The sequence below is a fragment of the Enterobacter sp. 940_PEND genome (genome assembly GCF_001059415.1).
GTDB classification, from domain to species: Bacteria; Pseudomonadota; Gammaproteobacteria; order Enterobacterales; family Enterobacteriaceae; genus Enterobacter; species Enterobacter cloacae_M.
The window spans coordinates 57,084-112,845 of the sequence record NZ_JUMS01000057.1; the positions used below are offsets into that span (position 1 = coordinate 57,084).

At 56.3% G+C, this 55,762-nt stretch carries 55 protein-coding genes and 1 pseudogene (1 of these 56 running past the window's edge); 34 read left to right on the forward strand and 22 right to left on the reverse strand.

The window, feature by feature from the left end; translation table 11 throughout:
• From feoB to greB, 4 genes are all read right to left on the reverse strand, one after another.
• On the reverse strand, positions 1–1,132 hold the 5' end (the start) of the coding sequence (feoB, locus tag ADJ24_RS08685; protein WP_023309497.1) for a Fe(2+) transporter permease subunit FeoB. It extends 1,187 nt beyond the left edge of the window; only the first 1,132 of its 2,319 coding nucleotides appear in the window; it begins with the start codon at positions 1,130–1,132; its stop codon lies beyond the left edge, outside the window.
• Between the two features lie 30 nt (positions 1,133–1,162).
• On the reverse strand, positions 1,163–1,390 hold the full coding sequence (feoA, locus tag ADJ24_RS08690; protein WP_008503050.1) for a ferrous iron transporter A: 228 nt from the start codon (positions 1,388–1,390) through the stop codon (positions 1,163–1,165).
• Between the two features lie 331 nt (positions 1,391–1,721).
• The gene (locus ADJ24_RS08695) at positions 1,722–4,052 is read right to left on the reverse strand and encodes a Tex family protein (RefSeq protein ID WP_023309496.1); all 2,331 of its coding nucleotides are present in this window, start codon (positions 4,050–4,052) and stop codon (positions 1,722–1,724) included.
• A gap of 88 nt (positions 4,053–4,140) precedes the next feature.
• Positions 4,141–4,614, reverse strand: coding sequence for a transcription elongation factor GreB (gene greB, locus ADJ24_RS08700; protein WP_023309495.1), 474 nt, complete (start codon positions 4,612–4,614; stop codon positions 4,141–4,143).
• 232 nt (positions 4,615–4,846) lie between these two features.
• Here greB and ompR point away from each other — a divergent pair, with 232 nt between their 5' ends.
• Positions 4,847–5,566 (forward strand): two-component system response regulator OmpR, encoded by a 720-nt coding sequence (gene ompR / locus ADJ24_RS08705; RefSeq protein ID WP_001157751.1) that lies wholly within the window; start codon positions 4,847–4,849, stop codon positions 5,564–5,566.
• Positions 5,563–6,909 (forward strand): two-component system sensor histidine kinase EnvZ, encoded by a 1,347-nt coding sequence (envZ, locus tag ADJ24_RS08710; RefSeq protein ID WP_023309494.1) that lies wholly within the window; start codon positions 5,563–5,565, stop codon positions 6,907–6,909. Before ompR ends, envZ begins: the two co-directional genes overlap by 4 nt.
• Positions 6,910–7,073: 164 nt before the next feature.
• On the opposite strand, the gene pckA is transcribed toward envZ, so the two are convergent.
• From pckA to ADJ24_RS08735, 5 genes are all read right to left on the reverse strand, one after another.
• Positions 7,074–8,693, reverse strand: coding sequence for a phosphoenolpyruvate carboxykinase (ATP) (gene pckA / locus ADJ24_RS08715; RefSeq protein ID WP_023309493.1), 1,620 nt, complete (start codon positions 8,691–8,693; stop codon positions 7,074–7,076).
• 357 nt (positions 8,694–9,050) lie between these two features.
• Positions 9,051–9,935 (reverse strand): Hsp33 family molecular chaperone HslO, encoded by an 885-nt coding sequence (gene hslO, locus ADJ24_RS08720; protein WP_161495995.1) that lies wholly within the window; start codon positions 9,933–9,935, stop codon positions 9,051–9,053.
• Between the two features lie 17 nt (positions 9,936–9,952).
• On the reverse strand, positions 9,953–10,354 hold the full coding sequence (hslR, locus tag ADJ24_RS08725) for a ribosome-associated heat shock protein Hsp15 (protein ID WP_023309491.1): 402 nt from the start codon (positions 10,352–10,354) through the stop codon (positions 9,953–9,955).
• Positions 10,351–11,034 carry a GMP/IMP nucleotidase gene (yrfG, locus tag ADJ24_RS08730; protein ID WP_023309490.1) on the reverse strand — a complete coding sequence of 228 codons (684 nt, stop codon included), beginning with the start codon at positions 11,032–11,034 and terminating at the stop codon, positions 10,351–10,353. Before yrfG ends, hslR begins: the two co-directional genes overlap by 4 nt.
• Positions 11,035–11,101: 67 nt before the next feature.
• Positions 11,102–13,237, reverse strand: coding sequence for an intracellular growth attenuator family protein (locus ADJ24_RS08735; RefSeq protein ID WP_023309489.1), 2,136 nt, complete (start codon positions 13,235–13,237; stop codon positions 11,102–11,104).
• Between the two features lie 324 nt (positions 13,238–13,561).
• Between ADJ24_RS08735 and nudE the strand changes: the two genes are divergently transcribed.
• Complete coding sequence (gene nudE / locus ADJ24_RS08745) at positions 13,562–14,122, forward strand: ADP compounds hydrolase NudE (protein WP_023309488.1); 561 nt, start codon at positions 13,562–13,564, stop codon at positions 14,120–14,122.
• Between the two features lie 88 nt (positions 14,123–14,210).
• On the opposite strand, the gene mrcA is transcribed toward nudE, so the two are convergent.
• On the reverse strand, positions 14,211–16,763 hold the full coding sequence (mrcA, locus tag ADJ24_RS08750) for a peptidoglycan glycosyltransferase/peptidoglycan DD-transpeptidase MrcA (protein WP_023309487.1): 2,553 nt from the start codon (positions 16,761–16,763) through the stop codon (positions 14,211–14,213).
• A gap of 120 nt (positions 16,764–16,883) precedes the next feature.
• Here mrcA and ADJ24_RS08755 point away from each other — a divergent pair, with 120 nt between their 5' ends.
• The 12 genes from ADJ24_RS08755 (at position 16,884) to trpS (ending at position 26,849) form a co-directional block, all read left to right on the forward strand.
• Positions 16,884–17,660 carry a hypothetical protein gene (locus ADJ24_RS08755; protein ID WP_023309486.1) on the forward strand — a complete coding sequence of 259 codons (777 nt, stop codon included), beginning with the start codon at positions 16,884–16,886 and terminating at the stop codon, positions 17,658–17,660.
• Positions 17,657–18,151: a PilN domain-containing protein gene (locus ADJ24_RS08760; RefSeq protein WP_023309485.1), complete on the forward strand. Its 495-nt coding sequence runs from the start codon at positions 17,657–17,659 to the stop codon at positions 18,149–18,151. The genes ADJ24_RS08755 and ADJ24_RS08760 overlap by 4 nt, the downstream gene beginning before the upstream one ends.
• 3 nt (positions 18,152–18,154) lie before the next feature.
• Entirely contained in the window at positions 18,155–18,610 is a 456-nt protein-coding gene (locus ADJ24_RS08765; RefSeq protein ID WP_023309484.1) for a hypothetical protein, read from the forward strand.
• Positions 18,600–19,004, forward strand: a complete 405-nt coding sequence (locus ADJ24_RS23495) for a HofP DNA utilization family protein (RefSeq protein WP_032667964.1) — start codon at positions 18,600–18,602, stop codon at positions 19,002–19,004. The genes ADJ24_RS08765 and ADJ24_RS23495 overlap by 11 nt, the downstream gene beginning before the upstream one ends.
• Complete coding sequence (gene hofQ, locus ADJ24_RS08770) at positions 18,931–20,154, forward strand: DNA uptake porin HofQ (RefSeq protein WP_223825985.1); 1,224 nt, start codon at positions 18,931–18,933, stop codon at positions 20,152–20,154. Before ADJ24_RS23495 ends, hofQ begins: the two co-directional genes overlap by 74 nt.
• A gap of 286 nt (positions 20,155–20,440) precedes the next feature.
• A complete protein-coding gene (gene aroK / locus ADJ24_RS08775; protein ID WP_003861630.1) occupies positions 20,441–20,962 on the forward strand; it encodes a shikimate kinase AroK in 522 nt (173 codons plus the stop codon).
• Between the two features lie 57 nt (positions 20,963–21,019).
• Complete coding sequence (gene aroB, locus ADJ24_RS08780; RefSeq protein ID WP_023309482.1) at positions 21,020–22,108, forward strand: 3-dehydroquinate synthase; 1,089 nt, start codon at positions 21,020–21,022, stop codon at positions 22,106–22,108.
• Between the two features lie 92 nt (positions 22,109–22,200).
• On the forward strand, positions 22,201–23,499 hold the full coding sequence (gene damX / locus ADJ24_RS08785) for a cell division protein DamX (RefSeq protein WP_023309481.1): 1,299 nt from the start codon (positions 22,201–22,203) through the stop codon (positions 23,497–23,499).
• Between the two features lie 67 nt (positions 23,500–23,566).
• Positions 23,567–24,379: an adenine-specific DNA-methyltransferase gene (gene dam / locus ADJ24_RS08790; RefSeq protein WP_023309480.1), complete on the forward strand. Its 813-nt coding sequence runs from the start codon at positions 23,567–23,569 to the stop codon at positions 24,377–24,379.
• A 41-nt stretch (positions 24,380–24,420) separates the two neighbouring features.
• Positions 24,421–25,098, forward strand: coding sequence for a ribulose-phosphate 3-epimerase (gene rpe, locus ADJ24_RS08795; RefSeq protein WP_023309479.1), 678 nt, complete (start codon positions 24,421–24,423; stop codon positions 25,096–25,098).
• Positions 25,091–25,852 (forward strand): phosphoglycolate phosphatase, encoded by a 762-nt coding sequence (gene gph / locus ADJ24_RS08800; protein ID WP_023309478.1) that lies wholly within the window; start codon positions 25,091–25,093, stop codon positions 25,850–25,852. Before rpe ends, gph begins: the two co-directional genes overlap by 8 nt.
• Entirely contained in the window at positions 25,845–26,849 is a 1,005-nt protein-coding gene (gene trpS, locus ADJ24_RS08805; protein ID WP_023309477.1) for a tryptophan--tRNA ligase, read from the forward strand. Before gph ends, trpS begins: the two co-directional genes overlap by 8 nt.
• Positions 26,850–26,992: 143 nt before the next feature.
• Here the strand turns inward: trpS and ADJ24_RS08810 are convergent, their stop codons facing one another.
• The 4 genes from ADJ24_RS08810 to nirB form a co-directional block, all read right to left on the reverse strand.
• On the reverse strand, positions 26,993–27,163 hold the full coding sequence (locus ADJ24_RS08810; protein WP_008503029.1) for a YhfL family protein: 171 nt from the start codon (positions 27,161–27,163) through the stop codon (positions 26,993–26,995).
• 143 nt (positions 27,164–27,306) lie between these two features.
• Entirely contained in the window at positions 27,307–28,680 is a 1,374-nt protein-coding gene (cysG, locus tag ADJ24_RS08815; protein ID WP_023309476.1) for a siroheme synthase CysG, read from the reverse strand.
• A gap of 135 nt (positions 28,681–28,815) precedes the next feature.
• Positions 28,816–29,142, reverse strand: a complete 327-nt coding sequence (gene nirD, locus ADJ24_RS08820) for a nitrite reductase small subunit NirD (protein ID WP_023309475.1) — start codon at positions 29,140–29,142, stop codon at positions 28,816–28,818.
• Complete coding sequence (gene nirB / locus ADJ24_RS08825) at positions 29,139–31,682, reverse strand: nitrite reductase large subunit NirB (protein ID WP_023309474.1); 2,544 nt, start codon at positions 31,680–31,682, stop codon at positions 29,139–29,141. The genes nirD and nirB overlap by 4 nt, the downstream gene beginning before the upstream one ends.
• Positions 31,683–31,921: 239 nt before the next feature.
• Between nirB and ADJ24_RS08830 the strand changes: the two genes are divergently transcribed.
• Positions 31,922–33,238, forward strand: a complete 1,317-nt coding sequence (locus tag ADJ24_RS08830; protein ID WP_023309473.1) for a cytosine deaminase — start codon at positions 31,922–31,924, stop codon at positions 33,236–33,238.
• 3 nt (positions 33,239–33,241) lie between these two features.
• Here ADJ24_RS08830 and tsgA read toward each other — a convergent pair whose 3' ends face one another.
• The gene (gene tsgA, locus ADJ24_RS08835; protein ID WP_023309472.1) at positions 33,242–34,423 is read right to left on the reverse strand and encodes an MFS transporter TsgA; all 1,182 of its coding nucleotides are present in this window, start codon (positions 34,421–34,423) and stop codon (positions 33,242–33,244) included.
• A gap of 279 nt (positions 34,424–34,702) precedes the next feature.
• Here tsgA and ppiA point away from each other — a divergent pair, with 279 nt between their 5' ends.
• The 4 genes from ppiA to argD all read left to right on the forward strand — a co-directional run bounded on the left by ppiA (position 34,703) and on the right by argD (position 37,868).
• Positions 34,703–35,275: a peptidylprolyl isomerase A gene (gene ppiA, locus ADJ24_RS08840; protein WP_023309471.1), complete on the forward strand. Its 573-nt coding sequence runs from the start codon at positions 34,703–34,705 to the stop codon at positions 35,273–35,275.
• Positions 35,276–35,381: 106 nt separating this feature from the next.
• Positions 35,382–35,966, forward strand: a complete 585-nt coding sequence (locus ADJ24_RS08845) for a putative adenosine monophosphate-protein transferase Fic (protein ID WP_023309470.1) — start codon at positions 35,382–35,384, stop codon at positions 35,964–35,966.
• Between the two features lie 30 nt (positions 35,967–35,996).
• Complete coding sequence (gene pabA, locus ADJ24_RS08850) at positions 35,997–36,560, forward strand: aminodeoxychorismate synthase component 2 (protein WP_048702305.1); 564 nt, start codon at positions 35,997–35,999, stop codon at positions 36,558–36,560.
• An 87-nt stretch (positions 36,561–36,647) separates the two neighbouring features.
• Positions 36,648–37,868, forward strand: coding sequence for a bifunctional acetylornithine/succinyldiaminopimelate transaminase (gene argD, locus ADJ24_RS08855; protein ID WP_023309468.1), 1,221 nt, complete (start codon positions 36,648–36,650; stop codon positions 37,866–37,868).
• Here argD and ADJ24_RS08860 read toward each other — a convergent pair.
• Together ADJ24_RS08860 and crp are read right to left on the reverse strand one after the other, a co-directional pair.
• Positions 37,865–39,951 (reverse strand): annotated as a pseudogene (locus ADJ24_RS08860) (YccS/YhfK family putative transporter). The gene argD and the pseudogene ADJ24_RS08860 overlap by 4 nt on opposite strands.
• A 57-nt stretch (positions 39,952–40,008) precedes the next feature.
• Positions 40,009–40,641: a cAMP-activated global transcriptional regulator CRP gene (gene crp, locus ADJ24_RS08865; RefSeq protein ID WP_000242758.1), complete on the reverse strand. Its 633-nt coding sequence runs from the start codon at positions 40,639–40,641 to the stop codon at positions 40,009–40,011.
• A gap of 311 nt (positions 40,642–40,952) precedes the next feature.
• Between crp and ADJ24_RS08870 the strand changes: the two genes are divergently transcribed.
• Complete coding sequence (locus ADJ24_RS08870) at positions 40,953–41,357, forward strand: OsmC family protein (protein ID WP_023309466.1); 405 nt, start codon at positions 40,953–40,955, stop codon at positions 41,355–41,357.
• Positions 41,358–41,423: 66 nt separating this feature from the next.
• Here ADJ24_RS08870 and ADJ24_RS08875 read toward each other — a convergent pair whose 3' ends face one another.
• The 4 genes from ADJ24_RS08875 to ADJ24_RS08890 all read right to left on the reverse strand — a co-directional run bounded on the left by ADJ24_RS08875 (position 41,424) and on the right by ADJ24_RS08890 (position 45,578).
• Positions 41,424–42,293, reverse strand: coding sequence for a phosphoribulokinase (locus tag ADJ24_RS08875; protein WP_023309465.1), 870 nt, complete (start codon positions 42,291–42,293; stop codon positions 41,424–41,426).
• A 30-nt stretch (positions 42,294–42,323) separates the two neighbouring features.
• Positions 42,324–42,542 (reverse strand): YheU family protein, encoded by a 219-nt coding sequence (locus tag ADJ24_RS08880; protein ID WP_008503016.1) that lies wholly within the window; start codon positions 42,540–42,542, stop codon positions 42,324–42,326.
• Complete coding sequence (locus ADJ24_RS08885) at positions 42,539–43,561, reverse strand: hydrolase (RefSeq protein WP_039263094.1); 1,023 nt, start codon at positions 43,559–43,561, stop codon at positions 42,539–42,541. Before ADJ24_RS08885 ends, ADJ24_RS08880 begins: the two co-directional genes overlap by 4 nt.
• Positions 43,562–43,673: 112 nt before the next feature.
• Entirely contained in the window at positions 43,674–45,578 is a 1,905-nt protein-coding gene (locus ADJ24_RS08890) for an ABC transporter ATP-binding protein (RefSeq protein ID WP_023309463.1), read from the reverse strand.
• Between the two features lie 135 nt (positions 45,579–45,713).
• Here ADJ24_RS08890 and kefG point away from each other — a divergent pair, with 135 nt between their 5' ends.
• From kefG to slyD, 4 genes are all read left to right on the forward strand, one after another.
• Positions 45,714–46,268 (forward strand): glutathione-regulated potassium-efflux system ancillary protein KefG, encoded by a 555-nt coding sequence (gene kefG, locus ADJ24_RS08895; RefSeq protein ID WP_021242220.1) that lies wholly within the window; start codon positions 45,714–45,716, stop codon positions 46,266–46,268.
• Complete coding sequence (gene kefB / locus ADJ24_RS08900) at positions 46,268–48,073, forward strand: glutathione-regulated potassium-efflux system protein KefB (protein ID WP_023309462.1); 1,806 nt, start codon at positions 46,268–46,270, stop codon at positions 48,071–48,073. Before kefG ends, kefB begins: the two co-directional genes overlap by 1 nt.
• A 13-nt stretch (positions 48,074–48,086) precedes the next feature.
• Positions 48,087–48,287: a YheV family putative zinc ribbon protein gene (locus ADJ24_RS08905; RefSeq protein ID WP_010436300.1), complete on the forward strand. Its 201-nt coding sequence runs from the start codon at positions 48,087–48,089 to the stop codon at positions 48,285–48,287.
• A 94-nt stretch (positions 48,288–48,381) separates the two neighbouring features.
• Positions 48,382–48,972, forward strand: coding sequence for a peptidylprolyl isomerase (slyD, locus tag ADJ24_RS08910; protein WP_014833521.1), 591 nt, complete (start codon positions 48,382–48,384; stop codon positions 48,970–48,972).
• 55 nt (positions 48,973–49,027) lie between these two features.
• Here the strand turns inward: slyD and ADJ24_RS08915 are convergent, their stop codons facing one another.
• Positions 49,028–49,246, reverse strand: coding sequence for a protein SlyX (locus ADJ24_RS08915; protein WP_023309461.1), 219 nt, complete (start codon positions 49,244–49,246; stop codon positions 49,028–49,030).
• A 238-nt stretch (positions 49,247–49,484) separates the two neighbouring features.
• On the opposite strand from ADJ24_RS08915, the gene fkpA reads away from it, so the two are divergent.
• From fkpA to ADJ24_RS08960, 9 genes are all read left to right on the forward strand, one after another.
• On the forward strand, positions 49,485–50,303 hold the full coding sequence (gene fkpA, locus ADJ24_RS08920) for an FKBP-type peptidyl-prolyl cis-trans isomerase (protein WP_023309460.1): 819 nt from the start codon (positions 49,485–49,487) through the stop codon (positions 50,301–50,303).
• Between the two features lie 165 nt (positions 50,304–50,468).
• Positions 50,469–51,191: a helix-turn-helix transcriptional regulator gene (locus ADJ24_RS08925; protein ID WP_003861697.1), complete on the forward strand. Its 723-nt coding sequence runs from the start codon at positions 50,469–50,471 to the stop codon at positions 51,189–51,191.
• The gene (gene tusD, locus ADJ24_RS08930; protein WP_023309459.1) at positions 51,191–51,577 is read left to right on the forward strand and encodes a sulfurtransferase complex subunit TusD; all 387 of its coding nucleotides are present in this window, start codon (positions 51,191–51,193) and stop codon (positions 51,575–51,577) included. The genes ADJ24_RS08925 and tusD overlap by 1 nt, the downstream gene beginning before the upstream one ends.
• The gene (gene tusC / locus ADJ24_RS08935) at positions 51,577–51,936 is read left to right on the forward strand and encodes a sulfurtransferase complex subunit TusC (RefSeq protein ID WP_023309458.1); all 360 of its coding nucleotides are present in this window, start codon (positions 51,577–51,579) and stop codon (positions 51,934–51,936) included. Before tusD ends, tusC begins: the two co-directional genes overlap by 1 nt.
• 7 nt (positions 51,937–51,943) lie before the next feature.
• Positions 51,944–52,231: a sulfurtransferase complex subunit TusB gene (tusB, locus tag ADJ24_RS08940; RefSeq protein WP_023309457.1), complete on the forward strand. Its 288-nt coding sequence runs from the start codon at positions 51,944–51,946 to the stop codon at positions 52,229–52,231.
• 124 nt (positions 52,232–52,355) lie between these two features.
• Entirely contained in the window at positions 52,356–52,730 is a 375-nt protein-coding gene (gene rpsL / locus ADJ24_RS08945) for a 30S ribosomal protein S12 (RefSeq protein ID WP_000246815.1), read from the forward strand.
• 96 nt (positions 52,731–52,826) lie between these two features.
• A complete protein-coding gene (rpsG, locus tag ADJ24_RS08950; RefSeq protein ID WP_004106370.1) occupies positions 52,827–53,297 on the forward strand; it encodes a 30S ribosomal protein S7 in 471 nt (156 codons plus the stop codon).
• 96 nt (positions 53,298–53,393) lie between these two features.
• The gene (gene fusA / locus ADJ24_RS08955) at positions 53,394–55,508 is read left to right on the forward strand and encodes an elongation factor G (RefSeq protein WP_008503004.1); all 2,115 of its coding nucleotides are present in this window, start codon (positions 53,394–53,396) and stop codon (positions 55,506–55,508) included.
• A gap of 69 nt (positions 55,509–55,577) precedes the next feature.
• Positions 55,578–55,762, forward strand: a 185-nt coding sequence (locus ADJ24_RS08960) for a GTP-binding protein (RefSeq protein WP_044347782.1), incomplete at its 3' end; no start/stop codon positions are given.

Genomic DNA, 55,762 nt, shown 5'->3' on the forward strand with positions numbered 1-55,762 from the left:
ACGCGGCGCGCGCCATGTAGCCGGAATCTTCCAGGAACGAGAGGAACAGATACATCATGCCGATCTGCGGCACCAGAGGCAGAACGGTGTTGATACCGCCGCCGATCCCCTGCGCGAGGAAGATGGTTAGCCATTCCGGGAAGTGCAGGGTGTAACCTACCCACTGAATCCCGTGGACGAAGACCGCGACGGAACCGGCGTCGAAAATGGGCTGGAGGGCGCCGCCGATGTTAATGGCGAGCAGGAACATCACGTACATGACCAGCAGGAAGATGGGCAAACCGAGGAAGCGGTTAAGCACAACCTTGTCCACCGCCGCCGTAAAGCGGCTGGGCTCTGCCGTCAGGGCGTTGCTGACAACGTCGCAAATCGAGGCGATGGCCTGGTAACGTGCATCGGCGATGTGCAGCGCCGGGTCGTCCAGCTCGTCGCTAAGACGGGCCACCGTGGCGTCCAGCTTATCGGCCGCATGCCCGGCGTAAGCGCGGCTGTAGATATCCCCTTCCAGCATCTGCAGGCCAAGCCACAGGCGCTGTTTTGCTGGCATACCGGTGTCCATTTCCTGCGCCAGCACGTTGGCTTCGCGCAGGAGAGGCTGCGCGTAATGCACCAGCTCAATGTCATGATTGCCCTGGTGACGGTCAATGGCCAGCTTCAGCGCATCAATACCGCGAGCGCGCGTCGAGACCAGCGGAACGACCGGGCAACCCAGGCGCGCGGAGAGGGCATCGACGTCGATACGCAGCTTTTGTTTCTCCGCAATGTCGAGCATGTTGAGCGCCACAATGCAGGGGATCCCCAGCTCCAGCAGCTGCAGCGTCAGATAAAGGTTACGCTCGAGATTGGAGGCGTCGACCACGTTGATCAGCAGGTCCGCGTCGCCGCCAAGAATATAGTGGCAGGCAATCTGCTCATCGAGCGAAGTTTGCGACGAAATGGTGGTTAACGAATAGGTGCCGGGAAGGTCAACCAGCGTCACCTGGTTGTCCGTTGTCGTGAACTGGCCCTCTTTACGCTCAACCGTCACGCCCGCCCAGTTGCCCACGCGCTGGCGTGCGCCGGTCAGCTGGTTAAAAAGGGTGGTCTTGCCGGAATTAGGATTGCCAATTAAGCCAATAGTTAACTTTTTCATTTTTTTAGACTCACTGAAACCGCTGGCTTGTTATCGGGATAAGGCTTCGACTTCTATTAACGCGAGGTCTTTCTTACGCAGCACCAGATTTACGCGGCGGGTTTCGATGTGAACCGGATCGCCCAGCGGCGCCACGCGCACGACCTGGAATGACGAGCCGGGCAGCATGCCCAGCGACAGCAGCTTTTGCCGATAGGCCGGGCTAATTTCGCGGGTAAAACCGGTAATCTTCCATGCACTGTCTGGAGTGAATTGCATAACGCCTGATTCCACGAAAGGTTAAATTATCTACTATGGGATGATAATGAGAATAGTTTTTATCAGCAATATTAAAACTGTGACGGAATGTTGTTTACGGTATTAATTTACGGCCTGTTTGACCTGGCTCAATATTTGCTGAATTGCCTGGAAAACGAAAAGGGGAGTATTTGTTAACGGGGTGATAATTCGTGGTTTAAATATGGCTATGCAATCGGTTTCATATATTTCGATATGAATTTATTCCCCCCACCCATGAGGACGAGGGGAAAAGACCGCACCGTGCGATCCCCTCTCCCCTTTGGGGAGAGGGTTAGGGGCATTGACAGCCTTAGCGTTTCTTACCCATCGCAGCCGCCAGCGCATCCATCATCGCGCTGTTGCCAGCAGGCTGAGCATCACGTCCGCGCGGTTTTGCCGCTTTCGCGGCCGGGCGCTGCTGCTCGCGGCCACCGCCATTGCCGCCGCGGCGCGCGTTGGTGTCGCCCGGCTGCTCGTCCAGACGCATGGTCAGCGCGATACGCTTGCGCTGCAGATCCACTTCCAGCACTTTGACCTTCACGATGTCACCCGCTTTAACCACGGTGTGCGGGTCTTCAACGAACTTGTCGGCGAGGGATGAGATATGCACCAGGCCGTCCTGATGCACGCCGATATCCACAAACGCGCCAAAGTTGGTGACGTTGGTCACCGCGCCCTCCAGCACCATGCCGGGCAGCAGGTCGTTCATGGTTTCCACGCCGTCAGCAAAGGTCGCCGTTTTGAACTCAGGACGCGGATCGCGGCCCGGCTTTTCCAGCTCTTTGATGATGTCGGTGACGGTTGGGACACCAAACTTGTCGTCGGTGAAATCAACGGCTTTCAGGTTGCGCAGGGCGCTGCTGTCACCCATGAGATCTTTCAGCGCCTGCTGGGTGGCGGCCAGAATGCGTTCCACCACAGGGTACGCTTCCGGGTGAACGGTAGAGGCATCCAGCGGGTTATCGCCGTGGTTGATTCGCAGGAAGCCTGCACACTGCTCAAAGGCTTTTGGCCCCAGACGGCTCACCTTCAGCAGCTGCTGACGGTTCTGGAACTGGCCGTTCTCATCACGCCAGGCGACGATGTTCTGCGCCATCATGCGGGTTAAGCCCGCCACGCGGGTCAGCAGGGGAACGGAGGCGGTGTTCAGGTCAACGCCGACGGCGTTTACGCAGTCTTCCACCACCGCATCCAGCTTGCGCGCCAGCTGAGTCTGGCTCACGTCGTGCTGATACTGGCCCACGCCGATGGATTTCGGGTCGATCTTCACCAGCTCCGCCAGCGGATCCTGCAGGCGGCGTGCGATAGAGACCGCACCGCGCAGGGAAACGTCCAGGTCCGGGAACTCCTGGGCCGCCAGCTCGGACGCGGAATAGACGGATGCCCCCGCTTCGCTGACGATCACTTTCTGCGCCGTCACTTTCGGGAACTGCTTCTGCACGTCGAGGTAGAAACGCTCGGTTTCGCGTGAGGCCGTACCGTTGCCGATGGCAACCAGCTCCACGTTGTATTTTTCGCACAGCGCCGCTACCACGACGGCCGCTTTCGCTGCCTGGCCGGTGTGCGGATAGATGGTATCGGTCGCCACCAGCTTGCCGGTGCCGTCAACCACAGCGACCTTCACTCCGGTACGCAGGCCCGGATCGAGACCCATGGTCGCACGCAGGCCGGCAGGGGCGGCCATCAGCAGGTCGTGCAGGTTACGGGCGAAGACGTTAATCGCTTCATCTTCGGCGCGCTCGCGCACGGTGCCCATCAGCTCGGTTTCGAGGTGCATCAGCACCTTGATGCGCCAGGTCCAGCTCACCACGCCTTTGCGCCAGCTGTCCGCCGGGGCGTTGTTCAGGCGCAGGCCGAGATGGTCGATAATGATCTGCTCGCAGTGGCTCTCTTTCGGCGGCTCGTCAAACTGCGGGTCGGCGTTCAGGGAGAGCTGGAGCACGCCTTCGTTGCGGCCGCGGAACATCGCCAGCGCACGGTGTGAAGGGGCGGTAGAGATCGGTTCGTGGTGATCGAAGTAGTCGCGGAATTTCGCGCCTTCTTCCTCTTTACCCGCGACGACGGTAGAGACGATGTGGGCATTCTTCCACAGGTAATCACGCACTTTAGCGAGCAGGGCGGCGTCTTCGGCGAAGCGCTCCATCAGAATGTAGCGCGCGCCGTCGAGGGCGGCCTTGGTGTCCGCTACGCCTTTGTCGGCGTCGATGAATTTCGCCGCTTCGGTTTCCGGATCGTGGGACGGCTCGTTCCACAGCAGGTCGGCCAGCGGCTCAAGACCCGCTTCAATCGCAATCTGCCCGCGCGTGCGGCGCTTCGGCTTGTACGGCAGATAGAGATCTTCGAGTTCGGTTTTGCTCAGGGTGCCGTTGATGGCGCTTTCCAGCTCGCTGGTCAGCTTGCCCTGTTCGCCGATGGATTTGAGGATCGCCTGACGACGTTCTTCCAGCTCGCGCAGATAGCCCAGACGGGTCTCCAGGTTACGCAGCTGCGTGTCATCCAGACCGCCGGTGACTTCCTTACGATAGCGTGCAATAAACGGCACGGTGTTCCCTTCATCAAGCAGGCGAACGGCAGCTTCTACCTGTTCGGCTCTGGCCTGAATATCACCCGCAATAATGCGGCAGAGCGAATCTTTCATCATGGCTTTATCATCTGTTGAGTCGAAAAAATCAGGGGATAGTTATACGGGCTGACACGGCAAAATGCCAGCCGGGGAGGGCGCTCTCGGACTATTTTACGTAGACGATCTCATTGACGTACCAGCTGGCTTCACCACCAGGGGTCTGAACGACGGCCAGATCGCCCACTTCCTTTTTCAGCAGCGCGCGGGCCATCGGGGAGTCGATGGAGATGTAATCCTTACGACCAAAAATTTCATCGTAGCCGACAATGCGAAAACGCAGGGTGTCGCCATCGTCGTTTTCAATCTCCACCCACGCGCCGAAGAACACTTTGCCCTCCTGCTGCGGGGAGTAATCGACAATTTTGAGATTCTCGAGGCACTTCGTCAGATAGCGAACCCGGCGGTCAATTTCGCGCAGCCGCTTTTTGTTGTACTGGTAGTCAGCGTTTTCGCTGCGATCGCCCAGGCTTGCCGCCCAGGTCACCTTTTTGGTTACTTCAGGACGCTCTTCGCGCCAGAGGTAATCCATCTCTTTTTTGAGCTTTTCGTACCCTTCGCGGGTGATCAGGGGCGTTTTCATGGTAAAGCCTTTGCTGCCTGCCGGTTAACTGTCTTGCGCACAATACGTACCACACAGTGTAACAGACAGGATTAATAATGATTTATGTGATGAAATGAGCAGATAAGCTGCTGTTAAATATGCTTTGTAACAATTTCGACTAGAATTTATACCAGAATTAACTGGTCGAATACGTGCACTTTTTTAGAATACGCTGTTACAAAGACTATCCGAACCTTTGGGAGTACACACAATGCAAGAGAACTACAAAATTCTGGTCGTGGATGACGACATGCGCCTGCGCGCGCTGCTGGAACGTTATCTGACCGAGCAGGGCTTCCAGGTTCGTAGCGTCGCGAACGCTGAGCAGATGGACCGTCTGCTGACCCGTGAATCTTTCCACCTGATGGTTCTCGACCTGATGCTGCCTGGCGAAGACGGGCTTTCTATTTGCCGCCGTCTGCGCAGCCAGAGCAACCCGATGCCGATCATCATGGTGACGGCGAAGGGCGAGGAAGTTGACCGTATCGTGGGCCTCGAAATCGGCGCGGACGACTATATTCCAAAACCGTTTAACCCGCGTGAACTGCTGGCGCGTATTCGCGCTGTTCTCCGCCGTCAGGCGAACGAACTGCCTGGTGCACCGTCGCAGGAAGAAGCCGTCATCGCCTTCGGCAAGTTCAAGCTGAACCTCGGCACGCGAGAGATGTTCCGTGAAGATGAGCCAATGCCGCTCACCAGCGGCGAGTTTGCGGTACTGAAAGCGCTGGTCAGCCACCCGCGTGAACCGCTTTCCCGTGACAAGCTGATGAACCTGGCGCGCGGTCGCGAATACTCCGCAATGGAACGCTCCATTGACGTGCAGATCTCCCGCCTGCGCCGCATGGTGGAAGAAGATCCTGCTCATCCTCGTTATATTCAGACCGTATGGGGTCTGGGCTACGTGTTCGTCCCGGACGGCTCTAAAGCATGAGGCGAATGCGCTTCTCGCCGCGTAGCTCGTTTGCCCGCACCCTGTTACTGATCGTCACCCTTCTGTTCGTCAGCCTGGTGACGACCTATCTGGTGGTGCTGAACTTTGCGATCCTGCCGAGCCTCCAGCAGTTTAATAAGGTCCTGGCCTACGAAGTCCGTATGCTGATGACCGATAAACTGCAGCTGGAGGACGGCACGCAGCTCGTCGTTCCCCCGGCGTTTCGCCGTGAAATCTACCGTGAGCTGGGCATTTCGCTCTACTCCAACGAAGCGGCGGAAGACGCAGGCCTGCGCTGGGCGCAGCACTACGAATTTCTCAGCCAGCAGATGGCGCAGCAGCTGGGCGGCCCGACGGAAGTGCGCGTTGAGGTCAACAAAAGCTCGCCCGTCGTCTGGCTGAAAACCTGGCTGTCACCCAATATCTGGGTGCGCGTTCCGCTGACCGAAATCCATCAGGGCGACTTCTCGCCGCTGTTCCGCTACACCCTGGCGATTATGCTGCTGGCGATAGGCGGCGCGTGGCTATTTATCCGTATACAGAACCGACCGCTGGTCGACCTGGAGCACGCCGCGCTGCAGGTCGGTAAAGGGATTATTCCACCTCCTCTGCGCGAGTATGGCGCCTCGGAGGTCCGTTCGGTGACGCGCGCGTTTAACCATATGGCGGCAGGCGTGAAGCAGCTGGCGGACGATCGTACGCTGCTGATGGCGGGCGTAAGCCATGACCTGCGCACGCCGCTAACGCGTATTCGTCTGGCGACGGAGATGATGGGGGAAGAGGACGGTTATCTCGCCGAGTCCATCAACAAAGACATCGAAGAGTGTAATGCCATCATCGAGCAGTTCATCGACTACCTGCGCACCGGGCAGGAGATGCCGATGGAGATGGCGGATCTGAACGCGGTGCTGGGCGAGGTGGTGGCGGCGGAAAGCGGCTACGAGCGGGAGATTGATACCGACCTGCAGGCGGGTGAAATTCAGGTACGCATGCACCCGCTCTCCATTAAGCGCGCGGTGGCGAACATGGTGGTCAACGCGGCGCGCTACGGCAATGGCTGGATTAAAGTCAGCAGCGGGTCTGAACTCAACCGCGCCTGGTTCCAGGTGGAAGACGACGGTCCGGGCATCAAGCCCGAGCAGCGTAAGCATCTGTTTCAGCCGTTTGTGCGCGGCGACAGCGCGCGCAGCACCAGCGGCACGGGCTTAGGTCTGGCGATTGTTCAGCGTATTATCGATAACCACAACGGACTGCTGGAGATTGGCACCAGCGAGCGCGGTGGGTTGAGCATTCGCGCCTGGCTGCCGGTACCGGTGACGCGGGGGCAGGTGAAAGAGAGTTAAAAAAAGGGTGGCAATTGCCACCCTTTTTTATAGGTCGGGTTAAGTGAAGCCGCCACCCGACAAAATGCGGTCTCTGCGGTCTGATGCCCTCACCCCGCCCCTCTCCCACGGGGAGAGGGAGAAAACATTAAAAAAGGCAACTTTCGTTGCCTTTTTGTTTTTACCTACAGCTTCGGTCCTGCGCTCACCAGCGCAGCACCCGCCGGGGTATCGGTATACTTCTCGAAGTTCTCGATAAACAGCTTCGCCAGCGATTCCGCTTTCTCGCGCCACTGCTCCGGAGAACCGTACGTGTTGCGTGGGTCGAGGATATGCGTATCCACACCCGGCAGCGACGTTGGGATCGCCAGGTCAAACATCGGCAGCGTAAAGGTTTCGGCGTCGTCCAGAGAACCATCCAGAATGGCGTCGATAATCGCGCGGGTATCTTTGATAGAGATACGTTTGCCGGTACCGTTCCAGCCGGTGTTCACCAGGTAGGCCTGCGCGCCGGATGCCTGCATGCGTTTCACCAGCACTTCAGCGTACTGCGTCGGGTGCAGCGACAGGAAAGCCGCGCCGAAGCAGGCGGAGAAGGTTGGGGTTGGCTCCGTCACGCCGCGCTCGGTACCCGCCAGCTTGGCGGTAAAACCGGAGAGGAAGTGATACTGCGTCTGGCTGGCCGTCAGGCGAGACACCGGAGGCAGCACGCCGAACGCATCCGCCGTCAGGAAAATGACCTTCGTGGCATGACCCGCTTTTGACACCGGCTTCACGATATTGTCGATGTGGTAGATCGGGTAAGAGACGCGTGTGTTCTCCGTTTTCGACGCATCGTCGAAGTCGATGGAGCCGTCGGCACGCACGGTGACGTTTTCCAGCAGCGCATCGCGACGGATCGCGTGGAAGATATCCGGCTCGGCCTCTTCAGACAGGCGAATGGTCTTCGCGTAGCAGCCGCCTTCAAAGTTGAATACGCCGTCGTCATCCCAGCCGTGTTCGTCATCGCCAATCAGGCGACGTTTTGGATCGGTGGACAGGGTAGTTTTCCCGGTGCCGGACAGGCCGAAGAATACCGCCACGTCGCCTTTTTCACCGACGTTAGCCGAGCAGTGCATGGAGGCGATACCGCGCAGCGGCAGCAGGTAGTTCATGACCGAGAACATCCCTTTCTTCATTTCGCCGCCGTACCAGGTACCGCCGATCAGCTGGATACGTTCGGTCAGGTTGAAGGCCACAAAGTTTTCGGAGTTCAGACCCTGCTCTTTCCACTGTGGGTTAGTGCATTTCGCACCGTTCATCACGATGAAATCCGGGGTGAAATCCTGCAGCTCTTCGTCGGTTGGACGAATAAACATGTTTTTCACGAAATGCGCCTGCCAGGCCACTTCAGTGATAAAACGCACGGAGAGACGGGTATCGGCGTTAGCGCCGCAGAAAGCGTCGACAATGAACAGACGCTTGCCGGAAAGTTGATGGGTGACGAGCCCTTTCAGGTGCTGCCAGGTTTCCGGGGAGAGCGGTTTGTTGTCGTTCTTCCCTTTGCCCTTGTCAGCCCACCACAGCGTATCGCGGGTGGTTTCGTCTCGGACGATATACTTATCTTTCGGCGAACGACCGGTAAAGATACCGGTATCGACGGCGATAGCACCAAGATTCGTCAACACACCACGCTCGTATCCTTCCAGTGCTGGATTGAGCTCTTCCTGATACAGCGTATCGTAGTCGGGGTTGTAGACGATTTCCTGGACGTCGTGAATACCATAAGCCTTGAGATCTTGCGGGGTTAAACCAGTAACACGCATATCACTGCTCCTTAGCCAATATGTACTGCCTGAAATTGTAGGGTTTTTCTGAGGTTGTTAACCGCGACGGGGCTCATAGATTTACGCATCTGGACAAAACCCTTACTAACGGAAAACGCTGCGACTCCAGTCACAGCGCAGGCGGATTATCGCAGGAATCGCTTTTTGGTTGGGGAAAATGTTCCGAAAAGGTTAAAGAGTGGTGATTTTATCGGAAAGAATGTGAATGTAATCGCATACACGTAAGAAAATTACGTAAGAGTTACATAAGGAAAACGATTCAGCTTAAGCGGGGGTTTTTGCCCCTCACACCAGCCTCTCCCAAAGGGGAGAGGGTTAGGGTGAGGGGAAAGGGGTTTAGTGAACCTGCGGATCCGCCGGGGAGGCGTTATTGCGGATCTCAGCGATATCCATCGAATTGAACACGTAGTGCGTACCGCAGTAGTCACAGTGCATATCAATTTCGCCGTCTTCCGCCATGATGCTGTCGATCTCTTCATCCGGCAGGGTTTTCAGCGCGCCAGCGCAGCGCTCGCGGGAGCAGGTGCACTTAAATTCCACGGACTGCGGATCGTAAACCGTCACTTCTTCTTCGTGGTACAGACGCCACAGCACGTCGGTCGCCGACAGGTTGAACAGCTCTTCCGCTTTGATGGTTTCGGTCAGCGTTGCCAGGTGCTCAAAGTCATTGGTCTGCGCGTCCTGCGCAGGCAGAACCTGCAGCAGCATACCGCCGGCAGCAGGCTGACCGTCCACTTCACCGGTGCGGATGAAGAGACGCGTCGGCAGCTGTTCAGAACGCATGAAGTAATCTTCCAGGCAGGCTGCCAGGGTATCGCCTTCCAGACCCACCACGCCCTGATAGCGCTCGCCTTCCTCAGGGGAGATGGTGATCACCAGGTAGCCATTACCCACCAGCGTTTTGAGGTCTGCATTTTCAGGCACGTCGCCCTGAACGCGCGCCACGCCGCGCATCTGCTGCTGGTTATTGCCGTTGATCACCGCCAGCGTCATCGGGCCGTCACCCTGCAGCTGCACGGTGATATCACCGGCAAACTTCAGCGTAGCCGTCAGCAGGCTGGTGGCAACCAGCAGTTCGCCCAACAGGGTCTTCACCGGCAGCGGGTAGTTGTGGTTTTCCAGAATCTGTTTCCAGGTTTCGGATACGGTGACCAGCTCGCCGCGCACGGCGAATTGTTCAAACAGATAGCGGTGTAATTGGTCGTGTTGGGCCATTTTCATCTCTCGTGCGGGTGAGGTTAATCAGTCTCACCGTGTTTAAATTTCATCAGATCGCGGCGCTCTTTTTTATCCGGTCGCCGGTCCGGGTGGGGCATCGTCAGCGCGTTCATTTTGCGCGCCAGCGCGGTCTTCTCGCGCTTTTCAATGCTCTCCGCCGTTTCTTCATAAAGCAGTACGGCTTCCGCTGCGGGTCGACGCTGTTCGGTAACGGCTTTAATCACCACAGTACGTTCATCGTTGCCCTGACGCAGCGTTAAGGTGGCATTCAGCTCAACCAGCTTGCTCGGTTTGCTGCGCTGGCCGTTGTAATGCACTTTTCCGCCGTCAACCATCTCGCGGGCAAGGGCGCGTGTTTTGTAAAAACGCGCTGCCCACAGCCATTTATCCAGTCTTACCCCGTCAGAGGGTTTTTCTTTCATGGCGTCTCCTTCACGGTCAGTGAGGGGATCATCTGGCGATAGTCGTTCAGCCCAGGGTGGCGCAGATAGCTTTTTTCAGCCAGGCCAGAGTCAGGATTGGTCACGCCCAGACAGTAGCGAATGCCAAACCTTGCCGCAGAATCCAGAATGGGCTCGCTGTCATCAATGAACAGCGTACGTTCTGGCTGCAAACCCGTCTCTTCCCTCACCGCATGCCACAACCGCTGATCCTCTTTCGGATAACCAAATGTGTGGGTGGAAAGTAATAAATCAAGGTGCGATGCCAGGCCCGTATGCTCCAGCTTCACCGCCAGATTATGTGGATGCGCGTTGGTCAGCAAAATACGGCGCTTGCCGCTGGCTTTCAGCGCATCCAGAAAGGGCACGGTGTCCTCGCGCAGAACGGCGCGCGGGCCCTGGGCGGTGGTCATGGCACAAATATCCAAACCGAGGCGCTTGCTCCAGTAGTCAAGACAGTACCAGTTTAGCGTATGTTGCACCGCGCTGTATTGCGAACGAATGAATGCCTGCGCTTCCGCCGGGGAGATCCCCTGCTGCTCGCCATAGGTTTCTGGAACCAGCGTTTGCCAGAAATAGTTATCAAAGGCGAGATCGAGCAGCGTGCCGTCCATATCCAGCAGAACGGTATCTACCTCCTGCCAGGCGATATCAAGATGCATAAGGGGGAACTCCAGCCAGAAGAAACGTGCGCGACAGGGTAGCACATCTTGCCGCGCAACGACGTTATCAGATCAGGCTCTCAGACGAAGGGATCAGCTTAGGATTGAGGCAGTTTTCATAATACTGCTGGATGTCGGCAAGTCGGGTGCGCGAGCGCTGGTAGCGGCGCAGGGCCATAAAGCCGTTCCAGAAAATGGCGATCAGCATCGCGGTCATCAGCAGAGACGTGCCGATGTAACGCCACAAGCCTGCGCTATCCGGCATCCGATGCAGGCCGATATGGCGAGTGCCGTTGGCGTCGGTATAAATACTCGTGACAATCCCTTCGGCGCTGAACGGCGTTTGCATCAGCATCTGCGCCAGGCGCTGGAACTGGCTCCACTGCTCCTGAGCCGGGTAGTCATAAAGCGCAACCTGCGGGTAGGGCTGATCGACCAGGTCGCTGCCTTCATCGCTTGCTATCACAAAGCCGCCCGGCGCCGGACTGTTCAGCGCCTGAGCCGCGCGGGTGGTCTCGCGCATCATGAACGGCGACGTCGAGGTGGCGACCAGGTTATCCAGCGATTCAGCGCTCACCGGACGCAGCAGGACATTAACGCCATCCAGTCGTCCCGCTTCGGCGCGTTTCACCAGCGAGTCCCAGTCTTTGCTGTTCCCCAGGTTTACCAGGGCGTTTTTAAGGCGTATGCACTCATCCTGAGAGGAGCATAAATCCTGCGTTTTCAGGACGATGTCACCAAAATCATCCAGCAGAACCATGCCTGATTTCTGAATGGCCGAGCGCAGCGCGGGGCTGACGCGCGAATCATCGTCCGGTTTCGGGTGCAGCTGGCGGTTAACCGTCTGGGTGAGCGCCGTGGCCTTGTTCACCACTTCGGATTCCGGCAGCGGCAGCGGCGGCGCGTCGTTCCAGATAATTTGCGAACAGTCGAACGGCATGAACGGCGAGTTCTGACGCGTGTTCCACGCCCCCGGCGTGTGAATATTACACATCCCGGTCCCCTTCAGGCGCAGCGTGTCCCCCACGCGTACACCGGCTTCATCCAGTTTATTGACGCTGCTCGCTTCAATGGTTTGCGCCCCTTTGATCCACGACAGGGTGAATTTAATGGGCATATCCAGCGGCACGAAAAGCAGCAGCATGGCTAAGACCAGCGCGGCGCCGCCGGCAATGACCGTACTGCGTAGCCAGTGCTGAAGCGGGAAATTTTTCACTTCATCATGCAGGGATAAGAAGCGCCCCTGGCGCACAACGTGGCGGTCAAGGTAGATATCAATATCGGTTTTCTGCCCTAAGTCCTGCGCGATCCACGGCTGCCAGTGGCGCGGGTAGATCAGGTCGATAATACCGAGCGAGATATTGTTGAGATGCTCCTGATCGTTTTCACCGAACAGGCCCCAGCGCTTTGGCGTCCCGCGCAGGCAGTGGATCTCGCGCAACGAGGTTTTGGCCGGGGGGGCAAAGAGACCCCAAAGCCCGCCGGCCAGCAGCAGCACCGCGCCGCCAGCCAGCCAGGGGACAAACACATCCGGCGTGAGCAGGCAGATAAAAAAGAGCAGGAAGGCAGCAACGATCAGAATGGCTTCACGGATGCCGTCCGGGCGGCTCAGGGCATACTCTTCATGCGTTTCCTGGCGAATGTTCAGCAGTTCGATCTGCTCTGTCTCTTCGCCACGAATGGACGCCTGCGTTGAACTTGCGCGTTCCAGCGCAAAACGCGGGGCTTCCTGAAGGTATTCATTTAGCGTATGGCCGTTAAGCGAGATAACCAGGGGCAACGAATCGGTGTGAATCAGCTCAACGCTGTTTTCGTCATTAATGTATTGCTCCCAGGACGGGGGCAGATGCACTTCGACGGAATCAAGGTAATAGCGCCATTTGTTGGGGTCATCAGTCGTGATGCCATAGCGCGTGATGGAGCGCGTCACGCAGAGCACGGTATCACTTTGCGCATTAAGCTTTAGCGCGACGGGCGCAGCAGTGGCTCCCGTTGGGCCAGGCGTTAACTGGGTACGGTTCAGGATTTCGAGATAGTTTTCAACCGCATCGCGCTCGTCCTGCGTGAGTTTACGCGTGCTCGCACCCGCAAATGCATTTAAAAAGGGCAGACGATAACGGCGCTGTACGCGGCGCCTGTACAACCATCCTGCAACAAACGCGCCGGCCAGCATAGCAGCGAGAACAATCAAAATGGTGCTCATGCTTTCCCCATCTTACTTATCTTCTTACAGGTGTAGTCAGTAGCACCTTTACATTGAATGAGAGTCTGTGGCTGGCTATCGGCAAGTATGGAGTCGAACTTGAGCATTCTGAAGCGCATCCCAGTGACCGGTGATGATAGCAAAGCCTGTTATGGCGCGATATCAGCAAATTCCTGGAAACATTTCAACCTCTTGACATTTGTTTTGAATTGAGGATTGATCCCAGTTACGTTGCATAAATGTAAATAAAGAGCGATTGACATTGCCGAAACCGTGCGGCATATCGCACAATAACGCCAGTTCTCACTGCTAAGACCCATCAAGATGAGCAAACCACTACAAAAACCCACCATTCTGAATGTAGAAACTGTCGCCAAATCGCGCCTGTTTAATGTCGAAAGTGTGGACCTGGAGTTCAGCAACGGTGTGCGTCGCGTTTATGAACGTATGCGCCCCTCTTCGCGCGAAGCGGTGATGATTGTTCCCATTGTCGACGATCATCTGATTTTGATCCGCGAATACGCTGTGGGAACGGAATCTTACGAGCTTGGGTTCTCGAAAGGGCTTATCGACCCGGGTGAAACCGTCTTTGAAGCGGCAAACCGCGAGCTAAAAGAAGAGGTGGGCTTTGGTGCGAATGAGCTTTCATTCCTGAAAAAGCTGAGCATGGCGCCGTCCTATTTTTCCAGCAAAATGAATATCGTGGTGGCTGAAGACCTCTATCCTGAATCGCTGGAAGGGGATGAGCCGGAGCCGATGCCGCAGGTTCGCTGGCCGCTAGCGCACCTGATGGATCTTCTGGAAGACCCTGACTTTAATGAGGCTCGCAACGTGAGCGCGCTGTTCCTGGTACGGGAATGGTTGAAGGGGCAGGGGCGACTGTAGTGGCCTGATGCCCTCACCCCAACCCTCTCCCACGGGAGAGGGAGCAAACACAAAAACGGCAACCAGAGGTTGCCGTTTTGCTTTGTTGTCAGAACAGCTCGTGCGTCTCGCCGTTATCAATAATCTCTGTCCCCACCTCGTGCACCGCCTGCGTGGTTGGCTGCGTGCCCTCGATGAAATACTCTTCGCGACTATTACCGCCGTTGGCGAGCTGACCGGTGCTGCGGTCGATATTAACCGTCACCACGCCTGGCGGTGGCGTTAACGGCTGCTCCGGCACGCCTTCAAGAACGGACTTCATGTAGGCGTCCCAGGCCGGCTGCGCGCTCTTCGCACCGCCTTCGTAGCCGGAGATCTGATCCTTAATCGCGCCGGAGGCCGTTGTACGACCTAAGTCACGGCGGTGATCGTCGAAACCGATCCAAACCGATGTCACCACGCCCGGGCCGTAGCCGGAGAACCACGCGTCTTTCGAGCTGTTGGTTGTCCCCGTTTTACCGCCAATATCATGGCGCTGCAAATCACGCCCTGCGCGCCAGCCTGTGCCCTGCCAGCCCGGTTCACCGAAGATGTTGGTGTTCAGCGCGCTTTTGATCAGGAAGGACAGCGGCGTGTTGATCACATGCGGGGCATACTCCGGCGCGCCGGTCTGTGCCACCAGCGACTGGTTAGCCTGCTCGAGCTGCGGCTGCGGCACGACGCCGTTCTGCTGCTCCTGAGACACGGCAGGGTCTTCCATGTCCTTGTTTTCAAGCACGTCGGATTTCGGCGTATTGCCATAAATGACCGGAATATCGCAGTCAGGGCAGGCAATCTTCGGCTTCGCTTCGAACAGCATGCCGCCCTGATCGTTTTCAATCTTGCTGATGAAGTACGGATCAATCAGGAAGCCGCCGTTGGCCATCACCGAGTACCCGCGTGCGACCTGAAGCGGCGTAAACGAGGCGGAGCCTAACGCCAGCGACTCGGTGCGAACGATGTTCTGCGCCGGGAAACCGAAGCGCTGCAGATACTCTGCGGCATAGTCGACGCCCATCGCGCGCATGGCGCGCACCATCACCACGTTTTTCGACTGTCCCAGACCCTGACGGAGACGAATTGGGCCGGCATACTCCGCAGGGGAGTTCTTCGGCTGCCAGTCGGAACCGGCACCGGCATCCCAGCGGGAGATTGGCACGTCGTTAAGGATGCTGGCGAGGGTCAAGCCTTTATCCATCGCTGCCGTGTAGAGGAACGGTTTGATATTGGAACCGACCTGACGCAGCGCCTGGGTGGCGCGGTTAAATTTGCTCTGGTTGAAATCAAACCCGCCGACCAGGGCCAGGATGGCACCGTTCTGTGGATTGATAGAAACCAGGGCCGAGTTAACGTCCGGCACCTGTGCCAGCCACCAGGATTCGCCTACCTTACGCACCCAGATTTGCTGTCCGGTCTGCACGGCATCGGTCACTTTACGCGGCGTTGCGCCCTGCAGGGTATCCGAGCGGTAAGGACGCGCCCAGCGGATACCGTCCATACGCAGCGAGACGGAAGTACCGTCCGCGAGCGTCGCAACGGCTTCCTGAGGATCGGCCTGCGTCACCACGGCAGGAAGGAGCGGACCATAGGTTGGCAGCGTCTTCAGCGTGCTGGTGATTTTTTTACTGTCCCACGCGCTTTCGCCCACTTTCCAGAGCACGTTTGACGGGCCGCGATAGCCGTGACGCATATCGTAGTCCATCACGTTGTTCCGCACCGCTTCCTGAGCCGCCTGCTGGACCTTACGGGTGACGGTGGTGTACACGCGATAGCCATCTTCATAGGCCTTGTCACCATAGCGATTCACCATCTCCTGACGAACCATTTCGGTCAGGTAAGGGGATGCGAAGGCGATTTCAGGGGCGTGGTAGTTAGCGTCAATCACATCGTTACGCGCCTGGTCGTACTCGCTATGGCTGATGTAGCCTTCGCTCAGCATACGTGACAGAACGACGTTACGGCGCGCGGTGGCGCGATCGAGCGAGTAGAGCGGGTTAAACGTGGACGGCGCTTTCGGCAGACCAGCAATGGTTGCCATTTCGCTTAAGGTGAGTTGCTCAACGGGCTTACCGAAGTACACCTGTGCGGCAGCCCCCACGCCATAGGCTCGGTAACCCAGGTAGATTTTGTTGAGGTACAGCTCAAGGATTTCGTCTTTGCTCAGCAGCTGCTCAATACGGATCGCGAGGAACACCTCTTTGATCTTACGTATCAGCGTCTTTTCAGGGCTGAGGAAGAAGTTACGCGCCAGCTGCTGCGTAATGGTACTCGCCCCCTGAGAGGCGTGACCAGAGAATAACGCAATGCTCGCGGCACGGAAAATCCCCACCGGATCGACACCGTGGTGCTCGTAAAAACGGCTGTCCTCCGTGGCGATAAAGGCTTTCACCATCACGGGTGGAATTTGGTTTAAGGTCAGCGGAATACGACGCTTCTCGCCATACTGCGCCATCAGCTCGCCATCGGCGCTATAGACTTGCATCGGGATCTGGAGGCGCACATCGCGAAGCGTGGCGACATCAGGTAGCTGTGGCTCAATATATTTGTACAAACCGTAAATCGAGCCTGCTCCCAGCAGAATGCAACAGACTGCAAGGATGAATAAATACTTTACGAACTTCACCGGAGATTTCCCATTTGGTTTCACTTGGGCAGTTTCTAAACAATCGCGCGGTAGTATAAAGGCAAGCCTGATTCATTGATATAGCCGTCAACCCGACGGGCGATAAGGAGATCGTGAAGCATGGCTTTCAAAATATGGCAAACGGGCGTTCATATTCAACAGGATAGGGTGCTGATCGTCGCCCTGGCCCGGGAGAAGTTGGGCTGGTGCATGCGCCGCTGGTGGGCGATTCCTCTGGACGAGGGCATCATTCGTGACGGCAAAATTTGTCAGCCAGAACAGCTGGTTGATGCGTTACGCGACTGGCGCAAAACGCTGCCGCACTACCATCGGGCATTCCTCTCTTTCCCGGCTGCACGCACTCTGCAACGGGCGCTCCCCCGCCCGACCGTTGCGCTGCGCGACAGCGAGCAGCTCTCATGGCTTGGTGCGGCGCTCGCGCGCGAACTGGAGATGTCTGCTGATACGCTCTGTTTCGATTACGCGCAGGATACCTTCAGCAATACCTTTCACGTGACCGCCGCGCAAAACAACGAGATCGACACCCTACTGGCGCTGGCGAAAACGCTGCGTTTGCGGCTGGTGGCCATTACGCCGGATGCCAGCGCGCTGGCGAATCTTCTTCCCGCGGTGGCGCCAGCGACGTGCGTCGCCTGGCGGGACGATCGGCAGTGGCTGTGGGCGATGCGCCACCAGTGGGGACGCCGCATTACCACAGAAGCCGAAAACGTGTCTGAGCTTTCAGCGCTGCTGGGGCTTGGTTCGGATGACATCGCGCTGTTTGATAGCCGACGTGATCCGTGGGAAATCCTGGAACGCTGCCATGCCCCGCTACCGGACTGCGGCGCTGATTATACCGTTGCGCTGGCGTTGGCCATGAGCGAGGTGCCCGGATGAGCATCATGAACTTTCTGCCCTGGCGACAACAGCGGCGCGCGCGATGCCTGCGCTTATGGGGCGGAATGTGTGTCGGCACCATGCTGTTAATGTTCGCGATCATTTTCTGCCTGCGGATAAACCCTCTTATGAGGCTGCACGCGCTGCAAACGGAGCTGACGGGAACGCAGACCGTGCAGCACGCGCTTGCCTCCCGGCAGAAACTCGCCTCACAGGCGCAGAAGCCAGCGCAGACCCTTCAACAACGCGCATGGCAACCGGTGCTGGAGTCCCTTTCCCGCGCCACTCCTTCACAGGTCTGGCTGACAGAGCTTCGCTATCAGCCTCCTGCTCTGACGCTGAGCGGGTATGCCATAACCCTGCCAGCCCTGTCTGTTCTGCGCGATGCGCTGGGCCAAATAGCGGGTTTTACGCCCGGAACGGCGGGTGAGCTTCGGCAGGACAGCCAGGGGCGGTGGATGTTCACCCTCCATCTTAAAAGCGAGGGGTAGCGCATGGATACCCTGTTAGAACGCTGGTGCGAAAGCCGTCCCTGGTATCGGGTGCTTTTTTGGTGTCTGGGGAGCCTCCTGGCAGGACTGGCCGCGTGGGGCACCTTGCTCAGACCGCTAGACAGGCAGTGTGCTGAACGACAGCGACAGATGATTCAGGACGCAAGGACGAACGCGGCGTTATGGCCTGCCGTCAGAAAGGTGCCGTTTCGTCCGGAAACAACGGACACACTGGCGCTGACGCCGTTTTCCCCGCTCGATTTTCAGGGCGATAACGCGACGCTGGTTCACTGGAAGCCGCTGCAGAACGGAGGGGAACTGATGCTGGAGGTGGAGTGGCAGGCTCTCCCGGCGCTTTTTTCCCGGCTGGCGCAGCGGGATGTGCAGATCGCCGCTTTCGCGATTGCACCACAAGGTACAGCGTTGCGCCTGCGGCTGGAGCTGGAACATGCGAAATAGCGCGCGATATTTGCTGGTTTGCTCAGCGCTGCTATTGACCGGCATGCGCGATCCGTTTCGCCCGCCGGACGATCCCTGCGCCATAGGCGAGCTGGCGCAGTGGCGCTACCGCGGCATGGTGGGAGGACAGCAGGCTATCGGCATTTTACAGGATGGGCAAAAGCGCTGGTACCGCCTGAAAATGCATGAGCGCTTCCCGGCAGGCTGGACGATAACAGCCATCAATGAAACGGAACTGGTTGTTGATGTGGGTGACACATGTGAACCAGGAACATGGACGTGGCAACGAGAAGGAACGAATAAGAATGAATTTACGGATAATGCTGTGGCTGCTGGCGTTCAGCCATCCGCTGTGGGCCGCCGCGCCAAAACCGGTCACGCTGGTGGTGGATGACGTGCCTGTAGTCCAGGTGCTGCAGAGCCTGGTTGCACAGGAGAACCGAAATCTGGTGATATCGCCTGACGTCGGCGGCACGCTTTCGCTCAACCTGACGCGCGTCCCCTGGCGTCAAGCGTTACAGACGGTTGCCACCAGCGCTGGCCTTGTTTTGCGAGAGGAGGGCGGCATTTTTTATGTGCATACCGCGGCCTGGCAGCGTGAGCAGCAGGAACGTTCAGAACAGGAGCGAACGCGTCGACAGCTTGATGCGCCGCTGGTGTCTCACAGCATCGCTTTGTCCTATGCCGATGCCGGAGAGCTGCAAAAAGACGCGGAAAAGCTCCTGAGCCCAAAGGGAAGTTTGTCTCTCGACAAACGCACCAACCGGCTGCTGATTCGGGATAACCAGACGGTGGTCGAGACGCTGCAGCGCTGGGCCGCTCAGATGGATATTCCCGTCGAACAGGTCGAGCTGGCGGCGCATATTGTGACCATTAATGAAAAAAGCCTGCGTGAGCTGGGGGTGAAATGGAATCTCGCCGACGCCGCCGACGCGGGCAAGGTTGGCCAGCTCACCACGCTTGGCAGCGATCTATCCGTCGCCAGCGCCACCAGCCACGTGGGTTTTAACATCGGACGGATCAATGGTCGGCTGCTGGATCTGGAGCTCTCTGCGCTGGAGCAAAAACAGCAGGTCGATATCATCGCCAGCCCGAGACTCCTGGCCTCGCACATGCAGCCGGCCAGCATCAAGCAGGGGAGTGAAATCCCGTATCAGGTCTCAAGCGGTGAAAGCGGGGCAACCTCCGTTGAGTTTAAAGAGGCGGTATTAGGAATGGAGGTCACACCGGTGGTCTTACCGGGTGGGCGCGTGCGCCTGAAATTGCACATCAGCGAAAATATGCCGGGACAGGTTCTGCAGCAGGCTGACGGCGAAACGCTGGCGATCGACAAACAGGAGATAGAAACCCAGGTGGAGGTAAAAAGTGGAGAAACGCTGGCGTTGGGCGGAATTTTTTCGCAGAAGAACAAAACCGGCAGCGACAGCGTGCCTGGGCTGGGGAAAATCCCCTGGCTTGGACAGCTTTTTCGCCACGATGGTAAGGATAATGAACGGCGCGAGCTAGTGGTGTTTATTACGCCACGTTTGGTCGGTATTCGCTGACGGGTAACGATCCCCGCAATGATTTTGCATTCAGTTTGTTGCAGATGTTTGACGTGGGGCATGAATTAGCATACAAGGAGTACCGATTTGAGTTGGACTTACGTCTTATTACCTTATGCGCCCGACGCGGTGATTTAATCAGTTGCCAAACAAGCCGGAGTATTGAGATAATTTTTAGTCTGACTCTCGCTCTATTGCATATGAGGTTTCAGTTCATGTCCTGCTACGCTGGGTGTCTGCGAAGCGGGGATTACCATTAACGAATAGTCTTAGTAGTACCGATAAAATGGCAGAGAAACGCAATATCTTTCTGGTTGGGCCTATGGGTGCCGGCAAAAGCACTATTGGGCGTCAGTTAGCTCAACAACTCAATATGGAATTTTACGATTCTGATCAAGAGATTGAGAAACGAACCGGAGCTGATGTGGGCTGGGTTTTCGATGTAGAAGGCGAAGAAGGTTTCCGTGACCGAGAAGAAAAAGTGATCAACGAACTCACGGAAAAACAGGGCATCGTTCTGGCAACAGGCGGCGGTTCTGTGAAATCTCGCGAAACCCGTAACCGTCTCTCCGCCCGTGGCGTAGTGGTCTATCTTGAGACGACCATCGAGAAACAGCTGGCACGTACGCAGCGCGATAAAAAGCGCCCGCTGCTGCAGGTTGAAACGCCACCACGCGAAGTTCTGGAAGCGTTGGCCGATGAACGCAATCCGCTGTATGAAGAGATTGCCGACGTGACCATTCGTACTGACGACCAGAGCGCTAAAGTGGTTGCAAACCAGATTATTCATATGCTGGAAAGCAACTGATTCTGGCTTTATATACACTCGCCTGCGGGTAAAAGCATTAAAGGTGGATGTCGCGTCATGGAGAGGATTACAGTTACTCTCGGGGAACGTAGTTACCCTATCACCATCGCGGCTGGTTTGTTTAACGACCCAGCTTCCTTTTTACCACTGAAAGCGGGTGATCAGGCGATGCTGGTCACCAATGAGACGCTGGCTCCGCTTTATCTCGACCGCGTACGCCACCTGCTTGAGCAGGCGGGCGTAAAAGTCGACAGTGTGATTCTCCCCGATGGCGAGCAGTATAAAAGCCTGACGGTACTGGATACCGTCTTTACCGCATTGCTGCAAAAACCGCACGGTCGCGATACAACACTGCTTGCCCTGGGCGGCGGTGTTGTGGGCGATCTGACCGGCTTTGCGGCCGCAAGCTATCAACGTGGCGTCCGTTTTATTCAAATCCCGACCACGTTGCTGTCCCAGGTCGACTCCTCTGTGGGTGGCAAAACGGCAGTCAACCATCCGCTCGGCAAAAACATGATTGGCGCGTTCTACCAGCCCGCATCGGTGGTGGTGGATCTCGACTGTCTGAAAACGCTGCCGAAGCGCGAGCTGGCTTCGGGTCTGGCGGAAGTGATCAAATACGGCATTATTCTTGATGGCGAGTTCTTTAGCTGGCTTGAAGAGAATATGGATGCGCTGCTGTGCCTGGATGAGGCTAAACTGGCATACTGCATTCGTCGTTGTTGTGAACTGAAAGCAGAAGTTGTTGCAGCAGACGAGCGTGAAACGGGCTTACGTGCTTTACTGAATCTTGGGCATACGTTTGGCCATGCCATTGAAGCCGAGATGGGTTATGGCAACTGGCTGCACGGTGAAGCCGTCGCGGCCGGTATGGTCATGGCAGCCCGCACCTCTGAACGTCTGGGGCAGTTTAAACCTGAAGAGACGGCGCGCATCATTGCGCTGCTTGAACGTGCAGGTTTGCCGGTAACCGGGCCGCAGGAGATGTCGGCGCAAGCGTATTTACCCCACATGATGCGCGATAAAAAAGTATTGGCAGGTGAGATGCGTCTTGTACTCCCGCTTGCAATAGGGAAGAGTGAAGTGCGCGGCGGAGTGCCGCACGATGTCGTTCTTGGCGCTATCGCTGATTGTCAGCAGGCGTAACAACTAGAAAGGTCAGGCCACTGTCGCAGGTGGTCGTTTAGCTTCAGGTGAAATGCAAAGTCGTTAGCATAAGCCTTTGAGTGGGGTGTTAAATGGATGAATTCAAACCAGAAGACGAGCTGAAACCCGATCCCAGCGATCGTCGTACTGGTCGTTCTCGTCAATCTTCAGAACGTGATAACGAGCCGCAGATCAACTTTGACGATGTTGATCTGGATGCAGACGATCGTCGCCCTTCGCGCAGCCGCAACGCGCACGAAGAGCGAGCAGAAGAGGATTATGAGTCCGAAGAAGATTCAATGGACGAACAGCCTGTAGAGCGTCGCCCGCGTAAACGTAAAAAAGCCGCTGCGCCGAAACCGGCTTCCCGCCAGTACATTATGATGGGCCTTGGCGTTCTGGTGCTTGTGCTGCTGATTGTCGGCATTGGCTCCGCGCTTAAAGCACCGTCAACGAACTCAACCGAGCAAACTGCTTCCGCTGAGAAGAGCATCAACCTGTCCGGTAACGATGCGACTAATCAGGCGAATGGCGCACAGCCTGCGCCGGGTGCGACTTCCGCAGAGCAGACCGCAGGTAACACCACAGCGCCGCAGGATGTTTCTCTACCGCCCGTTTCTTCAACCCCTGCTCAGGGTCAGGCACCTGCTACGCCTGAAGGCCAGCAGCGCGTAGAAGTTCAGGGAGATCTGAACAATGCGCTGACGCAGCCGCAGAACCAGCAGCAGGTTGATAACGTCGTGGTTAACTCTACGCTGCCAACTGAGCCGGCAACCGTTGCCCCGATTCGCGGTGGTAACGCTCAGCCACAAACGGCTGCGACGGAAACCAAACCGCGCCAGACGCAAGCTGCGACGCGTCCTGAACGTAAGCAGGCGGTGATTGAGCCTAAGCGTGAAACCAAACCTCAGGCAGTCGTGAAAGCGCCTGAAGTGAAAGCTGCACCGGCACAGCCGAAACACACCGAAACGGCTGCGGTAAGCGAGCCTGCTAAAGCGCCAGTCGCGCAGACCGCGCCGAAAGCAACGGCGACCACAGCTGCACCTGCAGCAACAGCTCCGGCAGCCACGGCAGCAGCCTCCAGCGCCGCAGCAGGCAAAACGGCAGGTAACGTTGGCTCGCTGAAGTCTGCGCCATCAAGCAACTACACGTTGCAGCTGAGCAGTTCGTCTAACTATGACAACCTCAACGGTTGGGCGAAGAAATCAAATCTGAAAAACTACGTTGTTTATCAGACGACCCGCAACGGTCAGCCGTGGTATGTGCTGGTCAGCGGCGTTTATTCGTCCAAAGATGAAGCGAAACGTGCCGTAGCGGCACTGCCAGCTGATGTTCAGGCGAAAAACCCATGGGCGAAGCCGATTCATCAGGTTCAGGCCGATCTGAAGTAATGTTTAAAGCGCAGGATGCTGTCGGAGCTTTCTCCACAGCCGGAGAAGGTGTAATCAGTTAGTCAGCATGAAAAAAAATCGCGCTTTTCTGAAATGGGCAGGGGGGAAATACCCCCTGCTCGATGATATTAAAAAGCACCTGCCAAAAGGCGAGTGTCTAATCGAGCCTTTCGTAGGTGCGGGATCGGTGTTCCTCAACACCGATTTTTCTCGTTATATCCTGGCAGATATCAACAACGACCTTATCAGCCTCTATAACATTGTTAAGCTGCGTACCGAAGAGTATGTCGCAGAGGCGCGCAAACTGTTTACGCCGGAGAATAATCACCCGGACGTTTACTACCAGTTCCGCACTGAGTTTAATCAGAGCCAGGATCCGTTCCGCAGAGCGTTGCTGTTCCTCTATCTCAACCGTCATGGTTACAACGGCCTGTGCCGCTATAACCTGCGCGGGGAATTTAACGTGCCGTTTGGTCGCTATAAGCGTCCGTATTTCCCGCAGGACGAGCTGTATCACTTTGCCGAAAAAGCGCAGAACGCAGAGTTTCATTGCCTCTCATATGAAGAGTGTATGGAACTGGCAGGCGTAAACTCGGTGGTTTACTGTGACCCGCCTTACGCGCCACTGTCTGCAACGGCGAATTTCACCGCTTATCACACCAACAGCTTCAGCCCGGCCGAACAGGCCCGTCTGGCGGAGATGGCGGAAAAGCTGGTCAGCAAAAGAATTCCGGTGTTAATTTCGAATCACGACACGCCTGATACGCGCGAATGGTACAAAGCCGCGAAGCATTTTCAGGTCAAAGTGCGGCGTAGCATTAGCAGCAACGGCGGCACACGTAAAAAGGTGGACGAACTTCTGGCTCTTTATCGCCCCTGAGCCGTTTTGCCCGCCGGTAAACACATTTCAAGGAGAAGCGGATGAAACAGTTTTTGATTGCTCCCTCAATTCTGTCGGCCGATTTTGCCCGCCTGGGTGAAGACACCGCCAAAGCTCTCGCGGCTGGCGCAGATGTGGTCCATTTCGACGTGATGGACAACCACTACGTCCCTAACCTGACCATTGGCCCAATGGTGCTCAAGGCATTACGCAACTATGGCATTACCGCGCCGATCGACGTTCACCTGATGGTGAAGCCTGTCGATCGCATCGTGCCTGATTTCGCCGCAGTGGGTGCCAGCATCATCACTTTCCATCCGGAAGCCTCTGAACACGTGGACCGCACGCTGCAGCTGATCAAAGAGAACGGCTGCAAGGCGGGCCTGGTGTTTAATCCGGCCACGCCGCTGAGCTATCTCGACTATGTCATGGACAAGCTGGATGTGATTCTGCTGATGTCCGTTAACCCGGGCTTTGGCGGTCAGTCGTTTATCCCCCACACGCTGGATAAGCTGCGTGAGGTGCGCCGTCGTATTGACGAGTCAGGCTACGATATTCGTCTGGAAGTGGACGGCGGTGTGAAAGTGAATAACATTGGTGAAATTGCGGCAGCCGGTGCGGATATGTTTGTTGCCGGTTCAGCCATTTTCGACCAACCGGATTACAAAAAAGTCATTGATGAAATGCGCCGCGAGCTGGCGAAGGTAAGTCATGGATAAATTGCAGGCAATTCGGGGTATCGCATTTGACCTCGACGGCACGCTGGTCGACAGCGCGCCGGGCTTAACGAGCGCCGTAGACCAGGCGCTGTACGCCCTTGAACTCCCCGTTGCGGGGGAAGAGCGCGTGGTAACGTGGATTGGCAACGGTGCCGATGTTTTGATGGAGCGCGCGTTGACGTGGGCGCGTCAGGAGCGCGCGTCGCAGCGTTCCGCGCAGGGTAAACCGAGCGTTGACCACGCTGACATCCCTAAGGATGAGCAGCTGCGGATTCTGCGCAAACTGTTCGATCGTTTCTACGAAGAGACCGTCGAGGAGGGCAGCTTCCTGTTCCCGGACGTTCAGGAAACGCTGAGCGCGCTGCACGTGAAGGGCATTCCGCTGGGGCTGGTGACCAACAAACCGACGCCGTTTGTTGCGCCTCTGCTGGAAGCGCTGGATATCGCTAAGTATTTCTCCGTGATTGTGGGCGGCGACGACGTGCAGAACAAAAAGCCGCATCCGGAACCGCTGTTGCTGGTGGCAGGAAAATTATCTTTAACCCCTGCGGAGCTGCTCTTTGTTGGGGATTCGCGCAATGATATTCTGGCTGCCCGAGCGGCAGGGTGTCCTTCCGTCGGATTAACCTATGGCTACAACTACGGTGAAGCCATCACGCTAAGTGAGCCGGATGTGGTCTTCGACCACTTCAAAGATTTGTTGCCCGCACTCGGGCTTTCGCACAGTGAACATCAGGAATTGAATAATGACTAAGCCCATCGTTTTTAGTGGCGCACAGCCTTCAGGTGAATTGACCATTGGTAACTACATGGGTGCGTTACGTCAGTGGGTCAGCATGCAGGATGAGTACCATTGCATTTACTGCATCGTCGATCTCCACGCGATTACCGCGCGTCAGGATCCTGAGAAGCTGCGTAAAGCCACCCTGGATACGCTGGCGCTGTACCTGGCCTGCGGCATCGATCCTGAGAAGAGCACCATTTTCGTTCAGTCTCACGTGCCGGAGCACGCGCAGCTGGGCTGGGCGCTGAACTGCTACACCTATTTCGGCGAGCTGAGCCGCATGACGCAGTTCAAGGATAAATCCGCACGCTACTCTGAAAACATCAATGCCGGTCTGTTCGACTATCCGGTGCTGATGGCGGCAGACATCCTGCTGTATCAAACCAACCAGGTGCCGGTGGGTGAAGACCAGAAGCAGCATCTGGAGCTGAGCCGCGATATCGCCCAGCGCTTTAACGCGATTTACGGCGATGTGTTCAAAGTGCCAGAGCCGTTTATTCCGAAGTCCGGCGCGCGCGTGATGTCGCTGCTGGAGCCGACCAAGAAGATGTCCAAGTCTGACGATAACCGCAACAACGTTATCGGCCTGCTGGAAGATCCGAAATCCGTCGTCAAAAAGCTCAAGCGCGCGGTCACCGACTCTGACGAGCCGCCTGTGGTGCGCTACGACGTGCAGAACAAAGCGGGCGTTTCCAACCTGCTGGATATCCTCTCCGGCGTGACTGGCCAGAGCATTCCTGAACTGGAAAAACACTTCGAAGGCAAGATGTACGGCCACCTGAAAGGTGAAGTGGCAGACGCCGTTTCCGGTATGCTGACCGAGCTGCAGGAGCGTTATCACCGCTACCGTAACGACGAAGCTTTCCTGCAGAAGGTGATGAAAGACGGCGCGGAAAAAGCCAGCGCGCGTGCGTCCGAAACCCTGAAAGCGGTGTACGAAGCGATTGGGTTTGTGGGTAAACCGTAGGTAAAAGCAAAACGGTAACCACGTTACCGTTTTTAGGGTTTGTTCCCTCTGCCTGTGGGAGAGGGTCAGGGTGAAGGCATCAGACCGCACTTCCCTAAACTAAAAAACCGGGAAATCCCGGTTTTTTTACGCCTGAAAATCGCTTACTGCTGCGCCGCCGGGCCGCAACCGCCGATGATCTTCGAAATGGAGATCGCCGGGTGCAGCAGGTAATCGTAGCTGCAATTATTTTTGGTGTTCTGTACATGACCGGTGCAGGCAGTCAGAGTCGATAACAGGCCAACCAGAACGGCGGCTTTTGCCAGTTTGAACATACGCATTCCTTGTCTTAAAAACGAAAGTTGGATGTAACTCAAGGGAATAAAGGGAGAAATTCCACTTCGGGGCGGTATGTTATCGACAGCGGTAAGAGGGGAGTAGTCCACATAAGGACTACTCCGCAAAGGAAGAATATGCGTTAGTGATTTGAGAACCAGTTCAGCTTCTCGCGCAGCTCAACCACGCGACCCACCACAATCAGCGCCGGGCTTTCGACCTGCTGCGCCAGTTCACCGAGCTGCGTCAGTACGCCATCCACCACGCGTTGCTTGATGGACGTACCGTTTTCCACCAGCGCAACCGGCATATCAGCCTCCATGCCGTGCTCCAGCAGCTTCGCCTGAATCGTAGCGGCCTGGTTTAGCCCCATGTAGAAGACCAGCGTCTGCTTTTCCGCGGCCAGGTTATGCCAGTCCAGCTCGCAGCCGGTTTTCAGATGGCCCGTTACCAGACGCACGCTCTGGGCATAGTCGCGGTGGGTCAGCGGAATGCCAGAGTAAGCTGAGCAGCCGGATGCAGCCGTAATGCCCGGCACCACGGAGAACGGAATGCCCGCGTCACACAGGGTTTCCAGCTCCTCGCCGCCGCGACCAAAGATAAAAGGATCGCCACCCTTAAGGCGCACTACGCGCTTACCTTTCTGCGCCTCGCGCAGCAGGATCTGGTTAATCTCCTCCTGCGGCACGCAGTGATAGCCCGCCCGTTTGCCCACGAAGACGCGGTCGGCATCGCGGCGTACCAGGTTCATGATGTCATCGGAGACCAGGCGATCGTAAACCACGGTATCGGCCTGCTGGATCTGCTGTAGCCCTTTCAGCGTCAGCAAGCCTGCATCGCCGGGGCCTGCGCCCACCAGCACCACTTCGCCGCGATGGTCCAGCGGCTCGCTCAGCAGCTGTTCGGTTGTCTCTTCAACGGCTTTGGTGTCCTGATTCGCCAGCGACTGCGCCAGCCTGTCGTTCACAAAGAATTTTTCCCAGAAGCGACGGCGCTCGCCAACGGTCGAGAAGGTTTGCTTCACGCGGGAGCGGAGCTGCCCGGCGTAATGGGCAATCTGACCAAGGTGCTGCGGCAGCACGGCCTCCAGCTTTTCCCGCAGCAGGCGGGCGAGAACCGGCGAGCGTCCGCCGGACGATACCGCAATCATCAGCGGCGAGCGGTCGATAATCGACGGCATGATAAAGCTGGCCTCTTTCGGCGCATCCACCACGTTGCAGAAGATTCGGCGCACTTCGCAGGCGTCGCTGACGCGCTGGTTCACTTCATCATCATCCGTCGCGGCAATCGTCAGCCAGCAGGTATCGAGCAGAGATTCATTAAACTCACCCTGTTCCAGCGTGAGCATCCCTTCCTGGGCCCAGACCTCAAACTGTGGGGCGAAGGTGAGGGCGTTGACGGTGAGCCGGGCGCCAGCCTCTAACAGCAGGCGCGATTTGCGTTCAGCCACGTCGCCGCCGCCCACGAGCAGGCAGTCGCGGTTGCGTAATTGACAGAAAATCGGCAGGTGATCCACGACGTTACCTCGCAGCTTTCATGGAGGGGGTAAGAATTGACGTCAGGATAACAGCAGGAATCGTACAAAACATACGGTTTTTCCTGCCGTTACCCATAAGGGGTCATAAGCTTTTCGTATTGAAAAGGCGGAGGATTAGCCTTTCAGCTGCACCTTGCCGTCCTTCACGCGGACATCATAGTGCTTCACTGAATGACTCTCATCTTCCATGCAGTATCCGTCGCTTAAGCGGAAACGCTGCTTTTTCAGCGGGCTGGCGACCCACAGTTCGCCCTGATGCTCGGCAATCAGTCCGCGGGAGAGCACGCTGGCCTCGAAGAACGGGTCGATATTGCTGATGGCAAAAACCTGTTCATCGTGGCGAGGGCGGAAAATCGCAACCTGCTCGCTTCCCAGCAGCGCGCATACGCCGGTGGCCGGGATGATGTCGTTAATATCGCAAATGTTTATCCACTGGCTCATGCGTTTTCCTCCACCAGCGTGACCGGAATTCGTTCATACGGTGTCGCCGGACGATGCTGTTCACGCTCCGGCACAACCTGTACGTTCGGGTCGCGCTGGGCGCTGTTGATGAAGTGTTTGAAGCGCGTCTGCGCCGCCGGGGTGTTGACGGTTTCAGTCCACTCGCAGATCACCGCCTCGCGCAGGCGCGCCATCTCCGCTTCCAGATGTTCGTTCAGACCCAGCTTGTCGTTGATGATCACCGATTTCAGGTAATCGATGCCGCCTTCCAGATTATCGAGCCAGGAGGCGGTACGGGTCAGCTTATCGGCGGTGCGGATATAGAACATCATGAAGCGGTCGAGATACTGAATCAGCGTATCGCGATCGAGATCCGCCGCCAGCAGGTCCGCGTGGCGTGGCTTCATCCCGCCGTTGCCGCAGACGTACAGGTTCCAGCCTTTCTCGGTGGCGATGATACCCACGTCTTTACCCTGCGCTTCCGCACATTCGCGGGTACAGCCGGAGACGCCAAACTTCATTTTGTGCGGGGTGCGGATGCCTTTGTAGCGGTTTTCCAGCTCCACGCCGAAGCCCACGCTGTCGCCCACGCCGTAGCGGCACCAGGTGCTGCCCACGCAGGTTTTCGCCATGCGCAGCGCTTTGGCATACGCGTGACCGGTTTCGAAGCCGGCTTCAATCAGCTGACGCCAGATTTCCGGCAGATCGTCTTTCTGCGCGCCAAACAGGCCGATACGCTGGGAGCCGGTGATTTTTGTGTACAGGTTAAATTCACGCGCAATACGGCCCACGGCCACCAGCCCTTCCGGCGTGATTTCGCCCCCAGCGGAACGCGGGATCACGGAGTAGGTACCGTCTTTCTGGATGTTCGCCAGGAAGTTATCGTTGGTGTCCTGCAGCGGCGTATGCTCGGGCTTGAGCACGTACTCGTTCCAGCAGGAGGCCAGCAGGGAGCCGACGGTCGGTTTACACACTTCGCAGCCGTAGCCCTGACCGTGCTTCGCCAGCAGCTCGTCAAAGGACTTAATGCCCTCCACGCGGATCAGGTGGTACAGCTCCTGGCGAGAATACGCGAAGTGCTCGCACAGGTTGTTGTTCACTTCGATGCCCTGTTTTGCCAGCTCGGCGTTCAGCACCTGAGTGACCAGCGGAATACAGCCGCCGCAGCCGGTACCGGCTTTGGTTTCCGTTTTCAGCGCCGCCACGGTGTGGCAGCCTTTGTTGATGGCGGAGATCAGCATGCCTTTGGTGACGTCGAAGCAGGAGCAAATTTGCGCGCTGTCCGGCAGTTTATCCACGCCGATAGACGGCTTGCCGCTGGACGCGTGCGCCGGGAGGATCAGCGCGTCCGGGTTTTCCGGCAGCTCTATGGCGTTCAGCACCAGCTGCAGCAGGTTGCCGAAGTCGCTGGTGTCGCCCACCAGCACCGCACCGAGCAGAGTTTTGTTGTCCTGGCTAACGATGAGGCGTTTGTAGACTTCTTTGCTTTCGTCGAGATAGACATAGCTGCGGGAATTCGGGGTGCGGCCATGCGCATCGCCAATGCCTCCCACGTCCACGCCCAGCAGCTTCAGCTTGGCGCTCATGTCTGCACCGGTAAACGCGTTTTCGCTGCCGAGGATATGGTCCACGGCGACCTGCGCCATTTTGTAGCCCGGCGCCACCAGACCGTAGACGCGGTTATTCCAGCTGGCGCATTCGCCAATCGCGTAGATATCCGGATCGGAGGTCTGGCAGGTGTCGTTGATCATGATCCCGCCGCGCTGCGCCACGGCCAGACCGCACTGGGTCGCCAGCTTGTCGCGCGGACGAATACCGGTGGAGAAGACGATGAAGTCCACTTCCAGCTCGCTGCCGTCGGCAAAGCGCATGGTTTTACGCGCTTCAGTCCCTTCCTGAACGATCTCTTTGGTGTTCTTGCTGGTGTGAACCTTCACGCCCATGCTTTCGATTTTACGACGCAGCTGGTCACCGCCCATGTGGTCGAGCTGTTCGGCCATCAGCATCGGGGCAAATTCGATGACGTGGGTTTCAACGCCGAGGTTTTTCAGCGCGCCTGCCGCTTCCAGACCCAGCAGACCGCCGCCGACTACTGCGCCGCGACGGCTGCGACGGGCGCAGGATTCGATGGCGTTGAGGTCTTCAATGGTACGGTAGACGAAGCAATCCTGAGTTTCCGAGCCTTTGATCGGCGGGATCCACGGATAGGAGCCCGTCGCCATGATCAGCTTGTCGTAAAAAACCGTACGCCCGGCGCTGGAGTGGATCACTTTTTCCTGACGATTGATGGTGATAGCGCGTTCGCCCACCAGCACTTTTACGCCATGCTTCTCGTAGAAACCTTCGCGCACCAGAGAGAGCTCTTCGGCGGTATGATGGGAGAAGTAGGAAGACAGGTGCACACGGTCGTACGCCTTGCGGGGTTCTTCACAGAACACGGTAATATCGAACTGCTCAGCATCGGCCTTATCGAGAAGATCCTCAATAAAGCGGTGGCCGACCATGCCGTTACCGATGATAGCGAGTCTGATTTTGCTCATTATTGCCTCGATTTCTTTTCTATTATTGCCTACCTTAACGATTCAGCAGGGGCGCTTATTGATGCAAATCAAATACGTCTTCGCCTACTCCTTAGGTGGTATATGACTGATTTGTCAGGATTTTTATAAGTAGCGGAAATCGCAGGCTTTTCGCGCTCGTTGAATTTGTGTACAAATCAGGGGCAGTTTTGCCAAAATCGATACGTCTGAATATCAGCGGCATTTTTTAGGGGAAGGGTATGTCTACAGCACCGTTATGGCTTGTTCAGAATGTTCGTTTACCGGGTCAGGAAGGGCTGTGGCAGCTAGCCATTGAGAACGGGCGATTTGGTGACATCACCCCGATGGACGACACCCACGCCGAAAGTTATGAAGTGTTGAACGCGCGCGGCGGGCTTGCGATCCCGCCGTTCATTGAGCCGCATATCCATCTTGATACGACCCAGACCGCGGGTGAGCCGAACTGGAACCAGTCCGGCACGCTGTTTGAGGGCATTGAGCGCTGGGCGGAGCGCAAGGCGTTACTCAGCCATGAGGATGTTAAAGCGCGCACCTGGAAAACGCTGAAGTGGCAAATTGCCAACGGCATCCAGTTTGTCCGCACCCATGTGGATGTCTCTGACCCGACGCTCACCGCCCTGAAGGCGATGTTGGAGGTGAAGCAGGAGGTTGCCCCGTGGGTAACGCTGCAAATCGTCGCGTTTCCGCAGGAAGGTATTCTCTCTTACCCGAACGGCGCGGCGCTGCTGGAAGAGGCGTTAAAGCTGGGGGCCGACGTGGTGGGGGCGATCCCGCACTTCGAGTTCACCCGCGAGTATGGCGTACAGTCGCTGCATATCGCTTTTGAACTGGCGAAGAAGTATGACCGTCCGCTGGATATCCACTGCGATGAAATCGACGACGAGCAGTCGCGGTTTGTCGAGACGGTGGCAGCGCTGGCCTATGAGGCCGGCATCGGCCCGCGCGTGACGGCCAGCCACACCACCGCCATGCACTCCTACAACGGCGCTTACACCTCGCGGCTGTTCCGTCTGCTGAAAATGTCGGGAATTAACTTCGTCGCTAACCCGCTGGTCAATATTCATCTGCAGGGGCGCTTTGATGACTATCCGAAGCGCCGCGGCATCACCCGGGTGAAAGAGTTACAGGAAGCGGGCATTAACGTCTGCTTCGGTCATGACGACGTCTTCGACCCGTGGTACCCGCTCGGCACCGGCAACATGCTGCAGGTGCTGCATATGGGGCTGCACGTCTGTCAGATGATGGGCTATCCGCAAATCGACAGCGGCCTGAATCTCATCACCCATAACAGCGCCCGTACCTTCGGCCTGAGCGATTACGGCATTAAGACAGGTAACCCGGCGAACCTGATTATTCTGCCTGCCGAGAGCGGGTTTGAAGCGGTGCGCTGCCAGGTGCCGGTGCGCTGGTCGATTCGTCAGGGACGGGTGATCGCCACGACGCAGCTGGCGCAGACGTGGATCCAGACGGACGTCGGGGGAGAAGAGGTAAGCTTTGCCAGAAACAGCCCCTCTGCCGAGCGCAAAGGGGCGTAGGGGTTAGTGAGATGCTGCCGCGTTGTGCTGGCGGTGGCGGGTCACGAAGCCCAGGATGAAGCACATGATGAACACCACGGCATACAGACCGTTGGCGGTGTGCAGCGCCGCCAGCGGGCCGCTGTGGGCCACGATCGGGCCGGTGACCACGAAGGTCAGCATGGTGCCGATGGTGCCGCAGGTCAGGACGAAGTTAACCAGCTTCGGCGAGGCCACTTTGGTCTGTAGAGAGCCCAGGGTGATGATCGAGGTATAAATGGCGCTGGAGAAGAAGCCCAGGGTCAGAATGAACCACGGCATATGCTCCGGTGAACCGTTGATGAACAGGTACATCAGCACGGTCGCCAGCCCGGCCAGCACGGTCAGAATGCGCTGCAGGTCGAAGAAGCGCAGGATGAAGCTAAACGCCCACATGCCGAACATGTAAGACATCCAGAAATCGCTCACCAGTTTACCCGCGTCGTTCAGGCTCATGCCCAGACCTTTGGCGTACTCCGGTACCCAGGAGATAAAGCCCAGCTGGCCCAGGATGTAGCACAGGGCGGCAACGGAGAGGAACAGCACGCCGATGCCCCATTTTTCTTTCACAACGGGCTCGGCGGTGGTTTGCGCTTTCTTGCCCAGCACCGGGAACTCACAGCCGAAGGTCAGAATAAAGATCGCCACGTAGACCAGGCCGATGCAGGCATAGACCCAGTACCACTCGATGCTGCGCGCCAGCAGAACGGCCGCGACCATCGGGAAAATCATTCCGGCCATGCTGAAGAAAGAGTCGGTAAACAGCAGGCGTGCGCCGCGCTGGCGGCCTTCATACATGTGGGTAATGAGGAACGTACCGATCGACATGGTGATCCCGCTCACCAGACCGAGCACGAACATGGCGGCGGAGAACAGGGCGATGCTGTGGCTCAGCATCAGGCCCGCCACGGCGGCGACCATCAGCACAAAGCCAAAACGCAGCTGGGTTTTCAGCGGGACGATTTCCATCAGCCAGGCATTCAGGAAGATAGAGATCAGGATCCCCGCGTTGAGGAAGGTGAAGGTGTTACTCATACTGGAAACGGGCAGCTGGAAGTAGTCTGCGATATTCCCCATCACCATCCCGGTGACGATCACCAACGCGCCGGTCAGAGCGTAGGAGAAGAAGCTGATCCATGTGAGCTTGATGCGATTGCTGTTAGTCATGTCTGGCCTGTTCAGAAAAAGAAAAGCGCCCAGGAGGGCGCTGAGAGCGGGCAGATTTTAGACATTAAAGTGATCTATTCATATCTTTTAAGAGAAATTAGAACTTCATTGCATGTTTTTGTGTGATCTCGATCACACAAAATGGCGCCAAAGCCAACCGTTTGCGCGGTTACAACTGTTTCAATTTCGTAAAATTAGGTAAAAGGCTGGTCTCCGTTCATACTGCTCTTTAGAATCAAGCCATTCGCTTTTTATACTGCGCTTTGTTAAGGAATTCTCATGCTCAAATCAACACTGGCGGCTGTCGCAGCTGTGTTTGCTCTTTCTGCCGTTTCCCCTGCTGCGCTGGCAGCCAAAGGGGACCCTCACGTTCTGCTGACCACCTCCGCCGGGAACATTGAGCTGGAACTGAATAGCCAGAAAGCTCCGGTTTCTGTGAAAAACTTCCTCGACTACGTGAACAGTGGTTTCTATAACAACACCACCTTCCACCGCGTGATCCCAGGCTTTATGGTGCAGGGCGGCGGCTTCAACGAGCAAATGCAGCAGAAACAGCCTAATCCGCCAATCAAAAACGAAGCGGACAACGGCCTGCTGAACAAACGCGGCACCATCTCCATGGCGCGTACCGCAGACAAAGACAGCGCGACCAGCCAGTTCTTCCTGAACGTGGCGGATAACGCCTTCCTCGACCACGGTCAGCGCGACTTTGGCTATGCCGTTTTCGGTAAAATCGTGAAAGGGATGGACGTGGCCGACAAGATTTCTCAGGTGCCTACTCACGACGTCGGTCCCTATCAGAATGTGCCGTCAAAACCGGTGGTTATCCTCTCCGCAAAAGTTCTGCCGTAATTCTTCTGAACGCGGGCTTCTCCTGCCCGCATTCTGTAACCCTCCCTGCGAAAGCGCGTTTTGCTGCTTATACTTGTGGCAAACGGACTATTCAGGGAGGCGTTAAGTGAAAAAGCTCACCGACAAGCAAAAATCCCGTCTCTGGGAACAGCAGCGTAACGTCAATTTACAGGCCAGTTGTCTCCTTGAAAAAGGTAATGGTCCCTCAGAGCCCCATATTGAGACGCTGGAGCTTGGGCCTTCCGCGCCCGGGTTGCCCCATCTGTGCCTTATTCATCGTCATTTGTACCGCAGCGAGATGAAGCGGGCAGGTGAGTTCCGCACTGACGATATTTTTAAGGGTGACATTCCTTTCTGCCATTTCGAATACATCGAGAAGATGGGTAACGAGCTGATGGCGGCGCTGGAAAGCGAAAAGTATCTCGTGGGTCTTGAGAAAGCGGCGTTTGTTGACCGGGTTAGCCACTATTACTGCGAAATCAACATGCTACATCCGTTTATGCGCGGCAACGGTATTGCCCAACGCGTTTTCTTTGAGCAGCTGGCGCTCCACGCGGGCTACTCGCTGGACTGGCGCGATATCGATCCCGACCAGTGGGTGGCGGCTAACCGAAGCGGCGCAACGGGAGATTTAACCGCGCTAAACGCTATCTTTGCCAAAGTAGTGAGCGAAGCGCGGGAATCTGAGTAGAATAGGGCGGCATTTTTTTCGGGAGCCGCCATGATTCTGCTGATTGATAACTACGATTCCTTCACCTGGAACCTTTACCAGTATTTTTGTGAACTGGGTGCAGAGGTGGTTGTCCGCCGTAACGACGAGGTCGGACTGGCCGATATCGGGACGCTGGCTCTGCAGAAAATCGTGATTTCTCCTGGGCCGTGTACGCCGTCGGAATCGGGTATTTCTCTGGATGCTATCCAGTACTATGCCGGCAAGCTGCCGATCCTGGGCGTCTGTCTGGGCCATCAGGCGATTGCCCAGGCGTTTGGTGCCACCATCGTGCGCGCCGAGAAAGTGATGCACGGTAAAATCTCTCCGGTCACCCACGCCGGCACCGGGGTATTCACGGGGCTCAATAATCCGCTAACCGTGACGCGCTACCATTCCCTGGTGATTGACCCGTCGACCCTGCCCGACTGCTTTGAGGTGACCGCCTGGAGCGATACGCAGGAGATCATGGGGATTCGCCACCGCGAATGGGACCTCGAAGGCGTGCAGTTCCACCCGGAAAGCATCCTCAGCGAGCAGGGGCACGCGCTGCTGGCAAATTTCCTCAATCGCTGAATATCTGTTGCCTTGCTGTGATTTTTTATGCATATTTTGTGATTATATTTTCACAATAACTGTGACATAAAAATGGATGGTCATGACATGGCAACTGAACAACCAGCAATTACCCGCGCGACATTTGATGAAGTGATCCTGCCGATTTATGCACCGGCTGAGTTTATCCCGGTGAAGGGAAAGGGCAGCCGCATATGGGATCAGCAGGGTAAAGAGTATGTGGATTTCGCGGGCGGTATTGCGGTCACGGCGCTGGGTCATTGCCATCCCGCGCTGGTTGAGGCGCTGAAAACCCAGGGCGAAACCCTGTGGCACACCAGCAACGTGTTCACCAACGAACCGGCGCTGCGCCTGGGCCGCAAGATCATTGATGCGACCTTTGCCGAGCGCGTGCTGTTTATGAACTCCGGCACCGAAGCCAACGAAACCGCTTTTAAGCTGGCGCGCTACTACGCAACAACGCGCCACAGCCCGTACAAAACCAAAATCATCGCCTTCCACAATGCCTTCCACGGACGCTCTTTCTTTACCGTCTCCGTTGGCGGCCAGCCAAAGTATTCTGACGGGTTTGGCCCGAAGCCGGCCGATATTGTCCACGTGCCGTTTAACGATCTGCATGCGGTGAAAGCGGTGATGGACGACCATACCTGCGCGGTGGTGGTCGAGCCGATCCAGGGCGAAGGCGGCGTGACCGCGGCAACTCCGGAATTCCTGAAAGGGCTGCGCGCGCTGTGCGACGAACATCAGGCGCTGCTGGTCTTTGATGAAGTGCAGTGCGGGATGGGGCGTACCGGCGATCTGTTCGCGTATATGCACTACGGCGTTACGCCGGACATCCTGACCAGCGCCAAAGCGCTCGGCGGTGGTTTCCCGGTGAGTGCGGTACTGACGACGCAGGAGATCGCCTCCGCGTTCCACATCGGCTCTCACGGCTCTACCTACGGCGGTAACCCGCTGGCGACCGCCGTGGCGGGCGCTGCATTCGACATTATCAACACGCCGGAGGTGTTGAACGCCGTGAGCGCGAAGCGCGAGCTGTTCGTAAAACACCTGCAAAAGATTGATGAGCAGTACGATGTGTTCAGCGAAATCCGCGGGATGGGGCTGTTGATTGGCGCCGAGCTGAAGCCGCAGTACAAAGGTCGCGCGCGCGACTTCCTGCACGCCGCCGCGCACGAAGGAGTGATGGTGCTCAATGCCGGGCCGGACGTGATGCGCTTTGCGCCGTCGCTGGTGGTAGAAGACAAAGACATCGAAGAGGGGTTAACCCGCTTTGCCTCGGCGGTCGCGAAGATCGTTAAAGGCTAATACTCGGTTCGCTTTAACCGACGCGTTAACCAAATGCCGTGATGCGGACGCTGACGCCATGCCACCGACGAAATGGTGTGCATGGTGTTCAGATGCCCCAGAACGCGCTGCAAATGCTGCTCCAGCGTGCTCATTGGCCCGTGGGTTAACGTCTCCGGCGCTTCCAGAATGTTTGAGTCGCCCGACTCGCCCGGCGCGTCATACTCCAGACGTTGCTGACACCTCTGCAACGCAATTTCACACGACTGCAAATAGCGCTGCGCCAGATCCGGCGTCAGCATCGTGTGCTCGCGCGCCAGCGTGGTCATGGCGTTAATGTGCTCGACGATAAACTGGCTGTGCGTCACCCAGAGCTTCATGTCTGCCAGATAGTGCGAGTTAAAGCCCGGCTCCTGCATCGCCTGGTTGAGCGAGTTAAACAGGGCGTTGTGCGCCTGGTTGACCTTCATCCGCTGATAGGCCAGCGGGGAGGGCTGCGGGTCGTCGCTCAGGATCAGGCGAATAGCCTGCTGGTCGGCTTCCAGCGCGTCGTGGGCGTTCTGCCTCAGCAGCCCGCTCTGCCACTGCGGCCACAGCCAGACCATTCCGCCAAAGGCAATCAGGCAGCCGATCAGGGTATCAATCAGCCTAGCGATAATAAACTGTTCGCCATTGAGCGTGAGCAGCTGCAGGGTATATACCGCCGTCACCGTAAAGCCCACCATCGCCCAGCCGTAATTTTTGCGGATAATCAGGTAGCTCACCAGCGTGATCGCCAGCATGCCTGCCAGGGTATAGCCTTCCGGCACGTGGAAGTGCAGCGTTACGCCCGCAATGATCAGCCCGGCCATCGTTCCGCCAGCCCTGTGCAGAATACGCACCCGCGTGGCGCCGTAGCCGTTCTGGGTGACAAACAGCACGGTCATTAAGATCCAGTACGGTTTCGGCAGGTGCAGCGCCATGCCCATCAGGCTGGCGGTACTGAGCATAACGCTAATCCTGGCGGCGTTGCGCAGGGCGGACGATTTAAGGGAAAGATAGCTTTTGAGCGCGGGCAATAACGGAAGCCGTTTTTGCTTATCCGCCATCAGGTCGCGGGGATAAAGCGGGCGCTGCGTGCGCAACACGCGGGCGATGCGGCTGAAGTGCCAGGCGGCAAACTGGCCGACCGGGTTATCGGGATGCTGGCGGGCGATTTTCTCCAGCGCGCCCAGCTGTTTTTCCATGTTAAAGCGCGTCGGGTAGCGGTGGTAGAGAATATCATCGGCCAGCACGCGCAGACGTGCGGACACGGTTTGTGCGTTCCAGCGGATCACCGCTTCGGCGTGGCTGCGCTCGACCAGCTTTTGCACCTCCTGCGGGTGATGAAGGCTTACGGAGATGTGCTCCTGCAGATCCAGCCCGACCTGGAAGGTGCGCAGCAGCCGTTTGTATTCGTGGTTCTTGTTGGCGGCGAGCATATGCAGCTGCTGATAGCACTGGCTTATCAGGTCCACCACCTTCTGCTGGCGCGTCAGCAGCGGCGGTAAGGATTTTTCCGGATCGGTATGCTGGGTGAGCAGGGTATATTTGGCTTCGCAGTAATCCGCAAGCTGTACATAGAGCAGGCTCAGGGATTCACGCAGCGGCTGTTCGCGCCACAGCCAGAACCAAAACCAGTTAAACAGCCCGTACCACAATGTCCCCAGGGCGTAGATCAGCAGCGGCTCCCACACCGGCATGTTCCCGGCGAGGCTCAGCGGAAAATGGCCGCAATCAGCGAGGCGGGAAGCAGGCGGGCGTGCAGCGAACTGATTTCCGCCGTGACGCCGAGCGTCATCGCCAGCACGGTCAGGATCAGCGGCAGCGGGATATCCCGGGCAAGCAGAAGCTGCACGGCGAGGCTACAGCCGGCAAACAGGCAGCCACCGATAATCAGGCGTTTGAAAAAGCGCTTATGCGGCGTGTCCAGACCGGCGATGTTGCAGCAGGCGGGCACGAGGGAAAACAGCAGGCCTTGCTGAAGATGTCCGAGGATCAGGCCTATGGCCACAGGAAGACACAACACCAGCGTTTGCCGCAGTGCGTAGTTAACTTCCGGGTGATAGATCAGCCTGCGCCACATGGGGAGTAGAGACAAAAACGGCGTGACACCTTGCGATGGCACGCCGTTTAAGCGGAATTAACGCGTTCCGTAGACCACGATGGTTTTACCGTGGGCGGAGATCAGGTTTTGATCTTCCAGCATTTTCAGGATACGGCCCACTGTTTCACGGGAGCAACCGACGATCTGACCAATTTCCTGACGGGTAATTTTAATTTGCATGCCGTCCGGGTGGGTCATAGCGTCTGGCTGTTTCGCCAGGTTCAACAGGGTTTGTGCGATACGGCCGGTAACGTCCAGGAAGGCGAGGTTACCCACTTTCTCTGACGTGACCTGCAGACGGCGCGCCATCTGGGAAGAAAGACGCATCAGGATGTCAGGGTTAACCTGAATCAGCTGACGGAACTTCTTGTAAGAAATTTCAGCCACTTCACATGCTGTCTTTGCACGAACCCAGGCGCTACGTTCCTGGCCCTCTTCAAACAGGCCCAGTTCACCGATGAAATCGCCCTGGTTCAGATAAGAAAGGATCATCTCTTTCCCTTCTTCATCTTTGATCAGCACTGCCACCGAGCCTTTAACGATGTAATACAACGTTTCCGCTTTTTCACCCTGGTGAATCAGCGTGCTCTTCGATGGGTACTTATGAATGTGGCAATGAGACAAGAACCATTCGAGAGTCGGGTCTGTTTGCGGTTTGCCAAGCACCATGCGCTGTTATCCTCTGTTATAAGCTGTCACCAGAGTCATCAGATGCATCCGGACTCTGGGGTTGCAATCGAATTCTTACCCATACCCTGGGAAGTCGGCTACCGTAACGTTTCGCAGCCAGTAAAGTTTGATGTCCTCTGCATACACGTGTAACGTCAATGTATTACTGTAGCATCCTGAGTGTTTTAGCATAGCTTTCGCCGCGTGTCTCCTGGTGTCTCGCTTCAGCATGATGCAGGTCGCCTTCCATTGCGAGAAATGTAACGCACGCGTAATCTGTCACCAAAAATGCAACGTTGGAGTAAATGAATATGCAAGCGCGCGTGAAATGGGTTGAAGGTTTAACGTTCCTGGGCGAGTCCGCGTCAGGACACCAGATTTTGATGGACGGTAACTCCGGCGATAAAGCGCCAAGCCCAATGGAAATGGTGCTGATGGCGGCAGGGGGTTGCAGCGCCATTGACGTGGTGTCGATTCTGCAAAAAGGACGTCATGACGTGACGGATTGTGAGGTTAAACTCACATCAGAGCGTCGCGATGAGGCGCCACGCCTGTTCACCCATATTAACCTGCACTTTGTGGTCACCGGTAAAGAACTGAAAGACGCGGCGGTCTCACGTGCGGTGGACCTGTCTGCGGAGAAGTACTGCTCTGTGGCGTTAATGCTGGAGAAAGCGGTAAAAATCACGCATTCGTATGAAGTGATCGAGGCGTGATTGATGGGGCATCGTGCGTGTTGATGCCCTCACCCTAACCCTCTCCCACTGGGAGAGGGAACATGCTCACGCGATCTGCTTCCCTTCCATCAGCCGCTCCACCAGCGGCGTCATGATGAGTTCCATCGCCAGCCCCATTTTCCCGCCCGGCACCACTAACGTATTCATGTGCGAAATAAACGAGCCCTGCAGCATCGCCAGCAGCCAGGGATAGTCAATGCCTTCGAGATTGCGGAAATGGATCACCACAAAGCTCTCATCCAACGACGGGATGCTTTTAGCGGCAAACGGGTTGGAGGTGTCCACCGTCGGCACGCGCTGGAAGTTGATATGGGTGCGGGAGAACTGCGGCGTCAGGAAGTTAATGTAATCCTCCATGGAGCGCACCACCGAGTCCATCACCGCTTCGCGAGAATGGCCACGCTCGCTCATGTCACGCGTCAGCTTCTGGATCCACTCCAGGTTAACGATAGGGACCACGCCGACCAGCAGATCCACGTGGCGCGCCACGTCGTGTTGAGGGGTGACCACGCCGCCGTGCAATCCTTCGTAAAACAGGACGTCGGTGGGTTCCGGCAGCGGCTGCCAGGGGGTAAAGGTGCCCGGCACCTGATTCCAGGGTACGGCTTCATCATAGGTGTGCAGATACTTGCGGGACTGCCCTTTGCCGCTCTTGCCGTACTCTATAAAGGTTTGTTCCAGCAGGCCGAAGTCATTGGCTTCCGGGCCGAAGTAGCTGATGTGTTTACCCGAATCGCGCGCCTTACGAATGGCCATGTCCATCTCCGGACGCGTGTAGCGGTGAAAGCTGTCGCCTTCGACCTCCGCCGCACGGAGATTCAGCTGGGCGAAAATCTTGCGAAATGCGAGGCTGGTGGTGGTGGTTCCCGCACCACTCGACCCCGTAACGGCAATAACCGGATGTCTGGCAGACATAGCAACTCCCTGACTGAAAAGGGTGGAAGATCAGCCGTGAAACGCGTTGCGGGGCATGATATTGACCGTCTCATGCAGTTCTGACCACACCAGCACCACGTCGCCGCTTTTCAGCTGGCGCTTAACATCGTTGACCTTTTGCTCAAGCGAGCGTTCCTGTTCACCATAATCGGTGCCTTCGCGTAATACAAAGCTTTCAATCAGATTATCGAGCGTTTCGGGAGCCAGATCCTGCCAGGGAATAATCATTTTGCACCGTCCAGATAAGGGGTCAGCCAGTCAGGAATACGCGCCTCAAGCCACATTTTCGGGCGGCGCAGCGTGCCGCCGATAAACCCGACGTGGCCGCCGTGCTCGGTCAACTGATAGTGAACGTTGTCGGGCAGGAATTCCTGAGCGGGGATCGAGTGATGATCCATAAACGGGTCATCTTTGGCATGAATAATCAGCGTCGGCTGCGTGATCTTGCTGAGCAGCGGCATGGCGCTGCACTGACGATAATAGTCAATCGCATCGGCGAAGCCGTGGATTTTCGCGGTGATCAGGTCGTCGAATTCGCGAATGCGGCGCACCTTTTTCAGCTGGCGCAGGCTGACCGGCAGGGTATCCGGGTAGGCCTTCAGCTTACGCGCCGCGTTGGCCTTCAAAAGGTTGAGCAGGTAGCGCTGATAGACGCGGGAAAAGCCCTTATCCATGTGGTAGCTGCACTGCTCGAGCATAAACGGCGCGGAGACAATGACGGCGGCATCCAGCGGGACGCTTTCGCCCTCTTTGGCCAGCAGACAGGCCAGCATATTGCCGCCCAGCGAGTAGCCCACGGCGGCCGTTGGCACGGTGCCATAATTTTCCCGCAGCCAGTGTAAAAACCACGTCCCGTCTTCGGTTTCACCCGAGTGATAAATGCGTTTCTGACGATTCGGTTCGCCGCTGCAGCCGCGAAAATGCATCACCACGCCGAGCCAGCCGCGCGCTTTTGCCGCCTCAATTAGCCCATGCGCATACGGGCTGTGCAGGCTGCCTTCCAGACCGTGGAAAACCACCAGACGCGGCTTATGGCGAGCCTGTTCAGGCGCTTCGCTCCAGGCGAGATCCAGAAAATCACCGTCTGGCAGGTCAAGCCGTTGCCAGTGCGGGGTGAACTGAACCTTGCGGCGGATCAGTCGCGGCAGCATGGTCTGCAAATGGGGATTGGCCACGCCGCGCATAGGCACGAACTCAGTGCTGTCTTCGGCCGCAATGTCGAAGTCTGATGGAATGATTTGGGTCATAAGCGCGATGCTGATTCTTGTCGGAAATTTACGAGACTTTCCGAATTGTACCCCGTTTAAGCTGGATTTCCGAACCCGGTACGGATTCTGTTCTTCAAACGGGGTAAACAGGTCAGTCAGCCTGCAGCATCGCTTCCAGCTGTTCCTGCGCGTCGAGCCACGCCATCTCGCACTCTTCGAGACTGGATTTGGTCTTCGCCTGGGTTTGCAGGCAGTCGGTCAGCTCCGCTTTGCGGCTCTGGTCATACAGGCCGCTATCGCCAAGCTTCTCTTCAACGACAGCCAGCGTGGCGTTGAGTTTTTCCATCTCTTTTTCGAGACGGGTAATCTCTTTACGCAGCGGCTGCGTCTGGGTGCGAAGCTCCGCTTCACGACGCTTCTGGTCTTTACGCGCCTGCGCGCTGTTGGCGTTGTCTTTCGCTGACTCTTCCGGCTGGTTTTCCTGCTTCTGCACGTCCGTCAGCCACTGCTGGTAGTCTTCCAGATCGCCGTCGAACGGTTCAACTTTGCCGCCGTGCACTAAATAGAGATCGTCCGTGGTGGAGCGGATCAGGTGACGGTCGTGCGAAACCACCACCAGCGCGCCTTCGAACTCGATCAGCGCTTCGGTCAGCGCCTGGCGCATGTCGAGATCCAGGTGGTTGGTCGGTTCATCGAGCAGCAGCAGGTTCGGGCGCTGCCAGACGATCAGCGCCAGCACCAGGCGGGCCTTTTCGCCGCCGGAGAAGCGCTCGGTGTTTTCAGTCACCTTATCGCCCTGGAAGCCAAAGCCGCCGAGATAGTCGCGCAGCTTCTGCTCCATCTCCTGCGGCGCCAGACGCGCGAGGTGCTGAATCGGCGATTCATCCGCGCGTAAAAATTCCAGCTGATGCTGGGCGAAGTAACCCAGCTTGATGCCCTTCGCGAGGCCGATTTCGCCGCTGACCGGGTTAAGCTCGCCCGCCAGCAGTTTGATCAGCGTCGATTTACCGGCGCCGTTACGCCCCAGCAGGCCAATGCGTGAACCCGGCACCAGGTTGAGCTTGATGGAATCGAGAATAATGCGGTCGGCATAGCCCGCGCTGACTTTCTCCATCTTCAGCAGTGGGTTAGGCAGGCTTTCCGGCTCGCGGAAGCTGAAGTGGAACGGGTTATCCACGTGCGCCGGGGCGATCATCTCCATACGTTCCAGCATCTTGATGCGGCTCTGGGCCTGCTTGGCTTTTGAGGCTTTGGCCTTAAAGCGATCCACAAAGCTCTGCAGGTGCGCCACGCGCTGCTGCTGGCTTTCGTACATGGACTGCTGCTGGGCGAGACGCGTCGCGCGCTGGCGCTCGAAGGAGCTGTAGTTGCCGGTGTACTCGAACATCGTTTGCTGTTCGATATGAATGATTTTATCCACTACCGGGTCAAGGAAGTCGCGGTCGTGGGAGATCAGAATCAGAGTGCCCTGATAGCTCTTGAGCCACTTCTCCAGCCAAATAACCGCATCGAGATCGAGGTGGTTGGTCGGTTCGTCAAGCAACAGCAGGTCAGAGCGGCAGATCAGCGCCTGCGCCAGGTTAAGACGCATACGCCAGCCGCCGGAGAAGTCGCTGACCGGGCGTTCAAGCTGTTCGTTGCTGAAGCCCAGGCCGTGCAGCAGGCTGGAGGCGCGGGAGCGAATGGTCCACGCGTCGATGGCGTCCAGCTTGCCGTGAACGGTGGCAATGGCGTGGCCGTCGTTGCGCTCGTTAGCAGCATGAAGTTCCGCTTCGAGCTTGCGGTATTCACGGTCGCCGTCGATAACATAGTCGAGTGCCGGTTCGCTCAGCGCCGGCGTCTCCTGGTTTACCCAGGCGAGCTGCCAGTTTCCCGGGAAGGTAAAGTTACCGCCATCCGCGCTAATCTCGTTTTTCAGCAGCGCCAGCAGGGTGGACTTACCGCAGCCGTTTTTACCGACCAGACCCACTTTTTGGCCCGGGTTGATGGTAGCAGTGGCGTTATCCAGCAGGACGCGCACGCCGCGACGAATTTGTAACGAGGAGAAAACAATCATAGAAGCGCCGTATGTTCCGACTATGTTAATTTGTCATTATGATAATGTAAGGTGTGGGCCATTTTCCGCACCGGGCCGCCATGGTAGCCCAAAACAGCGACGATACACAAAAACAGAAACAAGACCGGGAGGGGAATGATGTCTCAGACAGCAAAAGTGCTGCTGCTGTATGCCCATCCGGAATCTCAGGACTCGGTGGCAAACCGGGTGCTGCTTAAGCCGGCCACACAGCTTAGTAACGTAACGGTGCACGATCTCTACGCGCACTATCCTGATTTCTTTATTGATATCCCTTACGAGCAGGAACTGCTGCGTCAGCATGACGTGATTGTGTTCCAGCATCCGCTTTATACCTATAGCTGTCCGGCGCTGCTGAAAGAGTGGCTGGACCGCGTGCTGAGCCGGGGCTTCTCCAGCGGGGTGGGGGGCAACCAGCTGGCGGGAAAGTACTGGCGTAGTGTGATTACGACCGGTGAACCCGAAAGCGCTTACCGTCACGACGGGCTGAACCGTTATCCGATGAGCGACATCCTGCGGCCATTCGAGCTGACGGCGGCCATGTGCCGTATGCACTGGATGAGCCCGATTATTGTCTACTGGGCGCGGCGTCAGGATCCGAAAGAGCTGGCAAGCCACGCCAGAGCCTATGGTGAATGGCTGGCGTCACCCATTCCGGCAGGAGGTCGTTAATGGAAGGATCGAATTTACTCCTCGCCGGGGTGCTGTTTTTATTTGCGGCCGTCGTTGCGGTGCCGCTTGCAGCCCGTATTGGTATCGGCGCGGTGCTGGGGTATCTGCTGGCGGGGATCGCGATTGGCCCCTGGGGGCTGGGATTCATCAGCGATGTCGATGAGATTCTCCATTTCTCCGAGCTGGGCGTGGTGTTCCTGATGTTCATCATCGGCCTGGAGCTGAATCCTTCGAAATTGTGGCAGCTCCGACGCTCTATCTTTGGCGTGGGCGCCGCGCAGGTGTTGTTCAGCGCCGCGATTCTGGGTGGCCTGTTAATGCTGACGAATTTCTCCTGGCAAGCGGCGGTGATAGGCGGAATCGGCCTTGCGATGTCGTCGACGGCAATGGCGCTGCAGCTGATGCGCGATAAAGGGATGAACCGTAACGAAGCCGGTCAGCTGGGTTTCTCGGTGCTGCTGTTCCAGGATTTGGCGGTGATCCCGGCGCTGGCGCTGGTGCCGCTGCTGGCGGGCTCCGGGGACGATCACTTCGACTGGGCTAAAATCGCCATGAAGGTGTTGGCCTTCGCGGGCATGCTGATTGGCGGTCGTTTCCTGCTGCGTCCCGTGTTCCGCTTTATTGCCGCGTCTGGCGTTCGCGAGGTGTTTACCGCCGCGACGCTGCTGCTGGTGCTGGGATCGGCGTTGTTTATGGACGCGCTGGGGCTGTCGATGGCGCTCGGGACCTTTATCGCCGGGGTGCTGCTGGCGGAGAGCGAGTATCGTCACGAGCTGGAAATTGCCATCGATCCCTTCAAAGGGCTGCTGTTAGGCCTGTTCTTTATTTCGGTCGGGATGGCGCTTAACCTCGGTGTGCTCTATACCCATCTGCTGTGGGTGGTCGTGAGCGTCGCCATCCTGGTGGCGGTGAAGATGCTGGTGCTGTACGTGATGTCACGTATCTACGGGCTGCGCAGTTCGGAACGCATGCAGTTTGCCAGCGTGTTGAGCCAGGGAGGCGAGTTCGCGTTTGTGCTGTTCTCGACCGCATCCTCCCAGAAGCTGTTTAAAGACGATCAGATGGCGCTTTTGCTGGTGACGGTCACGCTGTCTATGATGACCACGCCGCTGCTGATGAAGCTGGTGGATAAACTGCTGTCGCGTCGCCTGAACCCGACGGACGATGAAGACGAAGCGCCGTGGGTGGAAGACGACAAGCCGCAGGTGATTGTGGTGGGCTTTGGCCGTTTCGGACAGGTTATCGGGCGTTTGCTGATGGCGAACAAAATGCGCATTACGGTACTGGAACGGGATATCAGCGCGGTCAACCTGATGCGTAAATATGGCTACAAGGTTTACTACGGCGACGCGACCCAGCTCGAGCTGCTGCGATCGGCGGGGGCGGAAGCGGCAGAGTCCATCGTAATTACCTGTAACGATCCGGAAGACACGATGAAGCTGGTGGAGCTGTGCCAGCAGCATTTCCCGCATCTGCATATTCTGGCGCGTGCGCGGGGACGTGTTGAAGCTCACGAATTGTTGCAGGCGGGTGTGAAACACTTCTCCCGTGAGACGTTCTCCAGTGCGCTGGAGCTGGGCCGTAAGGCGCTGATCTCGCTCGGCATGCATCCGCATCAGGCGCAGCGCGCCCAGATGCACTTCCGCCGGCTGGATATGCGGATGTTGCGCGAGCTGATGCCGGTACATACCGATACGGCGCAGATCTCCCGCGTGCGGGAAGCGCGTCGCGAGCTGGAGGAGATCTTCCAGCGAGAGATGCAACAGGAACGACGCCAGCTTGATGGCTGGGATGAATTTGAATAAAGGGTAACGAAAGATGGCTGTACGTAAACGCTTTATTGCGGGTGCAAAATGCCCGACCTGCCAGGCGCAAGATACCCTGGCGATGTGGCGGGAAAATAATATTGATGTTGTTGAGTGTGTTAAGTGCGGTCACCAGATGCGTGAGGCCGATAAAGAGGCCCGCGATCACGTTCGCAAAGAAGAGCAAGTTATCGGGATTTTTCATCCGGACTAGCGATATGCCCTGAGTTTTTTTAAGCTAAAGGGTACACGGGTGCAGATTTCCGCTACAATCTGCGCCAGCAATTTTCCCACGCTCAGGAGATATCATGAAAGTAGCAAAAGACCTGGTGGTCAGCCTGGCCTATCAGGTACGTACAGAAGACGGTGTGTTGGTTGATGAGTCTCCGGTGAGTGCGCCGCTTGACTACCTGCATGGTCACGGTTCCCTGATTTCTGGCCTGGAAAACGCGCTGGAAGGTCATGAAGTTGGCGACAAATTTGACGTTGCTGTAGGCGCGAACGACGCTTACGGTCAGTATGACGACAATCTGGTTCAGCGCGTTCCTAAAGACGTGTTCATGGGCGTTGACGAACTGCAGGTTGGCATGCGCTTCCTGGCTGAAACTGACCAGGGTCCGGTTCCTGTTGAAATCACCGAAGTGGAAGATGACCACGTCGTGGTTGACGGTAACCACATGCTGGCTGGCCAGAACCTGAAGTTCAACGTAGAAGTTGTTGCGATCCGTGAAGCGACCGAAGAAGAGCTGGCTCATGGCCACGTTCACGGTGCACACGGTCACGACCATGACCACGATCACGGCCACGACGGCTGCTGCGGTGGTCACGGCCACGATCACGACCATGGTCACGACCACGGTAAAGGTGGTTGCGGTAACGGCGGCTGCGGTTGCCACTAATTCCGTCATACGGAAAATAAAAATGCGGGATAATAATCCCGCTTTTTTTTACGCCTCAATAATGAGGAGGTGGCGTCTCTTCTGACTGAGAGGCAATGTTTGACGGCTGCGTGGCCTTCAGCTTTTCCGTCAGCAGGCGCATATGATCCCGCAGTTTTGCCATTTCGAGCTCATGTGCGGTCACGGTCTGGTTTAGCTCTTCGATGGTGATGTCCTGAAAAGCCAGGCGGCTTTCCAGCTCAGCCATTCTCGCTTCTATTGCTGTATCCTTCATCATTCACCTCGTTTGTTTCAGATTCGCCATAATGGCCCTGCGGCGGCGCAGTTTAACTGAGTTTATCCTTAAGTACAGTCTGCATCCCTTTGGCAGGAAACTTATTTAAACAAAAATAGTCTGAAAAGTGGCGAGAATTGGAAGTGTCTGTCTGTAGATTTCTTCCGCAACGTTTTATAGTACGTAACTCATTTACGTTTAACGCTGGGGTGAGAGTCCCCAGGCCCTGGAGATATGGATGAAATCACTGTTTAAAGTAACGCTGCTGGCGACGACGATGGCTGTTGCGCTGAACGCGCCGCTGTCATTCGCTGCTGATACTGCTGCGAAGCCTGCTGCCACTGCAGACAGCAAAGCGGCGTTCAAAAATGACGACCAGAAATCCGCCTATGCACTGGGCGCATCTCTGGGTCGCTACATGGAAAACTCTCTGAAAGAACAAGAGAAACTGGGCATCAAACTGGATAAAGCTCAGCTGATCGCGGGCGTTCAGGACGCATTTGCTGATAAGAGCAAGCTGTCTGACCAGGAAATTGAACAGACTCTGCAGGCGTTCGAAGCGCGCGTGAAGGGTGCCGCGCAGACCAAGATGGACGCGGACGCTAAAGACAACGAAGCGAAAGGCAAAGCCTACCGCGATACTTTTGCCAAAGAGAAGGGTGTAAAAACCTCTTCTACCGGCCTGGTGTACAAAGTTGAGAAAGAAGGCACCGGCGATGCGCCTAAAGACAGCGACACCGTTGTTGTGAACTACAAAGGTACGCTGATCGACGGTAAAGAGTTCGATAACTCTTACACCCGCGGTGAGCCGCTCTCCTTCCGTCTGGATGGTGTGATCCCGGGCTGGACTGAAGGCCTGAAAAACATCAAGAAAGGCGGCAAGATCAAGATGGTTATCCCACCGGATCTGGCCTATGGCAAAACCGGCGTTCCGGGTATCCCTGCTAACTCTACGCTGGTCTTTGACGTAGAGCTGCTGGATATCAAACCGGCACCGAAAGCGGATGCGAAAGCAGACGCACCGGCTGACGATAAAGCAGCTGCTGCTAAGAAGTAATGTTGAAAAAAACCGCCGCCTTTCAGGCGGCGGTTTTTTTATTGTGGGGCAGATATAATTAACACTGGAAAGCGCTACGCACGCTGTATTAATTTAGTTGTCCGTGTAGATAATGAGCCTGCCCTGAAAACCTAACGACAGGCTCCTGAAAAGGAGTGTTTTTTCATGTCCAGGTCGCTTTTAACCAACGAAACCAGTGAACTTGATTTGCTGGATCAACGTCCTTTCGATCAGACCGACTTCGATATTCTGAAATCCTACGAAGCGGTAGTGGACGGGTTAGCGATGCTCATTGGCTCCCACTGCGAAATCGTATTGCACTCCCTGCAAGATCTGAAGTGTTCCGCCATCCGCATTGCGAATGGTGAGCATACTGGCCGTAAAATTGGTTCGCCAATTACCGACCTTGCATTGCGTATGCTGCATGACATGACCGGCGCGGACAGCAGCGTCTCCAAATGCTATTTCACCCGCGCCAAAAGCGGCGTGCTGATGAAATCAGAAACCATCGCGATTCGAAACCGCGAGCATCGTGTTATTGGGCTGCTGTGCATCAACATGAACCTTGATGTGCCATTCTCGCAAATCATGAGCACCTTTATTCCACCAGAAACGCCGGATGTTGGCTCTTCTGTTAACTTTGCCTCCTCTGTTGAAGATCTGGTGACGCAGACGCTTGAGTTTACGATTGAAGAGGTGAATGCCGATCGCAACGTCTCGAACAACGCCAAGAATCGTCAGATCGTGCTCAATCTTTATGAAAAAGGGATTTTTGATATTAAAGACGCCATCAACCAGGTGGCCGATCGTCTGAACATCTCCAAGCACACGGTCTACCTCTACATTCGCCAGTTCAAAAGCGGCGATTTCCTGGGACAAGACAAGTAATGCGTTTTGCGTTAATGGTGACAGGCCCGGCGTACGGCACTCAGCAGGCCAGCAGCGCGCTGCAGTTTGCGCATGCGCTACTGGCGGCCGGACACGAGCTGGCGAGCGTCTTCTTCTATCGGGAAGGGGTGTATAACGCGAATCAGTTTACGTCACCGGCGAGCGACGAGTTCGATCTGGTGCGTTCTTGGCAGGCATTAAACGAAAAGCAGGGCGTAGAACTGCACATCTGCGTGGCGGCGGCACTGCGCCGCGGCGTGACCGATGCAACCGAAGCCGCGCGTCTTGGTTTATCGGGTTCTAACCTGCAGCCCGGCTTTTCGTTGAGTGGCCTGGGTGCACTGGCACAGGCGGCATTGACCTGCGACAGAGTGGTGCAATTCTGATGAAGCGTGTCGCGTTTGTTTTTTCCTCCGCACCGCACGGCAATGCGTCAGGCAGAGAAGGGCTGGATGCGCTGCTCGCGACCTCAGCATTGACCGAAGATATCGGTGTCTTCTTTTTGGGCGACGGCGTATTTCAGCTTCTGGCGGGGCAACAGCCTCAGGCCATTCTGGCGCGTGATTACATCGTAACGTTCAAAGTGTTACCGCTTTACGATATCGAAACCTTCTATGTCTGTGCCGACTCCCTGGCCGCGCGCGGTTTAAACGAGGCAACGCCTTTCGTGCTGGATGTGACAGTCATGTCTTCTGCTGCATTGCGCGAACACCTTTCCCACTACGACACCGTTCTGACTTTCTGAGGCTGACATGCTCCATACTCTGAGCCATTCACCGTGGCAATGTGATATCGACGCGTTACTGAGTATGCTGCGCGAAGGTGATGATCTGCTGCTGATTCAGGATGGCGTGCTTGCCGCACTGGAAGGCAGTCGTTTCGTTGAAATTCTCACGAATGCCCCCATAACAGTCTCTGCGCTGAAGGACGATCTGGATGCGCGGGGTCTTTCTGGTCAAATTTCAACCAAAATTGACGTGGTTGGCTATACTGATTTCGTCAATCTTACTGTGACGCACGCCAGTCAAATGAACTGGTGATTTGAGATCGCTGTATATTTCTTGACACCTTTTCGACGTAGCCCTAAAATTTCGCGTCCTCATATTGTATGAGGTCGTTTTATTACGTGTTTACGAAGCAAAAGCTAAAACCAGGAGCTATTTAATGGCAACAGTTAACCAGCTGGTACGCAAACCACGCGCACGCAAAGTTGCAAAGAGCAACGTGCCTGCGCTGGAAGCCTGCCCGCAGAAACGTGGTGTATGTACTCGTGTATATACCACCACTCCTAAAAAACCAAACTCCGCACTGCGTAAAGTATGCCGTGTGCGTTTGACTAACGGTTTCGAAGTGACTTCCTACATCGGTGGTGAAGGTCACAACCTGCAGGAACACTCCGTGATCCTGATCCGTGGCGGTCGTGTTAAAGACCTTCCGGGTGTTCGTTACCACACCGTTCGTGGTGCGCTCGACTGCTCAGGTGTTAAAGACCGTAAGCAGGCTCGCTCCAAGTACGGCGTGAAGCGTCCTAAGGCTTAATGGTTCTCCGTTAAGTAAGGCCAAACTGATTTATCTTAATGTCAAACTAAACTCTTTGAGTTTTGGACAATCCTGAATTAACAACGGAGTATTCCCATGCCACGTCGTCGCGTCATTGGTCAGCGTAAAATTCTTCCAGATCCGAAATTCGGATCAGAACTGCTGGCAAAATTTGTAAATATCCTGATGGTAGATGGTAAAAAATCTACTGCAGAAGCAATCGTATACAGCGCGCTTGAGACCCTGGCTCAGCGTTCTGGTAAAAATGAACTGGAAGCTTTCGAAGTCGCTCTCGACAACGTTCGCCCAACCGTAGAAGTTAAGTCCCGCCGCGTTGGTGGTTCTACTTATCAGGTTCCAGTTGAAGTTCGTCCGGTTCGTCGTAATGCTCTGGCAATGCGTTGGATCGTTGAAGCTGCTCGTAAACGCGGTGATAAATCCATGGCTCTGCGTCTGGCGAACGAACTTTCTGATGCTGCAGACAACAAAGGTACTGCAGTTAAGAAACGTGAAGACGTTCACCGTATGGCAGAAGCCAACAAGGCGTTCGCACACTACCGTTGGTAATCCCTTCGGAGTATTAGTCACCAGGCGGGCGCTTCAGAGAAGCCGCCCGCTCTGGGTAACTTAACTGAACGCCTAAAGATATAAACGAGGAATCAAATGGCTCGTACAACACCCATCGCACGCTACCGTAACATCGGTATCAGTGCGCACATCGACGCCGGTAAAACCACTACTACCGAACGTATTCTGTTCTACACCGGTGTAAACCACAAAATCGGTGAAGTTCATGACGGCGCAGCCACCATGGACTGGATGGAACAGGAGCAGGAGCGTGGTATCACTATCACCTCCGCAGCGACTACTGCATTCTGGTCAGGTATGGCTAAGCAGTACGAACCGCATCGCGTAAACATCATCGACACCCCAGGGCACGTTGACTTCACCATCGAAGTAGAACGTTCCATGCGTGTTCTTGACGGCGCGGTAATGGTTTATTGCGCAGTTGGTGGTGTTCAGCCACAGTCTGAAACCGTATGGCGTCAGGCGAACAAATATAAAGTTCCACGCATCGCGTTCGTTAACAAAATGGACCGTATGGGTGCTAACTTCCTGAAAGTTGTTGGCCAGATCAAAACCCGTCTGGGCGCGAACCCTGTTCCGCTGCAGCTGGCAATTGGTGCTGAAGAAGGCTTCACCGGCGTTATCGACCTGGTGAAAATGAAAGCCATCAACTGGAACGATGCAGACCAGGGCGTTACCTTCGAATACGAAGATATCCCAGCTGCAATGCAGGACCTGGCTGACGAATGGCACCAGAACCTGATCGAATCCGCTGCTGAAGCTTCTGAAGAGCTGATGGAGAAATACCTGGGTGGTGAAGAACTGACTGAAGAAGAGATCAAAAAAGCTCTGCGTCAGCGCGTTCTGAACAACGAAATCATCCTGGTAACCTGTGGTTCTGCGTTCAAGAACAAAGGTGTTCAGGCGATGCTGGATGCGGTAGTTGACTACCTGCCATCCCCGGTTGACGTTCCTGCGATCAACGGCATCCTGGACGACGGTAAAGATACTCCGGCTGAGCGTCACGCAAGCGACGAAGAGCCATTCTCTGCACTGGCGTTCAAAATTGCTACCGACCCATTCGTGGGTAACCTGACCTTCTTCCGCGTTTACTCTGGTGTGGTTAACTCCGGTGACACCATCCTGAACTCCGTGAAAGCGGCGCGTGAACGTTTTGGCCGTATCGTACAGATGCACGCTAACAAACGTGAAGAGATCAAAGAAGTTCGTGCGGGCGACATCGCTGCAGCTATCGGTCTGAAAGACGTGACCACTGGTGACACCCTGTGTGACCCGGATCACCCGATCATTCTGGAGCGTATGGAATTCCCTGAGCCGGTAATCTCCATCGCAGTTGAACCAAAAACCAAAGCTGACCAGGAAAAAATGGGTCTGGCTCTGGGCCGTCTGGCGAAAGAAGACCCATCATTCCGCGTATGGACTGATGAAGAATCTAACCAGACCATCATCGCTGGTATGGGTGAACTGCACCTGGACATCATCGTTGACCGTATGAAGCGTGAATTCAACGTTGAAGCGAACGTGGGTAAACCTCAGGTTGCTTACCGCGAAGCGATTCGCGCGAAAGTTACCGACATTGAAGGTAAGCACGCTAAGCAGTCTGGTGGTCGCGGTCAGTACGGTCACGTTGTGATCGACATGTACCCACTGGAGCCGGGCTCTAACCCGAAAGGTTACGAGTTCATCAACGACATCAAAGGTGGTGTAATTCCTGGCGAATACATCCCAGCCGTTGATAAAGGCATCCAGGAACAGCTGAAAGCGGGCCCTCTGGCTGGCTATCCGGTTGTTGATATGGGTGTTCGTCTGCACTTCGGTTCTTACCACGACGTTGACTCCTCTGAACTGGCGTTTAAACTGGCTGCGTCTATTGCCTTTAAAGAAGGCTTTAAGAAAGCAAAACCAGTTCTGCTTGAGCCAATCATGAAGGTTGAAGTAGAAACTCCTGAAGAGAACACCGGTGACGTTATCGGTGACTTGAGCCGTCGTCGCGGTATGCTGCGTGGTCAGGAATCCGAAGTAACTGGCGTTAAGATCCACGCTGAAGTTCCGCTGTCTGAAATGTTCGGATATGCAACTCAGCTGCGTTCTCTGACCAAAGGTCGTGCATCATACACCATGGAATTCCTGAAGTATGATGATGCGCCTAACAACGTTGCTCAGGCCGTTATTGAAGCCCGTGGTAAGTAATCCACAGGATTAAAACCTAAGTCCCGTGCTCTCTCCACAGGGGAGAGCACTATAGTAAGGAATATAGCCGTGTCTAAAGAAAAATTTGAACGTACAAAACCGCACGTCAACGTTGGTACTATCGGCCACGTTGACCATGGTAAAACTACCCTGACTGCTGCAATCACTACCGTTCTGGCTAAAACCTACGGTGGTTCTGCTCGTGCATTCGACCAGATCGATAACGCACCAGAAGAAAAAGCTCGTGGTATCAC

Excerpts from the sequence above, each read along its gene's own strand:
- feoA (WP_008503050.1), bottom strand. The coding sequence starts at position 1,390 with ATGCAATTCACTCCAGACAGTGCATGGAAGATTACCGGTTTTACCCGC.
- ADJ24_RS08695 (WP_023309496.1), bottom strand. The coding sequence starts at position 4,052 with ATGATGAAAGATTCGCTCTGCCGCATTATTGCGGGTGATATTCAGGCC.
- greB (WP_023309495.1), bottom strand. The coding sequence starts at position 4,614 with ATGAAAACGCCCCTGATCACCCGCGAAGGGTACGAAAAGCTCAAAAAA.
- ompR (WP_001157751.1), top strand. The coding sequence starts at position 4,847 with ATGCAAGAGAACTACAAAATTCTGGTCGTGGATGACGACATGCGCCTG.
- envZ (WP_023309494.1), top strand. The coding sequence starts at position 5,563 with ATGAGGCGAATGCGCTTCTCGCCGCGTAGCTCGTTTGCCCGCACCCTG.
- pckA (WP_023309493.1), bottom strand. The coding sequence starts at position 8,693 with ATGCGTGTTACTGGTTTAACCCCGCAAGATCTCAAGGCTTATGGTATT.
- hslO (WP_161495995.1), bottom strand. The coding sequence starts at position 9,935 with ATGAAAATGGCCCAACACGACCAATTACACCGCTATCTGTTTGAACAA.
- hslR (WP_023309491.1), bottom strand. The coding sequence starts at position 10,354 with ATGAAAGAAAAACCCTCTGACGGGGTAAGACTGGATAAATGGCTGTGG.
- yrfG (WP_023309490.1), bottom strand. The coding sequence starts at position 11,034 with ATGCATCTTGATATCGCCTGGCAGGAGGTAGATACCGTTCTGCTGGAT.
- ADJ24_RS08735 (WP_023309489.1), bottom strand. The coding sequence starts at position 13,237 with ATGAGCACCATTTTGATTGTTCTCGCTGCTATGCTGGCCGGCGCGTTT.
- nudE (WP_023309488.1), top strand. The coding sequence starts at position 13,562 with ATGAGCAAACCACTACAAAAACCCACCATTCTGAATGTAGAAACTGTC.
- ADJ24_RS08755 (WP_023309486.1), top strand. The coding sequence starts at position 16,884 with ATGGCTTTCAAAATATGGCAAACGGGCGTTCATATTCAACAGGATAGG.
- ADJ24_RS08760 (WP_023309485.1), top strand. The coding sequence starts at position 17,657 with ATGAGCATCATGAACTTTCTGCCCTGGCGACAACAGCGGCGCGCGCGA.
- ADJ24_RS08765 (WP_023309484.1), top strand. The coding sequence starts at position 18,155 with ATGGATACCCTGTTAGAACGCTGGTGCGAAAGCCGTCCCTGGTATCGG.
- ADJ24_RS23495 (WP_032667964.1), top strand. The coding sequence starts at position 18,600 with ATGCGAAATAGCGCGCGATATTTGCTGGTTTGCTCAGCGCTGCTATTG.
- hofQ (WP_223825985.1), top strand. The coding sequence starts at position 18,931 with ATGCTGTGGCTGCTGGCGTTCAGCCATCCGCTGTGGGCCGCCGCGCCA.
- aroK (WP_003861630.1), top strand. The coding sequence starts at position 20,441 with ATGGCAGAGAAACGCAATATCTTTCTGGTTGGGCCTATGGGTGCCGGC.
- aroB (WP_023309482.1), top strand. The coding sequence starts at position 21,020 with ATGGAGAGGATTACAGTTACTCTCGGGGAACGTAGTTACCCTATCACC.
- damX (WP_023309481.1), top strand. The coding sequence starts at position 22,201 with ATGGATGAATTCAAACCAGAAGACGAGCTGAAACCCGATCCCAGCGAT.
- dam (WP_023309480.1), top strand. The coding sequence starts at position 23,567 with ATGAAAAAAAATCGCGCTTTTCTGAAATGGGCAGGGGGGAAATACCCC.
- rpe (WP_023309479.1), top strand. The coding sequence starts at position 24,421 with ATGAAACAGTTTTTGATTGCTCCCTCAATTCTGTCGGCCGATTTTGCC.
- gph (WP_023309478.1), top strand. The coding sequence starts at position 25,091 with ATGGATAAATTGCAGGCAATTCGGGGTATCGCATTTGACCTCGACGGC.
- trpS (WP_023309477.1), top strand. The coding sequence starts at position 25,845 with ATGACTAAGCCCATCGTTTTTAGTGGCGCACAGCCTTCAGGTGAATTG.
- ADJ24_RS08810 (WP_008503029.1), bottom strand. The coding sequence starts at position 27,163 with ATGTTCAAACTGGCAAAAGCCGCCGTTCTGGTTGGCCTGTTATCGACT.
- nirD (WP_023309475.1), bottom strand. The coding sequence starts at position 29,142 with ATGAGCCAGTGGATAAACATTTGCGATATTAACGACATCATCCCGGCC.
- nirB (WP_023309474.1), bottom strand. The coding sequence starts at position 31,682 with ATGAGCAAAATCAGACTCGCTATCATCGGTAACGGCATGGTCGGCCAC.
- ADJ24_RS08830 (WP_023309473.1), top strand. The coding sequence starts at position 31,922 with ATGTCTACAGCACCGTTATGGCTTGTTCAGAATGTTCGTTTACCGGGT.
- tsgA (WP_023309472.1), bottom strand. The coding sequence starts at position 34,423 with ATGACTAACAGCAATCGCATCAAGCTCACATGGATCAGCTTCTTCTCC.
- ppiA (WP_023309471.1), top strand. The coding sequence starts at position 34,703 with ATGCTCAAATCAACACTGGCGGCTGTCGCAGCTGTGTTTGCTCTTTCT.
- pabA (WP_048702305.1), top strand. The coding sequence starts at position 35,997 with ATGATTCTGCTGATTGATAACTACGATTCCTTCACCTGGAACCTTTAC.
- argD (WP_023309468.1), top strand. The coding sequence starts at position 36,648 with ATGGCAACTGAACAACCAGCAATTACCCGCGCGACATTTGATGAAGTG.
- crp (WP_000242758.1), bottom strand. The coding sequence starts at position 40,641 with ATGGTGCTTGGCAAACCGCAAACAGACCCGACTCTCGAATGGTTCTTG.
- ADJ24_RS08870 (WP_023309466.1), top strand. The coding sequence starts at position 40,953 with ATGCAAGCGCGCGTGAAATGGGTTGAAGGTTTAACGTTCCTGGGCGAG.
- ADJ24_RS08875 (WP_023309465.1), bottom strand. The coding sequence starts at position 42,293 with ATGTCTGCCAGACATCCGGTTATTGCCGTTACGGGGTCGAGTGGTGCG.
- ADJ24_RS08880 (WP_008503016.1), bottom strand. The coding sequence starts at position 42,542 with ATGATTATTCCCTGGCAGGATCTGGCTCCCGAAACGCTCGATAATCTG.
- ADJ24_RS08885 (WP_039263094.1), bottom strand. The coding sequence starts at position 43,561 with ATGACCCAAATCATTCCATCAGACTTCGACATTGCGGCCGAAGACAGC.
- ADJ24_RS08890 (WP_023309463.1), bottom strand. The coding sequence starts at position 45,578 with ATGATTGTTTTCTCCTCGTTACAAATTCGTCGCGGCGTGCGCGTCCTG.
- kefG (WP_021242220.1), top strand. The coding sequence starts at position 45,714 with ATGATGTCTCAGACAGCAAAAGTGCTGCTGCTGTATGCCCATCCGGAA.
- kefB (WP_023309462.1), top strand. The coding sequence starts at position 46,268 with ATGGAAGGATCGAATTTACTCCTCGCCGGGGTGCTGTTTTTATTTGCG.
- ADJ24_RS08905 (WP_010436300.1), top strand. The coding sequence starts at position 48,087 with ATGGCTGTACGTAAACGCTTTATTGCGGGTGCAAAATGCCCGACCTGC.
- slyD (WP_014833521.1), top strand. The coding sequence starts at position 48,382 with ATGAAAGTAGCAAAAGACCTGGTGGTCAGCCTGGCCTATCAGGTACGT.
- ADJ24_RS08915 (WP_023309461.1), bottom strand. The coding sequence starts at position 49,246 with ATGAAGGATACAGCAATAGAAGCGAGAATGGCTGAGCTGGAAAGCCGC.
- fkpA (WP_023309460.1), top strand. The coding sequence starts at position 49,485 with ATGAAATCACTGTTTAAAGTAACGCTGCTGGCGACGACGATGGCTGTT.
- ADJ24_RS08925 (WP_003861697.1), top strand. The coding sequence starts at position 50,469 with ATGTCCAGGTCGCTTTTAACCAACGAAACCAGTGAACTTGATTTGCTG.
- tusD (WP_023309459.1), top strand. The coding sequence starts at position 51,191 with ATGCGTTTTGCGTTAATGGTGACAGGCCCGGCGTACGGCACTCAGCAG.
- tusC (WP_023309458.1), top strand. The coding sequence starts at position 51,577 with ATGAAGCGTGTCGCGTTTGTTTTTTCCTCCGCACCGCACGGCAATGCG.
- tusB (WP_023309457.1), top strand. The coding sequence starts at position 51,944 with ATGCTCCATACTCTGAGCCATTCACCGTGGCAATGTGATATCGACGCG.
- rpsL (WP_000246815.1), top strand. The coding sequence starts at position 52,356 with ATGGCAACAGTTAACCAGCTGGTACGCAAACCACGCGCACGCAAAGTT.
- rpsG (WP_004106370.1), top strand. The coding sequence starts at position 52,827 with ATGCCACGTCGTCGCGTCATTGGTCAGCGTAAAATTCTTCCAGATCCG.
- fusA (WP_008503004.1), top strand. The coding sequence starts at position 53,394 with ATGGCTCGTACAACACCCATCGCACGCTACCGTAACATCGGTATCAGT.